Source organism: Cupriavidus basilensis (assembly GCF_000832305.1).
Lineage (GTDB): Bacteria > Pseudomonadota > Gammaproteobacteria > Burkholderiales > Burkholderiaceae > Cupriavidus > Cupriavidus basilensis_F.
Genome location: NZ_CP010536.1, coordinates 4,150,180 through 4,206,440, shown reverse-complemented (window position 1 = coordinate 4,206,440; position 56,261 = coordinate 4,150,180). Strand labels below are relative to the sequence as shown.

Here is a 56,261-nt window from a genome sequence, read left to right as displayed (position 1 = left end):
CAGCCGGCTTTGCCGGCAGGCGCGGCGGCGCCGCTATCCACGCCGATGCCGGTGCCCGCCACGCCCATCCCCGCACCGCCGCCGCAGTCCTTGCCGCAGCAGCAGTCCCAGGGCGGCAACGAACCTATCTCCGCTAAAGACTGATTTGTAACAGCGCTGCGCCAATTTGTTTACGTTACTTTCAGCGGTTTACGCCGGCGGTGCCTAACTGTGAGCCGCGTAACAACGTATTAGGTGGACCAACTTTCCAGCCTGGCGTGCGCTCTAATCCTTACCAGTCCACCGAGACGAAAAAGGAGCAAAGACATGCAAGGCAATCTCAAGGCACGTTCGATCCGGAATTTCATGGCCGCTTCGGCGGTGTTCCTGGCGATGGGTGGCGCAGCTTTCGCCCAGACCACTGCCCCCGCCGCGCCGGGCCCGGGACCCCAGGCGGGTATGCGCCACCATATGGAGCATGGCGGCGGCATGTGGTTCAAATCGATCGATACCGACGGCGATGGCACGATCTCCAAGGCGGAGGCCGACGCGCTCTTCAACAAGATCGACACCAATCACGACGGCAAGCTCGACATGAGCGAACTGGCGGCCTACCACAAGGCGATGATGGAGCAGCGCCGTGCCGAGATGCGGGCCGAGCTCGATGCCCGCTTCAAGGCGGCCGACAAGAATGGCGACGGTGCGCTGACCAAGGCAGAGGTGCAAGCCGGGATGCCTCACCTGGCTAAGCACTTCGACCAGCTCGACACCAACCACGACGGCAAGCTGACGCTGGACGAGATCCACGCTGGCATGCAGAGGATGCACGAGCAGCGCATGCAGCGGATGCCCCGCGGTAGCCAGTCCAACCCGGCAGCGCCGTCGAGCAGCGGTGGCTGATTGAGGCAGGATCCACGGCGCGTCGCGCCGTGGGCAGATGAAAAAAGCGCGACCGTTGCCGGCCGCGCTTTTTTTTTGCTCCGTGGCTGGCGGCTCTTGCCAGTGTTGGCACCATCCTTGCCTTCCGAACGCTCGACCTGCCAGATCAGCGAATAGTCCGCGCCCCTGAAGGCCGGAACGTCCGGGGCGATCCGGCCGCATTTGCCATGGCAGTCTCTGACGCCCCGTTCCTGTGCATGGGCTGTACGCCGCGGCGGCATCTTGCACCCGGAAGGCGATCGCGCAGGGCGAAATGAAGCTGGAGGAGACAGGTCGCCATAAAAAATTGCGTACTTGTGCACGGTTTGCTAAATTTGCGCAAAAAAATTGCCGACAAACATATTGCGGAGCAACAATATCGTGAGCAAGGTGGAGCTGGACAAGATCGACAGGAAGATCCTGGAGGTGCTGCAGACCAACGGGAGGCTGACCAACCTGGAAGTGGCCGAACGCGTGAACCTGTCACCCAGCCCGTGCCTGCGGCGCATCCGCCGGCTGGAGGAGGTTGGCGTGATTCGCCAGTACGCGGCGCTGCTGGAACCCGGCCGGATCGGGCTGGGGCTGTTGGCTTATATCAATGTACGGCTCGAGAAGCACGGGGGCGCGCCCAAGGGCAAGGCGCCGCTGGACTTGTTCCGCGCGGCCATCGAGATCTGGCCGGAAGTGGCCGCCTGCCACGCCATGACCGGGGAGATGGACCTGCTGCTCAAGGTCTACGTGGAAGACATGGAGCATTTCGCACGCTTCATGAAGGACCACTTGCTGGCCCATCCCGCGGTCATCGACGTACGATCGAGCTTCGCTCTCGAATGCATCAAGGACACCACGGCCTTGCCGGTACCAGGGGGCTGAGGGCCTCGCGGTTATCGCCGGCACCAAAGAAAATGGCGCGCCGGGCGGGCGCGCCGTGGGTGCAATGCCGGCAGGCTTCGCTCAGGCGGTGTGCTTTTGCGGCACCATCGAGCGCCAGAAGCGCAGGCCGAAACGGCGCGCATCGCGCAGGTTGCGGCGCAGCATGTAGTCGAGGTCGGCAACCTGCTCGTCGAGCGCCTCGGTCAGGCGGCTGACGGTATCGGCAGGCGGCAGTTCAAGGTAGGCATCGGCCTCGCCGTACGCATACTGCACCTTCATGCCGGCCTTTTTGGCAATGTGCATCATGGCGGCATTGCGCGACAGGCAGTGCATGTACAGGGTGCGCACATTGCTGTTGCGGCCGTGCATGGCCGCACGCTCGAACAGCGAGCTGCCTATGCCGCGGCCACGTGCGCTCTGCGACACGGAGACGCCGAACTCGGCGACGCGGCCTTGCGTGTTGTCGCGCAGGTTGGCAAAGTGGCCCACGCCAATCAGTTCCAGGTGCTCGTCGTACACGCCGAACACGGTGTCGTGGTCGAAATCGATGCTGTCGACGTAGGCTTCGATCACATGATCGCCAACCGACTGGCCAAAACGGAGCAGGCGATCCTCCTCGCCCAGGGCGAGGAAATGCTTCAGCAGGCGCGAGCGATGATGCGCAGCCAACTCGCGCACCAGGGTGGCGGGGCGATGCGAGGCTTGCGTTGCTGCGGCTGCACGGCGGAGATCTTCGTCGGATACGGCCCCGACGGCCTTGCTCAGTTCGAGCGGATTCACTTTGTTTTCCTTGCGACGTAATCAGGTATAAAAATAGCACTCAGCGGGTGTTCGTCCATGCACTTTCGACAAATCGGCCTGAGTACAAGGGCAAACACTATCTTGCTGCAATGCAAAAAGTATTGTAGTGGATTTGTCAGTTCCACGTAAGGTGAGCCTCGCATCAACCTTGTTCGATTTTGTAAATTCCAACTAAATCTATATAAATCAATGGGTTGTTTGGTGCTTTAAGCGCGCTTTCCGCCCGGCGGTGTGGGTTTGCTGCAACGCCGCATATCCGCTTTTCCCGTGCTGGGGCGTGAGATCGGCCCCTGCCTCGGGGTGAAGCAGCCCCGGTTATTCGCAGTTTCAAGTGTTCTAAGCGCATCTTTCTGGCCTCGTGGCGACAGTTGCGCAGCCGATTTTTCAGGATTTTTCGTGGACCCCAAGGCCGAGCCCCCGATTCTCGTTATCTACGCCCACCCCAGGCCGCACCTGTCGCGCGTCAATCGTCCGCTGGCGGCGGCGCTGGAAAGCCTGCCCGGCGTGACCGTGCACGATCTCTACACCAGCTATACCGACTACGACATCGATGTGGTAGCCGAGCAGCGCGCGCTCGCGCGGGCCGGTACGCTGGTGCTGCAGTTCCCGGTGCAGTGGTACAGCATGCCGGCGCTGCTCAAGCTGTGGGTGGATGACGTGCTGGAGAGCGGCTGGGCTTACGGCCCCGGCGGTACGGCGCTGCGCGGCAAGTCCATGCTGGTGGTGGCCAGCACCGGTGGCCACGCCGACTCCTACGGGCCCGACGGCACCCATGGCCACAGCATCGAGGAGTACATGCTGCCGCTGGAGCAGACCGCCGTGCTGTGCGGCATGAGCTGGCTGTCGCCGCTGGTGCTGCACGATGCCAACCAGGCTGATGCCCAGGCGCTTGCCGGCCATATCGGCCGGGTCACCGGTGTGCTGGGCGGCATTGCTGACGGCGCTCGCGGCGTTGTCACCAACGCCGCCGCAAGCTGAGGAGCGCGCCATGGAACAACATGATTTCCTGGTGGCCCTGGTGGTCTTTCTGGTTGCCGCGGTAGTGGCGGTGCCGGTGGCGCGCCGCTTTGGCCTGGGCGCGGTGCTCGGCTACCTGCTGGCCGGCGTGGCGATCGGCCCGTGGGCACTGCGGCTGGTGACCAACGTCGAATCCATCCTGCATTTTTCCGAGTTCGGCGTGGTGCTGATGATGTTCGTGATCGGTCTGGAGCTCGAGCCCAAGAAGCTGTGGGCGCTGCGCCGCGTGATCTTTGGTTATGGCGGCGCCCAGATGGCGGCCTGCGCGCTCCTGCTCGGCGGCGCCGCCGCGCTGGTCGGGGCATCGTGGCAGGTCGCGCTGGTGGCGGGCCTGGGGCTGGCGCTGTCGTCCACCGCGATCGCGCTGGCCACGCTGACCGAACGCAATCTCTTTGGCACGCCGGCGGGTTCCGCCAGCTTTGGCATCCTGCTGTTCCAGGACATTGCCGCGATTCCGATGATCGCGCTGTTGCCGCTGCTGGCTGCCGGTGGCGCCGACGCCGGCGCGTCCGGCGCGGCGGGCTGGCTCGGGGCGGCAAAGGCGGTCGGGGTGATCGGCGCCGTGGTGGTGGGCGGGCGCTATCTGGTCCGCCCCGCGCTGCGCTTTATCGCGCGAACCGACATGCGCGAGATGTTTACTGCCTTCGCACTGCTGCTCGTGGTGGGCATCGCGCTGATGATGGACGCGGTGGGATTGTCGATGGCGCTGGGCACCTTCCTGGCTGGCGTGCTGCTGGCGGACTCGGAGTACCGCCATGCGCTGGAAGCCGACCTTGAGCCCTTCAAGGGCCTGCTGCTGGGCTTGTTCTTCATGGCGGTAGGCATGTCGATCGACTTCGGCGTACTGATGCATGCGCCGGTGCGGGTGGCTGCCCTGGTGATTGGCTTCGTGCTGCTCAAGACGCTGGTGCTGGCCTTGCTGGCGCCGCGCTTTGGCATCGCGCGCGGCCAGTGGCTATTGTTCGCGCTGCTGATTTCACAGGGCGGCGAGTTCGCCTTCGTGGTGTTTGGCGTGGCGGGTGGCGCCGGCTTGCTGCCGGCACGCACCGAGGCGCTGCTGGTGCTGGTGGTGGCGCTGTCGATGGTGGCCACGCCATTGCTCCTGCTGGCCTTCGACCGGCTGGTGGCGCCCCGGCTGGCCCGCCTGGCGCGGCGCCCGGACGACGTGATCGCGCCGCAGGACAACCCCGTGCTGATCGCCGGCTTTGGCCGCTTTGGCCAGATCATCGGCCGCCTGCTCTATGCGCAAGGGATCGGTGTGACCGTGCTGGACCATGATCCCGACCAGATCGAGTTTCTGCGCCAGTACGATTTCAAGGTGTTCTATGGGGACGCCACACGCATGGACCTGCTTGAATCCGCAGGCGCGGAGCGGGCCCGCATCCTGGTGGTGGCGATTGATGGCATGGAGGACAGCCTCGCGCTGATCGACAGCGTGCGAGCGCGTTTCCCACACCTGCAGATCTACGCGCGGGCGCGCCATGTGTCGCACGTCTACCAGCTCAAGGACCGCGGCGTGCATCTGTTCGAGCGCGAAGTGTTCGAGGGCTCGCTGTTGCTGGGCCGTCGCGTGCTGGAGGGGCTGGGCTACGATCCCGTGCAGGCACGCTCGGTCGCGCTGCGCTTTCGCCGGCATAACATCGCGGCGATCGAGCGCTTCTACCCGCACTACACGGACCAGAAGAAGCTGGTCTCGCTGGCGCGCCAGGCGCGCGACGAGCTGGAGGAGATGTTCCGCCAGGACCGCGATCAGCGCCGCCAGCGGGAAGAGGAAGACTGGTCCTGAGGTGCCGCGCCGGCGCTGCAATGGCGCCGGCATTGCCTATGAATATGTGTTACTCGACACCGCGCAGCCGCGCCGCGGGTTCTGCGCGGGCGCCAGGCAGCCCGCCCGCCAGCAGGTCGATCACCATCTCGGCGAACTCCGCGTACGACAGCTTGCCGCCCGGCTTGAGCCAGGTGAAGGTCCAGTTGATCATGCCGAACACCGTCATCGTCAGCGCGGCCTGGTTGTCGCGGGTGACGCGCTCGGGATAGGCCCGGCGCAACTGGCGGGAGAAGGCGGCTACCACATCGCGCTCGCGCTTGAGGATCTGGTCGCGCTGCTCCTCGGCGAGGAACTTGACGTCGTTGATCAGGGCGACATGCCGGGTCTGCGAGGTCTCGTACTCGGCCAGGAAGGCCCGGATCAGGTTGGAGAAGCTATCCAGCTCGCTGCGTCCCTGGCGTTCCGCTTCCGCCTCGACCTCGGTCACGATCAGCATCAGCCGGCGCGTATAGCGGTCGAGCAGGTCGAACAGGATCGCCTCCTTGCTCTCGTAATAGTGGTACAGCCGGGCCTTGGAGGTGCCGCAGGCGGCAGCCAGGTCGGCCATCGAGGTGCTGGGGTAGCTGCTGGCGGCAAAGGCGGCGGCAGCCAGGTCCAGGATCTGCTCGCGCTGCGCCTCGAAATCGGGTGCCTTGGTACGGGCCATGGAGACCTTCTCTTTTTTCTTTTTACTCGCCGCCGGCGGACAGGTTGCGGCGCAGCTCGCAGGTCTGCAGCGATTCGGCGTTGCCGCGCAGCACCAGCTGGCCGGCGCCGATCAGCTCGCGGCAGCGCCAGAACACAAACCAGTCGCTGGCCAGCAGGCCTTCGATGGCGCCCATCACGCCGCCCACCACTTGCGCGGCCGGCGCCCATTCCAGCGGGGCGCGCTCCAGGATCACTTCATCGACCGTGTGGTAAGCCGCGGGCACCAGCGTATTGCCCTTCCACAGGCGCACGTCGGCGTTTTCCTTGACGTTCTGCTGCCACTCATAGCCCAGCCGGCCCAGGCGCAGCACCGAGACCGGGGCGATGGTGGAGAAGCGCCGCGCCAGCCGGGCCGCGGGATACATGCCGATAGCGGCCAGGTTGCCGCGCGCGGGCGCTTCCAGCTCGCGCAGGTCCATGGCCACTTCATTGATGCGCTGGGGCGACTGGTAGAGGTGGAACACCACCCGGCGCAGCATCAACTGGTCGGAAGCGCTCTGGCCATGCCAGATGGCAACCTCCAGCTCATCCTTGCGCAGGCCATGCAGCTGGTCCAGCGCCTGATGCATTTCCGCGGCGAAGTCGATGTCGCTGTGCGGCGCCACGCGCTGCCAGAAACCAGAGCGGATGAGCCCGCTGCTATCGACATCGGCCAGCGGCCCGACGGCGAGATCGTCGCGAAGCACGACGACCGGGTCGGGCCTGGCGGCCTGAGCGAGGGCTTGCCGTAGCGTGTTGCCCGCTACGTCGCCGTTGACGACATGGATGTATTGCATGGGCGTGATTGTATATGGATGCGACCGGCGTAAGGCACGAAACGCGGCGGCTGAGCCGCAACGCTCGGTGCGCTGGCGATCCTTCGTCCGCTGGAAGCGGCGTCTGGCATACACAACGGAAATAGTCGGTGCCCTCGCGGTCTATATAGGTAGACCGTCCACCGTTTCGGGACGTTGGCGTCGGAGCGCCTGCGTGCATGGAGCTTGATTCTGCACAAGGCGCCGTACCGCGTAAACGCCAACCATGGCGTTTAGCCGCAACGCCCGTCCAAAGGAGGCAATCATGCCGTGCGCTCGCCTCGGGCGGGCCCGCGTCAAGGGTTTCCGGCGCTGGCTCGTTCGCTTCAGATGTCTGGCGCCATCGGCGTTAGCCGCGCTGGTAGCGTTCCAGTCACCACTTGCCGCCGCCAATGAGCTCAGCATGGTCCGGCAAGCATTCGCGCAGCAGGTGTCCCGCCATCTCAGTCTCCCGGCGGCCGTCGCCGTGCGGTATGCCGGCTTGCTGGCGTCCGCGCTACAGGCAGACGGGCGAGAGGCCGATGCGGGTGACTGGGCTGTGCTGGTTGATCGCAACCCGCGCGTCCAGGCCGCCATGCTGTTCGCGCGGCCCGCCGACGATGCGCCCTGGCAGTGGGTGGGCGCCGCGCCCGTCTCGACAGGCAAGCCAGGCACTTTCGATCATTTCATTACCCCGACCGGTGTATTCAGCCACAGCATGGACAACATGGATTTCCGCGCCGAGGGCACCTACAACGAAAACGGCATCCGCGGCTACGGCGTCAGCGGGATGCGCATCTATGACTTCGGCTGGGTCGATGCCCAACGTGGCTGGGGCAAGGGCGGGGAGAGCCAGATGCGCTTGCAGATGCATGCTACCGATCCGGACCGGCTTGAATCTCGGCTGGGCCACCCGGCCTCCAAGGGATGCGTGCGGATTCCCGCCACCCTGAATCGCCTCCTTGACCACTATGGGCTGCTGGATGCCGACTACCTGGCGGCTGCGCAGCGCGGCGACTCGCTCTGGGTCCTGGCGCCGGGCCGGGCGCCGGTGGCCCGGCCCGGGCGCTACCTCGTGATTGTGGACTCGGGCGCGCATGGAACGTCTGCGTCGCGCGGGGGCGAGTAGTATCGAATCCGGCGGAATGCGATGTCGCATCCGCCACTATCCGTTGTTCTTCTGGAGAAAATGGCAATGACGAATACGGCTTATAAGAAGATTGTGGTGGCAGTGGATGGCAGCGCAACCTCCGACCTGGCGCTTGCCGAGGCAATCCGGATCGCGGGCACCGGGGGCGCGCAAGTCCTCGTCTTGTATGTCGTGGACAACGGCCAGCTTATGTTCGATGTTGAGTATTACGACCCGACGCCCGTGCTGCAAGCGTTGGCTGACAGCGGCGAACGTGCACTGGCGGCCGCTGCGCAACGCCTGAGCGCGCAGGGCGTGCCCCACGAAACGCGGCTGGTCACCCAGCAGGCCGTTGGGGGCGACATTGCCAGCGCGGTAAACGATGCCGCTGCCGAGTGGGGCGCAGACCTCATCGTGATCGGCACCCACGGCCGGCGTGGCGTGCGCAGGCTGGTCCTGGGCAGCGTGGCCGAGTCCGTGATCCGGCAGGCCAGCGTGCCGGTGCTCCTGGTGCGCGGCCAGGCGGCGCAAGGCTGAGCCTTCAGCCTGCGAATCGGATGTGCCCGCTGCGCAACAGGATTTCCCGCGCCTGGGTGAGTTCAAACAGGCTCTCGGCAATGTGTTCGATACGCTGCCGATGGCTGGTAAACGCCCGCACCAGGTCCTCCTCGCGTGGGGAGCGGGCGCCGAAATGGGTCTCGAGCGCCTCGGCCGTGATCGAATACAAGGTGGGTTGCCCGTTGACAGTGGCGGGGCAGGAGAGGGTCAGGCTAGCCGCACAGTAGGTGGGAACGCTGCGGGGAAAGGAAACTTCGGGCATGGCGTGCCTCACACCGGTCACTGAGGAATGGAACCATTCTAGGAGATGGTTCCGATCCGCGATGAACGCAGAGTGCTGGGCTTTGACCGCCATCAACCCGGATATGGCACATGCGGCTCGTTGGGCTTGGGCTGGCCGCCAGCCAGCCGCTGCACGGCGGCTACGGCTGAGTGGGTGGCGCTGATCAGGGTCGAGGCGAAGCCGGCCTGTTCAACCAGAAACCGGTCCAGCGGCGCGGCGGAATCGGGCTGGAACCCGCTTGCAAGCGAAGTCACGCCTGCGCCGGGGTTGGCCGCCAGGTCGGACAGCTGTGCGGCGAGGCCTTGCAGGACCGCCTGCGTGGCCGGTTCCGGCTGGCTTTTGCCCGCTTCGGCCTCTAGCCCGGCACGCACCAAGCCAGCCAGTGCCGCCATGCGCCGCAAGCCCAGGTGCAACTGGGTGTACTCGCGGGCCAGTTCCGGAGCGAGCTCTGCCACGCCCTGTTGCAAGGTTTGATCCGCCCGGCTGGAGGTACGCCCGGCCGCCATGCGCAAGGCTTCCAGCCGTGTCTGCGTCGGCGCGGGCGAGCGGGTGGGCGAGGTCGTGAACGCGCTGGCGCCGGCGAATGCTGCGCGCAGGTACGCTGTGTTTGCCGCCAGCGCGTCGAGGCTATGGCGATAAACCCGCGATAGCTCGGCGCGCGGCGCAAGCACGTAGTAGGTGGCCAGGGCGATCAGGCAGCCCAGCGCCGTATCGATGCCCCGCAGCGCGGCAAAGTGGCTGCTGTCCGCCGCTGGGGCCCCGACCCACGAGAACAGGATCACCGCGGGCGTCAGGCACATCGCGAAGGCACCGGGACTGCCTGCGAGCCGGCACGTGTAGGCGGCCGCCAGGCAGGCCGCGCTGATTGCCAGGGCCAGCGGCGCCGATGGGTGAGCCAGGCCGATGGCACAGGCCAGCAGTGCGCCGGCCAGGGAACCCGCGAAGCGCAGGAACGAGATCCTGCGGGTGGTTTGCAACTGAGGGCTAAGCACCATGATGACGGTGACCGCCACCCAGTATCCGTGATCGACTCTCCAGAACTGCGCCGGCATCAGGCTCAGGCCGCCAGCCAGCGCCAGCCGCACCGCATGGCGGGCCACGCGGGCATCGCGAGCGGTGTGCTCCGCAACTACGGCGCGCCAGCGTTGCCATGTCCGGCGCATGGCGCGCCGCGGCCAACGGTACTCGCGGCGCCAGTCGCCGAAGGCCGGATAGCGGGCCAGTGCGCTCAGCGCAGCCTGGTACAACGGCGGCGCCCCGGCATTGGCCAGCGGCGCATGCAGGCGGCGCAGTTCGCCAGCCAGCGCCGCGCATAGCGACGGCAGGTCAGGCGCGCGATGCGCCAGACTTTCGCCGACCTGCTCCCGGACATCGGTGACGCAGCGCAGCAAGTGGCGCAGCGGCAGGTGCTCTGCACTGCCAGCCTCACCGGCTTTGGGGCCTGTGTCATCGGCCCGGCTGCGCAGTTCGGCGGCAACGATCAACAGGGCGAACATGGCATCGGCCAGGCTCACCACATAGGCATAGTGCATCAGCCCAAGCGGGTCCCGCAGGCTGCGCCGCATGTTGATCGCCTGATGCGCAGCCTCGATACGCTCGCGGATGTCGCGCTTGATGGCCGTTGCGTCGCCCACGGGCGCATCGGCCGCCAGATCGGAGGCAAAACGCAGCAACGCATCGAACACCGCCAGTATCTCGGCGCGCGGCCGCGTGTCGCGAGCGGATCGGATGAGAGCCAGGCTGACGACGCAGGCGAAGACTCCACCGAGCAGGAATTCCTGGCTGCGGGCCAGCACACGCGCGGCCAGTTCGGCCCCGCCCGCTGGTTGCAGGCAGGAGGCGATCAGCACCACGTAAAGCAGCTTGGCCGACAGCGCGGGCACGGGGCCGCGGGTCTCGGCCAGCCCGGCGGCCAGCCCGGTGAAAAGCACCACGGCGAGCGCCGTCCATGGCGTCACCGCCGCAGCGGTGCCCAGGGCACATGCGGCCGCGCCGCCAATGCCGACAGAGCCCAGTGCCGCCAGTCGTTCGGCGGCGGTGCCGCGGCGGTCGGCCAGGCAGGTCCAGATCGAAGCCGTTGCCGCCCACAGATAGCCAGCTTCCCCGGTGAGCCATCCCGTGCCGGCCAGGACCAGGAACGAGAAGGCGTAGACCAGGCCTCTTTGCAACATCGAGGCATCGGGGCGGGGCAGGCGCAGCGCGGAAATCATGTCAGCAAGGAGGGTGGGCGCTGCGAGGCGGAGATCCGCCCTGCCAGGCGCAAGGGACAGGCTGACTCTACGGGATCGAATGCTGCATCGCAACATTTCGCGCGAAATCCGGGGTTTTACACCGGAGCGGTGCGGTTTGGCCTTCTCATGGTGCAGCGCCTGGGCTTCTTTGGTGCGCTGGGCAGAATCGACTGCAGGCTTTGCTGTGAGCCGCCACAGCAAGGGCAAACCACGCGGACTGGCAAAACGCGGACAAAAAAAACCCGCGCAGTTTCGTGCGCGGGCTGGAATCCACCGAGGTGGTGGAGGAGACAGACTCCACTATATATGATTTGTTGCGTCGCACCAAGCGACATGCAGGCCAAGCGTGTCTGGCTTCACAAACATGTTGCATGCGAGCAACAAAATTGCAGCGCAATACATTGAAAACTGGTTTTTCCTCTCTTTTTGCCCTGTTTTCATCGAGCGTTTGTTGACGATTCGCCGGCTTTTATCGCGGTACGGCGTGCCCGTTTCAGCGGAAGAACAGGTAGGCGATGCCGACTGCGGCGCACAATCCCACAAGATCGGCGAACAAGGCGCAGGCAAGCGCATGCCGCGTGTTGCGGATGTTGACGCTGCCGAAGTACACGGCGAGCACATAGAAGGTGGTCTCGGTCGATCCCTGGATGATCGCGGCGAGCTTGCCCTGGAAGGAGTCGACGCCGTAGGTGCTCATGACGTCGATCATCAGCCCGCGGGCGCCAGCGCCAGACAGGATTTTCATCAACCCGACCGGCAGCGCGGGGACGAAGGCGGTATCGAGGCCCAGCCAGGCAAAAGCGGCGCTCAGGCCCCGCATCAGGACATCCATGCAGCCGGTCACCCGAAACAGCCCGATCGCCACCAGGATCGCAACCAGATAGGGAATGATCTGCACCGCGACGCCAAAGCCTTCCTTGGCGCCGTCGATGAAGGCCTCGTAGACGTTAATGCCGCGTACGGCGCCGCAAATCAGGAAGACCACAATCAACGTCAGGATGAAGCCGCTGCCAGCCAGCGCGGTGGCGGTGCTCACCTGCTCCGGGGGCGCGTGCCGCAGCCAGAGGAAGACTCCGCCGACAGCCGCCGCCAGCAGCCCGAAGGCGGCCAGCACGGCCGGCTTGAGCACGTTGAGCCGCTGCGCCCAAGCCACTGCCAGCAAGCCTGCAACGCAGGACACGCAGGTGGCGAGCAGGGTAGGAAGGAAGATATCCGCGGCATTGAACCCGACCAGGCCTTGCTTGACGGCGATCGCTTGCCGCATGGCGATCACCGAAGTCGGGATCAGCGTCAAGCCAGCCGTGTTCAGCACGATGAACATGATCTGCGCGTTGCTGGCTGTGTCAGCGCGCGGATTGAGTGACTGCAACTCCCGCATGGCATTGAGGCCGAGCGGCGTCGCCGCATTGTCGAGCCCCAGCATATTGGCCGATACATTCATCATCATCGCGCCCTGGGCCGGGTGGCCCTGCGGAACGCCGGGGAAGAAGTGGCGCAAAAGCGGATTGACCGCCCGCGCAAAGACGTCGACTACGCCGGCGCGCTCGCCAATGCGCATGATGCCCAGCCATAAGCTCATGACGCCCGCCAGGCCAAGCGAAATCTCGAACGCGGTGCGTGCGTTGTCGAACAGGCTCGCGAGCATCGCCGGAAACACCGCGGTATCGCCTGTCGCCACACGAACGCAGGCGACGACGAAGGCGAGCAGGAAGAAGGAGAGCCAGACCAGGTTAAGAGCCATCGGCGAATCGCAGGCGGGGTTTGGGAGAGGCTACGCATCATAGCCTGCCGGGCCAGTGCCCACGGCACATGGGCGGCGCGTTGTGCCAGGGCCGGCGCGCCCTGGCGTCAGCCTTGGCGCTGGCAATGTGTGTTGCGTAAAAACCGTACCGCGCCGGTATACAATGCGGACAATGCCACCGCGATCGCATTGCCCCTCAGTCTTCCGGGCCAGCGCCGCGGTCCCTTGTCCCTTTGACATTCGTCCGCGATGGCACGCACGCGCGCCACACCCGAGGACAGTGTCTCGCCGACCCAAGCCAGAATCTATGTCCGACGCCCATGGTACCGAACACGCACTTCCTGGTTCGGATTCCGCTGGCGCCAGTCTTGGCGCCCAACACTCCCCATTGTTTGCCCTGGTGACCGATACGTTGCGTGAGCGCATCCTTGGTGGGCAGTACAACCAGGGCGAGCGCCTGGTCGAGAACAAGCTATCCACTGAACTGGGCGTGTCGCGCATCCCCGTGCGGGAAGCGCTGCGCGCGCTTGCCGCCGAAGGCCTGGTGCGCATCGAGCCCCGGCGGGGCGCCTCGGTGGCGACGCTGTCGCCGAACATTGCCAAGGAAATGGTCGAAGTGCGGGCCACCCTGGAGGGGCTTAACGCCAAGCTGGCTGCCCAGCGCCGTGATCCCGCCTTGATCGCCGAGCTCGGCGAAGTGCTGCGCCAGGGCACCGAGGCCGCCGCGAGCGGACGCTCGGAGCGCTTCATCGAATTGAACACCCGCTTCCATGAGGTGCTGGGCAATATTGCGGCCAATAGCGTGCTGCAGGATATGGTGCGTACGCTCAGGGAGCGCACGGGCCTGCTGTTCGCGCCGGCCAACGTGACGCGTGCCCGGCAGAACTGGGAAGAGCATGCGCAGATTCTGCAGGCCGTCATCGCCGGCGATGCGGATCTTGCGGCGCTGTTGGCGACCCGGCACGTCTATAGCGCCGCCAAGGCAGCCGAAGATGTGGCCGAGGCCGCCGGCACAGGTTCCTGAACGCTAGTAGACAGTATTCGATATACGAAAGCGATCCCGCATCAGGACAAGTCAGCACCCGCCGCTGCCATGGCGCTGCTTTTCGTTGATTTCATCGGTATTTCTGGGCATTCCGGCAGCAATGTCATGCCCCGGAATGGGGCGTTTTCAAGCCTCGGCATGACGCAGTGCACCAAAATTCGGTATACTGTCGATCCTGATGAACCACAATAGGGATTGACCATGGACTACCCGACGCCCGCCTATTTCCGGCAGTCGGTTGGCCAGCAACTGCTGGCCCACTATGCCGAGCGCGACGCTGTGCGCCATTGCACCCCGCTCCTGCCTATCCGCTGGCCCAGCCTGCGCCCCTTGTTCCACCGCCAGTGCGTGCGCGACCAGAAGGCGGTTTGAGTGCACCGCCTAAGATAGCGCGGCCCCGCGCGCCGCCAGCAGGGCGCGCAATATAGAGCGGTGGCATCGCTCCTCGTGTTCGCAATAACAGCCAATCGAGAAATTCGTTTGCTGTGACATCGCGGCCAGTAGATCCAATGTCCTGCTGGCTTCCGGGCGCGCCATTTCCGCACGAAAGTGCCGCTCGAATGCCCGCCATGCCTTTTCATCCCCCCCGGCCTGTATGTCCAGGGCCTGCGCAACCAGTTCGGCGGAGGGTGACAGGTTCGGAAACCACACATCGTAGTAGTCCCGCTTGGCGAACTCGGCTTTCGGCACGCCCCGGGGCGGCCTGCGTACGGTGCCGATGCGGATTCCCTCGTCGGGCTGTCGGGGCGAGCCGAGCTTCACGATGCGAATGGTCATGCAAGTTCCTCCTTCTATATAGAGTGACCCGCGGGTGTAGCGGATTTCGTCGTGCGCCCCCCCGGGCCTGCGCTGCGGCCATAGTTTGCCGCAGCCAGGTGGCTGCCGGCTAGCGCCGTGGTTCGGTGGTGCCAACCGGTCTACATAAGTCTTTTGCGGCACTTTTCTGTCGACACCAGAATCATTTCAGAAAACGCTTGCCAAGGCCGAGGGGGTCCCCTATGATTCGCCCCCTCGCAACACGAAACGCCGCTGCAAAGCAGACGGGACAAGGGTTGCGGGGTTGGCGGGATGGTTGGCGGCGCAAACAGCGCAGCGAACCGAAGTAAAAAACCTGTTGACGAAACGATGATCACGCTTCATAATCTCGTTTCTCTGCTGCAGCAAACGCAGCGACGCGGTAAGCAAAGCGAACCGCGGCCAGTTCTTTAACAAACAAACAACCGATAAGTGTGGGCGCTTGATAGCGGATGCGGAAGACTTCGGTCTTTTAGCTTACAAGTTATAAAGTGCTCGCACAGTAAAACATGTTGGTTATGTCTTCGGATGTAACCAGTCAGTTTTCTGAGAGTGAGCGACCGCTCGAAAGAGCGAGGTTCTTCGGAACCACACAGGTATTAAACTGAAGAGTTTGATCCTGGCTCAGATTGAACGCTGGCGGCATGCCTTACACATGCAAGTCGAACGGCAGCACGGGAGCAATCCTGGTGGCGAGTGGCGAACGGGTGAGTAATACATCGGAACGTGCCCTGTCGTGGGGGATAACTAGTCGAAAGATTAGCTAATACCGCATACGACCTGAGGGTGAAAGCGGGGGACCGTAAGGCCTCGCGCGATAGGAGCGGCCGATGTCTGATTAGCTAGTTGGTGGGGTAAAGGCCCACCAAGGCGACGATCAGTAGCTGGTCTGAGAGGACGATCAGCCACACTGGGACTGAGACACGGCCCAGACTCCTACGGGAGGCAGCAGTGGGGAATTTTGGACAATGGGGGCAACCCTGATCCAGCAATGCCGCGTGTGTGAAGAAGGCCTTCGGGTTGTAAAGCACTTTTGTCCGGAAAGAAATCCCTTGCTCTAATACAGCGGGGGGATGACGGTACCGGAAGAATAAGCACCGGCTAACTACGTGCCAGCAGCCGCGGTAATACGTAGGGTGCGAGCGTTAATCGGAATTACTGGGCGTAAAGCGTGCGCAGGCGGTTTTGTAAGACAGGCGTGAAATCCCCGAGCTCAACTTGGGAATGGCGCTTGTGACTGCAAGGCTAGAGTATGTCAGAGGGGGGTAGAATTCCACGTGTAGCAGTGAAATGCGTAGAGATGTGGAGGAATACCGATGGCGAAGGCAGCCCCCTGGGACGTCACTGACGCTCATGCACGAAAGCGTGGGGAGCAAACAGGATTAGATACCCTGGTAGTCCACGCCCTAAACGATGTCAACTAGTTGTTGGGGATTCATTTCTTCAGTAACGTAGCTAACGCGTGAAGTTGACCGCCTGGGGAGTACGGTCGCAAGATTAAAACTCAAAGGAATTGACGGGGACCCGCACAAGCGGTGGATGATGTGGATTAATTCGATGCAACGCGAAAAACCTTACCTACCCTTGACATGCCACTAACGAAGCAGAGATGCATTAGGTGCCCGAAAGGGAAAGTGGACACAGGTGCTGCATGGCTGTCGTCAGCTCGTGTCGTGAGATGTTGGGTTAAGTCCCGCAACGAGCGCAACCCTTGTCTTTAGTTGCTACGCAAGAGCACTCTAGAGAGACTGCCGGTGACAAACCGGAGGAAGGTGGGGATGACGTCAAGTCCTCATGGCCCTTATGGGTAGGGCTTCACACGTCATACAATGGTGCGTACAGAGGGTTGCCAACCCGCGAGGGGGAGCTAATCCCAGAAAACGCATCGTAGTCCGGATCGTAGTCTGCAACTCGACTACGTGAAGCTGGAATCGCTAGTAATCGCGGATCAGCATGCCGCGGTGAATACGTTCCCGGGTCTTGTACACACCGCCCGTCACACCATGGGAGTGGGTTTTGCCAGAAGTAGTTAGCCTAACCGCAAGGGGGGCGATTACCACGGCAGGGTTCATGACTGGGGTGAAGTCGTAACAAGGTAGCCGTATCGGAAGGTGCGGCTGGATCACCTCCTTTCAAGAGCGTGCATCTTAAGTCGAGCGTTCACACTTATCGGTTTGTTTGCTGTTACAGCCAAGGGTCTGTAGCTCAGGTGGTTAGAGCACCGTCTTGATAAGGCGGGGGTCGTAGGTTCAAGTCCTACCAGACCCACCAAGTTATAGACGGTGGTTCGATGTTGAGCTTCCGGCGTCAGTAGTATTTGGGGGATTAGCTCAGCTGGGAGAGCACCTGCTTTGCAAGCAGGGGGTCGTCGGTTCGATCCCGTCATCCTCCACCAATTACCTGGTACCTTGGATTGGTCGTCAAAGGCAAGCGCTTAGGATTGAGCGTTTGCCTTTGGCCTTGGCCAAGACGTTGCGAGACGAAGTTTCGCACGGCTGTTCTTTAACAATATGGGATGTAGTAAAGGTGTCGTGAGCGTTGATGAGACGCTGTAGTAAAACACGATACCGGGTTGTGATTGTATCAACCGAAATGTATTTAAGTGATCGAAAGATGACTTGGAATACGGCACAAATGCGAGAACTCATCCTGTAGCGAGCACGGCTTGAACGCAAGTTTGAGACACACTCGTTATAGGGTCAAGCGAACAAGTGCATGTGGTGGATGCCTTGGCGATCACAGGCGATGAAGGACGCGGTAGCCTGCGAAAAGCTTCGGGGAGCTGGCAAACAAGCTTTGATCCGGAGATGTCCGAATGGGGAAACCCGGCCCTTATGGGTCATCCCTGACTGAATACATAGGTCAGGGAAGCGAACGCGGCGAACTGAAACATCTAAGTAGCTGCAGGAACAGAAATCAACCGAGATTCCCAGAGTAGTGGCGAACGAAATGGGAAGAGCCTTGTACTCTTTAGCAGCATTGTTAGCAGAACGGGATGGAAAGCCCGGCCATAGCAGGTGATAGCCCTGTATGCGAAAACAGCGTTGTGGAACTAGGTGTACGACAAGTAGGGCGGGACACGTGAAATCCTGTCTGAAGATGGGGGGACCATCCTCCAAGGCTAAATACTCGTGATCGACCGATAGTGAACCAGTACCGTGAGGGAAAGGCGAAAAGAACCCCGGGAGGGGAGTGAAATAGATCCTGAAACCGCATGCATACAAACAGTCGGAGCCTGGAAACGGGTGACGGCGTACCTTTTGTATAATGGGTCAGCGACTTACATTCAGTGGCAAGCTTAACCGATTAGGGAAGGCGTAGCGAAAGCGAGTCCGAATAGGGCGTTCAGTCGCTGGGTGTAGACCCGAAACCAGACGATCTATCCATGGCCAGGTTGAAGGTGCGGTAACACGTACTGGAGGACCGAACCCACTAACGTTGAAAAGTTAGGGGATGAGCTGTGGATAGGGGTGAAAGGCTAAACAAGTCTGGAAATAGCTGGTTCTCTCCGAAAACTATTTAGGTAGTGCCTCGTGTCTCACCTTCGGGGGTAGAGCACTGTCATGGTTGGGGGGTCTATTGCTGATTACCCCGCCATAGCAAACTCCGAATACCGAAGAGTGCAATCACGGGAGACAGACATCGGGTGCTAACGTCCGGTGTCAAGAGGGAAACAACCCAGACCGCCAGCTAAGGTCCCTAAGATTGGCTAAGTGGGAAACGAAGTGGGAAGGCTAAAACAGTCAGGAGGTTGGCTTAGAAGCAGCCATCCTTTAAAGAAAGCGTAATAGCTCACTGATCGAGTCGTCCTGCGCGGAAGATGTAACGGGGCTAAGCCAGTCACCGAAGCTGCGGATGCACGTAAGTGCATGGTAGGAGAGCGTTCTGTAAGCCTGTGAAGGTGTCTTGTAAAGGATGCTGGAGGTATCAGAAGTGCGAATGCTGACATGAGTAGCGATAAAGGGGGTGAAAAGCCCCCTCGCCGTAAGCCCAAGGTTTCCTACGCAACGTTCATCGGCGTAGGGTGAGTCGGCCCCTAAGGCGAGGCAGAGATGCGTAGCTGATGGGAAGCAGGTTAATATTCCTGCACCGTCGTATGATGCGATGGGGGGACGGATCGCGGAAGGTTGTCCGGGTGTTGGAAGTCCCGGTCCCTGCATTGGAGAAGGCGCTTAGGCAAATCCGGGCGCGGAATTCAAGGATGTGGGGCGAGCGGCCTAGTGCTGCGAAGCAATTGGAAGTGGTTCCAAGAAAAGCCTCTAAGCTTCAGTCATACGAGACCGTACCGCAAACCGACACAGGTGGGCGAGATGAGTATTCTAAGGCGCTTGAGAGAACTCGGGAGAAGGAACTCGGCAAATTGGTACCGTAACTTCGGGATAAGGTACGCCCTTGTAGCTTGACTGGCCTGCGCCAGGAGGGTGAAGGGGTTGCAATAAAATGGTGGCTGCGACTGTTTAATAAAAACACAGCACTCTGCAAACACGAAAGTGGACGTATAGGGTGTGACGCCTGCCCGGTGCCGGAAGATTAAATGATGGGGTGCAAGCTCTTGATTGAAGTCCCGGTAAACGGCGGCCGTAACTATAACGGTCCTAAGGTAGCGAAATTCCTTGTCGGGTAAGTTCCGACCTGCACGAATGGCGTAACGATGGCCACACTGTCTCCTCCCGAGACTCAGCGAAGTTGAAGTGTTTGTGATGATGCAATCTCCCCGCGGCTAGACGGAAAGACCCCATGAACCTTTACTGTAGCTTTGCATTGGACTTTGAACCGATCTGTGTAGGATAGGTGGGAGGCTTTGAAGCGTGGACGCTAGTCTGCGTGGAGCCGTCCTTGAAATACCACCCTGGTTTGTTTGAGGTTCTAACCTTGGTCCGTGAATCCGGATCGGGGACAGTGCATGGTAGGCAGTTTGACTGGGGCGGTCTCCTCCCAAAGTGTAACGGAGGAGTTCGAAGGTACGCTTGGTACGGTCGGACATCGTACCTAAAGTGCAATGGCAAAAGCGTGCTTAACTGCGAGACCGACAAGTCGAGCAGGTGCGAAAGCAGGACATAGTGATCCGGTGGTTCTGAATGGAAGGGCCATCGCTCAACGGATAAAAGGTACTCTGGGGATAACAGGCTGATACCGCCCAAGAGTTCATATCGACGGCGGTGTTTGGCACCTCGATGTCGGCTCATCTCATCCTGGGGCTGTAGCCGGTCCCAAGGGTATGGCTGTTCGCCATTTAAAGAGGTACGTGAGCTGGGTTTAAAACGTCGTGAGACAGTTTGGTCCCTATCTGCCGTGGGCGTTGGAATCTTGACGGGGGCTGCTCCTAGTACGAGAGGACCGGAGTGGACGTACCGCTGGTGTACCTGTTGTCTCGCCAGAGGCATCGCAGGGTAGCTATGTACGGAAGAGATAACCGCTGAAAGCATCTAAGCGGGAAACTCGCCTGAAGATGAGGATTCCCTGGAGCCTTGAGCTCCTTGAAGGGTCGTTCGAGACCAGGACGTTGATAGGCTGGGTGTGGAAGCGCAGTAATGCGTTAAGCTAACCAGTACTAATTGCCCGTAAGGCTTGATCCTATAACCAGTGTGTTTCTACCTGGTGTGAGTGTCGCGTGCCGCTGCGCAGCAGCTTGGCCGATACGCACAACCCCTTACTACATCCCTATTCGCTGCGTTGAGCAACCCTCAGCGCGGCCACCGTTTATGCCTGGTGACCATAGCGAGTTGGAACCACCCCTTCCCATCCCGAACAGGACCGTGAAACGACTCCACGCCGATGATAGTGCGGATACCCGTGTGAAAGTAGGTAATCGCCAGGCTCTCCCTTGAAACCCCCCAGTACGAAAGTACTGGGGGGTTTTGCTTTTGCGCGATCGAAAGTGGCTGCGAAAAGTGCGATCGAAAGTGCAGCCAGGTTCTGGCAGCCGCCAGGCTCGTCAGCGCCGGCCGGGCCAGCGTCCGACGCCAAAGCGATGCCCGAGAGGCCGCCAGAAGTCGTTCTAGAGCCTCCGGCGAGCCCCTATAGGGTGAAGGTGTTCTTTATTGAATGCCGACGATGATGGTGCGATCGGGCAGCCTAGCTGGTGCCAGGTCAACGATCCAAGGCCTGTCCTTCCCTGCTTTGCATAGTACGGAAAGTGCTTGACAGCCAAGGAAAGTTACACCATAATCAGAAGTTCACTGCGGAGAGGTGCCCGAGTGGCTAAAGGGGGCAGACTGTAAATCTGTTGGCTTACGCCTACGTTGGTTCGAATCCAACCCTCTCCACCAAGAATTGCAAAGCAGTAGTGAGTGCCCGGTAGGTGTGGGTGAAGCAGAAAGCGTGGTAACCCGGCGGGTGTAGCTCAATGGTAGAGCAGAAGCCTTCCAAGCTTACGACGAGGGTTCGATTCCCTTCACCCGCTCCAAATTGCCCGGGTTCTTGCAGTTCTAAAAAAGCAGCATTCAAGTTTCGCCCATGTGGCTCAGTGGTAGAGCACTCCCTTGGTAAGGGAGAGGTCGGCAGTTCGATCCTGCCCATGGGCACCAAATACCGCACTAGCAATATCGCTACCGACACAGGAGTCGCGAAATGGCAAAGGAAAAGTTCTCGCGGACTAAACCGCACGTGAACGTTGGTACGATCGGTCACGTTGACCATGGTAAGACCACCCTGACGGCAGCAATTGCTACGGTGCTGGCAGCCAAGTTTGGCGGTTCGGCCAAGAAGTACGACGAAATCGACGCAGCGCCGGAAGAAAAGGCACGCGGTATTACCATCAACACCGCACACGTCGAGTACGAAACGGCTAACCGCCACTACGCACACGTTGACTGCCCGGGCCACGCTGACTATGTGAAGAACATGATCACGGGCGCCGCACAGATGGACGGCGCGATCCTGGTGTGCTCGGCCGCTGACGGCCCGATGCCCCAGACCCGCGAACACATCCTGCTGGCCCGCCAGGTTGGCGTGCCTTACATCATCGTGTTCCTGAACAAGTGCGACATGGTCGACGACGCCGAGCTGCTCGAGCTGGTCGAAATGGAAGTGCGCGAGCTCTTGTCCAAGTACGAATTCCCCGGCGACGACACCCCGATCATCAAGGGTTCGGCCAAGCTGGCACTGGAAGGCGACAAGGGCGAACTGGGCGAGCAAGCCATTCTGGCCCTGGCCGAGCAGCTGGACAGCTACATCCCGACGCCGGAACGTGCCATCGACGGTACCTTCCTGATGCCGGTGGAAGACGTGTTCTCGATCTCGGGCCGTGGCACGGTTGTGACCGGTCGTATCGAGCGCGGCATCATCAAGGTTGGTGAAGAAATCGAAATCGTTGGTATCAAGCCGACGGTCAAGACCATCTGCACCGGCGTGGAAATGTTCCGCAAGCTGCTGGACCAAGGTCAAGCAGGCGACAACGTGGGTCTGCTGCTGCGCGGCACGAAGCGCGAAGACGTCGAGCGCGGCCAAGTGCTGTGCAAGCCGGGTTCGATCAAGCCGCACACGCATTTCACCGGCGAGGTCTACATCTTGTCGAAGGATGAAGGCGGCCGCCACACCCCGTTCTTCAACAACTACCGCCCGCAGTTCTACTTCCGTACGACCGACGTGACTGGCTCGATCGAGCTGCCGAAGGACAAGGAAATGGTTATGCCGGGTGACAACGTGTCGATCACGGTCAAGCTGATTGCCCCGATCGCCATGGAAGAAGGCCTGCGTTTCGCTATCCGTGAAGGCGGTCGTACCGTCGGCGCCGGCGTCGTGGCAAAGATCCTCGACTGATAAAGTCGAACAGCGAATACGGCACCAACCGGCCGTATTCGTTGCCAGAGGGGTTGGCCTAATCGCCGACCCCACAGTTGTTTTAGGGGTATAGCTCAACTGGCAGAGCGTCGGTCTCCAAAACCGAAGGTTGGGGGTTCGATTCCCTCTGCCCCTGCCAATTCAATCAGCCGCGTCGCGATAGAGAGTATCGTGACGCGGCTTAGTCTCGTTTGCGAAACATGGCCAATCCCAACGTCGAAACCGTCAACGCCGCCAGTGGTAAGTGGTTGCTTGGCGCCGCGGTGCTACTGGTGGTTGCCGGCGTCATCGGTTTCTATGCCCTGGCACAGCAACCGTCCTACGTGCGTGGCGCTGCGCTGTTCGGCGGCATCGCGCTGGGCGTGGTGGTCGCGCTGGTATCGGCGCCAGGCAAGGACTTCATCGGTTTCTCCAAGGAATCGTATCGTGAAGTCCGCAAGGTCGTTTGGCCCACCCGCAAGGAAGCCGGGCAGATGACGGGCCTGGTGTTTGTCTTTGTCGTGATCATGGCCGTGTTCCTGTGGTCTGCGGACAAGCTCATCGAGTGGGTCATCTTTTCGCTCGTGCTGGGCTGGAAATGAAGGATAGAACATGACGGATAACGCACAACAGGAAGTCCCCGCAGCTGAATCGCCTTCGTCGAAGAAGCGCTGGTATGTGGTGCACGCCTATTCCGGCATGGAAAAGAGTGTGCAGCGCGCGCTGCAGGAGCGCATTGAGCGCGCCGAAATGCAGGACAAGTTTGGCCGCATCCTGGTCCCGTCCGAAGAAGTCGTTGAAATCAAGGGTGGGCAGAAGTCTGTCACCGAGCGTCGCTTCTTCCCGGGGTATGTGCTGGTCGAGATGGAAATGACCGACGAGACCTGGCACCTGGTGAAGAACACCAGCAAGGTCACTGGCTTCGTCGGCGGTGCGCGCAATCGCCCGAGCCCGATTTCCCAGAAGGAAGTCGACAAGATCATGACCCAGATGCAGGAAGGGGTCGAGAAGCCGCGTCCCAAGACGCTCTTCGAAGTGGGCGAAATGGTTCGCGTCAAGGACGGTCCTTTCACCGACTTCAACGGTAACGTCGAGGAAGTGAACTACGAGAAATCGCGCTTGCGCGTCTCGGTCACCATCTTCGGGCGTGCCACCCCGGTCGAGCTCGAGTTCGGCCAGGTCGAGAAGGTCTAAGTGGTTTAAGCGGTTCAGGTTTTCGCGTTTTATGCTGGCCGCAAGGTCAGCGAAAAATGCAGCGGCCAGTCTCGAAAAGGGGCTGGCCACAAGAGGAGCGTGAGGCTGGCCGGGGTGGATGAACCATCCCTGCAGCGATAGCGCGCTACGACTCAACAGGATCGCATTCCGTCAGGAAGCGGTCCGGATTGGAGTAAATATGGCCAAGAAGATCATTGGCTTTATCAAGCTGCAAATTCCGGCTGGTAAGGCAAATCCCTCCCCGCCCGTGGGCCCCGCACTGGGTCAACGCGGTCTGAACATCATGGAGTTCTGCAAGGCGTTCAACGCGCAGACCCAAGGCATGGAACCCGGCCTGCCGGTGCCGGTGGTGATTACCGCCTTCGCCGACAAGAGCTTCACCTTCGTGATGAAGTCGCCCCCGGCGACCGTTCTGATCAAGAAGGCAGCTGGCCTGACCAAGGGTTCGGCCAAGCCGCACACCGACAAGGTCGGCAAGATCACGCGTGCCCAGGCTGAAGAAATCGCCAAGGCAAAGAACGCTGACCTGACCGCTGCCGATCTGGACGCTGCTGTCCGTACGATCGCCGGTTCGGCTCGCTCGATGGGCATCACCGTGGAGGGTCTGTAAATGGCTAAGGTTTCCAAGCGCACCGCCGCGAACAAGGCGAAGATCGAGCGCACCAAGTTCTACCCGATCGACGAGGCCCTGGGCCTGGTGAAGGGTTGCGCATCGGCCAAGTTCGACGAATCCATCGACGTTGCCGTGCAACTCGGCATCGATGCGAAGAAGTCGGACCAGGTGGTTCGTGGCTCCGTCGTGCTGCCTGCCGGTACCGGCAAGTCGGTTCGCGTGGCTGTGTTCGCCCAAGGCGAAAAGGCTGAAGCCGCGAAGGCAGCTGGCGCCGAAATCGTCGGTATGGAAGACCTGGCTGAACAAGTCAAGGCCGGCAACCTGAACTTCGACGTCGTGATCGCTTCGCCGGACACGATGCGTATCGTTGGTACGCTGGGCCAGATCCTGGGCCCGCGCGGCCTGATGCCGAACCCGAAGGTCGGTACGGTTACCCCCGACGTCGCCCAGGCTGTGAAGAACGCCAAGGCCGGTCAGGTGCAATACCGTGTCGACAAGGCCGGTATCATCCACGCCACCATTGGCCGCCGTTCGTTCCAGGACGCCGATCTGAAGCGCAACCTGAGCGCGCTGATCGAAGCCCTGGTGAAGTCGAAGCCGGCTACCAGCAAAGGCGTGTACCTGCGCAAGATCGCTGTTTCGTCCACCATGGGCGTTGGCGTTCGCGTGGAACAGGCTTCGCTGTCGGCCTAAGGCTGGCGGCAACCGCAGGGCGGACCCGATAACGTCGCCCGGTGTAAAGAATTGAGGATCCTGGCCCAGGCCGGGATCGTCTCCCGAGTCAGGCGGTGCGCGATGGACACCGCACGATGAAGGAGCAAGGCTTTGGGCAGTGGTGCCCGCCGGCGCGCAAGCGCGGAGCAGGCACCGCTGGTTATCAAAGACCGCTGGTGGCGGGTGCGGCCGTAGGTTGGCAGCCTCGCCTTAATCGGACGGAACGTACGCAGCGTGGCTTCGGCCTGCCGTGACGCCTCCCGGCCCACCAGCGCAGATGGCGCACCCGAGGGATTGAAGAATCCGGGCAATGACCCGGGTGATTCGGGCCAAATCGGACGCCGTTCGTTTGGACTGATGTGCGTGCCCCGGACGATCCGGGGGACAAGCATCGTTTTGGAGCTTAACCGTGCCACTTAATATTGAAGATAAGAAGGCCGTCGTTGCTGAGGTTTCGGCGCAAGTCGCTAAAGCCCAGACCATCGTCGTAGCCGAATATCGCGGCATTGCGGTTGGCGATCTGACCAAGCTGCGCGCCAAGGCCCGCGAGCAAGGCGTGTACCTGCGTGTTCTGAAGAACACGCTGGCACGCCGCGCCGTGGAAGGCACGCCGTTTGCCGGCCTCGCAGAGCAAATGACCGGTCCGCTGATCTACGGTATTTCCGAAGATGCAGTGTCGTCGGCCAAGGTTCTGAACGACTTTGCCAAGACCAACGACAAGTTGGTTCTGCGCGCAGCGTCGTACGACGGCAATGTGCTCGATGCTGCTGCCGTCAAGGCACTGGCCTCGATCCCGAGCCGCGACGAACTGATTGCTCAGCTGCTTGGCGTGATGCAGGCACCGGTGTCGGGCTTCGCCCGTCTGCTGGCTGCACTGGCCGCCAAGAAGAGCGAAGGCGCCCCCGCCGAAGGCGAAGGCGCTGCTGCCGCCGCCGAGAGCGAAGGCGCAGCTGCTTAAGGCGTAAGCCTTTCGCAGCCTGGCTCATCAAGATCGCATTACCGATACCGAATCACATTTAGCAGGAGTATTCCAAATGGCAATCAGCAAAGACGACATCCTCGAAGCCGTAGGCTCGATGTCCGTGATGGAACTGAACGACCTGGTCAAGGCGTTCGAAGAAAAGTTTGGCGTGTCCGCCGCTTCGATGGCCGTGGCTGCTGCCCCGGGCGCAGGCGCTGCTGCCGCTGAAGAGCAAACCGAGTTCAACGTTATCCTGTCGGAAATCGGCGCAAACAAGGTTGGCGTGATTAAGGCTGTTCGCGAAATCACCGGCCTGGGCCTGAAGGAAGCCAAGGATCTGGTTGACGGCGCACCGAAGGCTGTCAAGGAAGGCGTGGACAAGGCTGCTGCAGCTGATGCCAAGAAGAAGCTGGAAGAAGCCGGCGCAAAGGTCGAAGTCAAGTAAGCTGTACTCGCGTGCCTTTTGGCACGCGAATGGGGCTGGCAAAGGGAGATTCCCGGCGCCAGCCTTTTTGCGCTTCTGCAATGTGTGTTTTACTGTGCACTCCGAAGCGCGAATAAGTGGCGCAAGCGATGCTTCAGAGCTGGGCGTATGCCTAAGCTTGAGCAGAGGCCAAACATCAGTGGCACACTAAGTGGTTGCTGATGTTTGTCTTCTGAACCGACTGCAGAAGACAAGTTTGGTCGGGTGTCCCCCGGGCCGGTATGACGCATTGCGTCGTTTCTGCCGGCTCGCAGCGTGCGGACACCGTCAGCCAGAGGTTGGTAGCGGCCAACCGCCAAATCCCCTCCCAGTCGCTGAACACCTCAGGTGCTGCGCCAGGTCCAGCCAGCCCTGCGATGATTCGGAGATCCCATGGCGTACAGCTTCACCGAAAAGAAGCGCATTCGCAAAAGTTTTGCGAAGCGCGCGACGGTTCATCAGGTTCCTTTCCTGCTTGCCACCCAGATTGAATCCTACGCTCAGTTTCTGCAAGAGGGTGCGCCACCCTCACGTCGCAAAACCGAGGGTCTGCAAGCGGCTTTCAGTGCAATCTTCCCGATTGTGTCGCACAACGGGCTCGCCCGTATGGAGTTCGTCTCCTACCACCTCTCCAACCCGCCGTTCGACGTCAAGGAATGTCAACAGCGTGGCCTGACCTTCCACTCGGCTCTGCGTGCCAAGGTACGCCTGATCATCAACGATCGGGAAAATCCGGGCAAGGTCAAGGAAGTCAAGGAACAGGAAGTCTACATGGGCGAAATTCCGCTCATGACGTCGACCGGCTCCTTCGTCATCAACGGTACCGAGCGTGTGATTGTTTCGCAGCTTCACCGTTCGCCTGGCGTGTTCTTCGAACACGACAAGGGCAAGACCCACAGCTCGGGCAAGCTGCTGTTCTCGGCACGGATTATTCCTTACCGCGGCTCGTGGCTCGACTTCGAGTTCGACCCGAAGGACATCTTGTACTTCCGCGTTGACCGTCGCCGCAAGATGCCGGTGACGATCCTGCTGAAGTCGATCGGTCTGACCCCGGAACAGATCCTCGCGCACTTCTTCGTGTTCGACAATTTCACCCTGCAGTCGGAAGGCGCGCAGATGGAATTCGTGCCCGAACGCCTGCGTGGTGAAGTCGCGCGCTTCGACATCGCCGACAAGGACGGCCGTGTCGTCGTGGAGAAGGACAAGCGGATCAACGCAAAGCATATTCGCGACCTGGATTCCGCCGGTACCAAGCTGATCAGCGTGCCGGAAGACTACCTGCTCGGCCGCGTGCTGGCGAAGAACATCATCGACCCGGATACCGGTGAGGTGATTGCCAACGCTAACGACGAGCTGACCGAAACCGTGCTGGAAAACCTGCGCGAAGCCGGTGTCAAGCAGATCCAGACCCTGTACACCAACGATCTGGACCAAGGTCCGTACATGTCGCAGACGCTGCGCGTGGACGACACCGCCGACCAGACCGCTGCGCGTATCGCGATCTACCGCATGATGCGTCCCGGCGAGCCGCCGACCGAAGACGCGGTGGAAGCCCTGTTCCAGCGCCTGTTCTACAGCGAAGAGTCGTACGACCTGTCGCGTGTTGGCCGCATGAAGGTCAACAGCCGCCTGGGCCGCCCGAGCGGTGAAGGCAGCATGGTGCTGCAGGACGAGGACATCCTCGAGACCATCAAGATCCTGGTCAACCTGCGCAACGGCAAGGGTGAGGTCGATGACATCGATCACCTGGGCAATCGTCGCGTTCGCTGCGTTGGCGAACTGGCCGAAAACCAGTTCCGTGCCGGCTTGTCGCGCGTCGAGCGCGCCGTGAAGGAGCGTCTGGGCCAGGCCGAGACCGAAAACCTGATGCCGCACGACCTGATCAACTCGAAGCCGATTTCGTCGGCCATCCGCGAGTTCTTCGGTTCGTCGCAGCTGTCGCAGTTCATGGACCAGACCAACCCGCTGTCCGAGATTACGCACAAGCGTCGTGTCTCCGCACTGGGCCCGGGCGGTTTGACCCGTGAGCGCGCAGGCTTTGAAGTGCGTGACGTGCACCCGACCCACTACGGCCGCGTGTGCCCGATCGAAACACCGGAAGGCCCGAACATTGGCCTGATCAACTCGCTGGCACTGTATGCACGCCTGAACGAGTACGGCTTCCTGGAAACGCCGTACCGCAAGGTGGTCGACAGCAAGTTGACCGACCAGGTCGACTACCTGTCCGCCATTGAGGAAGGCAAGTACGTGGTGGCGCAGGCCAACGCGACGGTTGACGCCGACGGTACCCTGATCGACGAACTGGTGTCGTCGCGTGAAGGTAGCGAGCGGGAAACCCGTATGGTCACGCCGGACCGCGTCCAGTACATCGACGTGGCGCCTTCGCAGATCGTCTCGGCCGCGGCATCGCTGGTGCCGTTCCTCGAGCACGATGATGCGAACCGTGCACTGATGGGCGCCAACATGCAGCGTCAGGCCGTGCCTTGCCTGCGTCCGGACAAGCCGCTGGTGGGTACCGGCATCGAGCGTACCGTTGCGGTCGACTCGGGTACTGCCGTCCAGGCAACCCGTGGCGGCGTGGTGGACTACGTCGACGCCATGCGTATCGTGATTCGCGTGAACGATGAGGAAGCTGTCGCCGGTGAAGTCGGCGTCGACATCTACAACCTGATCAAGTACACCCGCTCGAACCAGAACACCAACATCAACCAGCGTCCGATGGTCAAGGTTGGGGATTTCGTCGCCCGTGGCGACGTGATCGCCGACGGCGCATCGACCGACCTGGGCGAGCTCGCGCTCGGCCAGAACATGCTGGTGGCGTTCATGCCGTGGAACGGCTACAACTTCGAAGACTCGATCCTGATCTCCGAACGCGTGGTTGCCGAAGACCGCTACACCTCGATCCACATCGAGGAACTGTCGGTCGTCGCGCGTGACACCAAGCTGGGGCCGGAAGAAATCACCCGCGACATTTCCAACCTCGCCGAAGCACAGCTCGCGCGTCTGGACGAGTCCGGCATCACCTACATCGGTGCCGAAGTGGAAGCCGGTGACGTGCTGGTCGGCAAGGTCACGCCCAAGGGCGAGACCCAGCTGACCCCGGAAGAAAAGCTCCTGCGCGCGATCTTCGGTGAGAAGGCTTCGGACGTGAAGGACACCTCGCTGCGCGTTCCCTCGGGGATGAGCGGTATCGTGATCGACGTCCAGGTCTTCACCCGCGAAGGCGTGACCCGCGACAAGCGTGCCCAGTCCATCATCGACGATGAACTCAAGCGCTACCGCCTGGACCTGAACGACCAGCTGCGTATCGTGGAAGGTGATGCCTTCCAGCGTCTGGAGCGCCTGCTGCTCGACAAGACCGTCAATGGCGGTCCGAAGAAGCTGTCCAAGGGCGCCAAGCTGACCCGCGAGTACCTGGCCGATCTGGACAAGTACCACTGGTTCGACATCCGCCCGGCCGACGAGGAAGTGGCTGCCCAGCTGGAAGCCGTCAAGGAAGCCATCGAGCAGAAGCGCCACGAGTTCGACCTGGCCTTTGAAGAAAAGCGCAAGAAGCTCACGCAAGGCGACGAACTGCCGCCGGGCGTGATCAAGATGGTCAAGGTGTACCTGGCCGTCAAGCGCCGTCTGCAGCCTGGCGACAAGATGGCAGGCCGTCACGGCAACAAGGGTGTTGTGTCCAAGATCGTCCCGATCGAAGACATGCCCTACATGGCCGACGGCACGCCCGCCGACATCGTGCTGAACCCGCTCGGCGTGCCGTCGCGGATGAACGTGGGCCAGATTCTGGAAACCCACCTGGGCTGGGCCGCGCGCGGCCTGGGCCAGCGTATCGGCTCCATGCTCAAGGCGCAGGCTAAGGCGCAGGAACTGCGTCCGTTGCTCGCCCAGATCTACAACGAGAGCGGCAAGCCGGAAGACCTCGACAGCCTGTCGGACGCTGAAGTGCTGGAACTGGCGACCAACCTGAAGAAGGGTGTCCCGTTCGCCACGCCGGTGTTCGACGGTGCGCATGAAGACGAGATCCGCCGCATGCTGGACCTGGCGTACCCGGAAGAGATCGCCCGCGACATGGGCCTGACCGCTTCCAAGCAACAGGTCACGCTGCACGACGGCCGCACCGGCGAAGCGTTCGAGCGTCCGGTTACGCTCGGCGTGATGCACATGCTGAAGCTGCACCACTTGGTCGACGACAAGATGCACGCGCGTTCGACCGGCCCGTACTCGCTGGTGACCCAGCAGCCGCTGGGTGGTAAGGCGCAGTTCGGTGGCCAGCGTTTCGGTGAAATGGAAGTGTGGGCGCTGGAAGCATATGGTGCCTCCTACGTGCTGCAGGAAATGCTGACGGTCAAGTCCGATGACGTGAACGGCCGGACCAAGGTCTACGAGAACATCGTCAAGGGCGAGCACTCGATCGATGCCGGCATGCCGGAATCGTTCAACGTGCTGGTGAAGGAAATCCGTTCGCTGGGTATCGACATCGACCTCGATCGCTATTGATTTGGATCGAGAGTGCGCGGCAGGCCGGCCGTGAATGGCCCGCCTGCCGCCGAATGCCCGCTACGGTTTTCCCACAGGATGAATGCCGCGGGCCCGACATGCTGTCGGGCTGGCGGCGAAACAAGGAGTTGCAATGAAAGCATTGCTCGATCTCTTTAAGCAGGTTCAGCAGGAAGAGCAGTTCGACGCGATCAAGATCGGCCTGGCATCGCCAGAGAAGATCCGTTCGTGGTCGTACGGTGAAGTGAAGAAGCCGGAAACCATCAACTATCGGACGTTCAAGCCCGAGCGCGATGGTCTGTTCTGCGCCAAGATCTTTGGCCCGATCAAGGACTACGAGTGCCTGTGCGGCAAGTACAAGCGCCTGAAGCATCGCGGCGTGATCTGCGAGAAGTGCGGCGTTGAAGTGACGCTGGCCAAGGTGCGCCGCGAGCGCATGGGCCACATCGAACTGGCTGCGCCGACCGCGCACATCTGGTTCCTGAAGTCGCTGCCGTCGCGTCTGGGCATGGTGCTCGACATGACGCTGCGCGATATCGAACGCGTCCTGTACTTCGAAGCATTCGTGGTGCTCGAACCCGGCATGACCCCGCTCAAGAAGAGCCAGATCATGTCCGAGGACGACTACATCGCCAAGTGCGAAGAGTATGGCGAAGGCGAGTTCGTGGCCATGATGGGTGCCGAAGGCATCCGTGAATTGCTGCGCGGCATCGACATCGAAAAGCAGATCGAAACGATCCGCGCCGAGCTGCAGACCACCGGCTCCGAAGCCAAGATCAAGAAGTTCGCCAAGCGCCTGAAGGTGCTCGAGGCGTTCCAGCGTTCGGGCATCAAGCCGGAATGGATGATCCTGGAAGTGCTGCCGGTGCTGCCGCCCGAACTGCGTCCGCTGGTTCCGCTGGATGGTGGCCGTTTCGCCACCTCGGACCTGAACGACCTGTATCGCCGCGTCATCAACCGTAACAACCGCCTGAAGCGCCTGCTCGAACTGAAGGCGCCTGAAATCATCGTGCGCAACGAAAAGCGCATGCTGCAGGAAGCGGTTGACTCGCTGCTGGACAACGGTCGTCGCGGCAAGGCCATGACGGGCGCCAACAAGCGTCCGCTGAAGTCGCTGGCCGAAATGATCAAGGGCAAGGGCGGCCGTTTCCGTCAGAACTTGCTGGGCAAGCGCGTCGACTACTCCGGCCGTTCGGTCATTGTGGTGGGCCCGACCCTGAAGCTGCATCAGTGCGGCCTGCCCAAGCTGATGGCGCTCGAGCTGTTCAAGCCTTTCATTTTCCACAAGCTGGAAACGATGGGCATCGCCACCACCATCAAGGCGGCGAAGAAGGAAGTGGAAAGCCAGACCGCTGTGGTGTGGGACATCCTCGAAGAGGTGATCCGCGAGCATCCGGTCATGCTGAACCGCGCGCCGACGCTGCACCGCCTGGGCATCCAGGCGTTCGAGCCGGTGCTGATCGAAGGCAAGGCCATCCAGCTGCACCCGCTGGTCTGCGCGGCGTTCAACGCCGACTTCGACGGTGACCAGATGGCTGTTCACGTCCCGCTGTCGCTGGAAGCGCAGATGGAAGCCCGCACGCTGATGCTGGCCTCCAACAACGTGCTGTTCCCGGCCAACGGCGATCCGTCGATCGTCCCGTCGCAAGACGTGGTGCTGGGTCTGTACTACACGACCCGCGACAAGATCAACGGCAAGGGCGAAGGCCTGACGTTTGCCGACATCAGCGAAGTGATCCGCGCCTACGAGAACAAGGAAGTCGAACTGGCTTCGCGCGTGAACGTGCGTATCACCGAGTATGAACTGGTCGACAAGGATGCAGTGGGCGACGCCCGCTTCGCGCCCAAGATCACGCTGCAGGCCACCACGGTCGGCCGCGCGATCATGTCCGAGATCCTGCCGAAGGGCCTGCCTTTCTCGGTGCTGAACAAGCCGCTGAAGAAGAAGGAAATCTCGCGCCTGATCAACACCGCGTTCCGTAAGTGCGGCCTGCGCGAGACCGTGATCTTCGCTGACAAGCTGCTGCAGTCGGGCTTCCGCCTGGCAACGCGCGCTGGTATCTCGATCGCCATCGACGACATGCTGGTGCCGCCGCAAAAGGAAAAGATCATTTCCGACGCGGCAGCCAAGGTGAAGGAATACGACAAGCAGTACATGTCGGGTCTGGTGACCGACCAGGAACGCTACAACAACGTCGTGGACATCTGGGGCGCCGCCGGCGACCAGGTGGGCAAGGCGATGATGGAGCAGCTCCAGCACGAAGACGTGGTCGACCGTCACGGCAACACCGTGAAGCAAGACTCCTTCAACTCGATTTACATGATGGCTGACTCGGGCGCGCGCGGTTCCGCTGCGCAGATCCGTCAGCTGGCTGGCATGCGTGGCCTGATGGCCAAGCCGGATGGCTCGATCATTGAAACGCCGATTACGGCGAACTTCCGTGAAGGCCTGAACGTTCTGCAGTACTTCATCTCCACCCACGGTGCGCGTAAGGGCCTGGCGGATACGGCACTGAAGACCGCGAACTCGGGTTACCTGACCCGTCGTCTGGTCGACGTGACGCAGGATCTGGTGGTGGTGGAAGACGATTGCGGCACGACCAACGGCGTGGCCATGAAGGCCCTGGTTGAAGGCGGTGAAGTGATCGAAGCGCTGCGCGACCGGATTCTCGGCCGTGTGACGGTGTCCGACGTGGTGAACCCTGAGACCCAGGAAACCGCGATCGAGGCCGGCACCCTGCTGGACGAAGACCTGGTCGACATGATCGACGCCATCGGCGTGGACGAAGTGAAGGTGCGCACGCCGCTGTCGTGCGACACGCGCTACGGCCTGTGCGGCATGTGCTATGGCCGCGACCTTGGCCGCGGCGTGCTGGTGAACTCCGGCGAAGCGGTTGGCGTGATCGCCGCTCAGTCGATTGGCGAGCCGGGCACCCAGCTGACCATGCGTACGTTCCACATCGGCGGCGCGGCATCGCGTTCGGCCGTGGCATCGAGCGTGGAAGCGAAGGCAACCGGTACCGTGCGTTTCACGGCGACCATGCGTTACGTTACCAATGCGAAGGGCGAGCTGATCGTCATCTCGCGTTCGGGTGAAGCGCTGATCACCGACGACCACGGCCGCGAGCGCGAGCGCCACAAGATCCCGTACGGCGCCACGCTGCTGGTGCAGGACGGCCAGGCCATCAAGGCTGGCACGCAGCTGGCCACGTGGGACGCGCTGACGCGCCCGATCGTGTCGGAGTACACCGGCACGACCAAGTTCGAGAACGTCGAAGAAGGCGTGACCGTCGCCAAGCAGATGGACGAGGTCACCGGCCTGTCGACCCTCGTGGTGATTGATGCAAAGCGCCGTACGGCTGCCACCAAGGGCCTGCGCCCGCAGGTGAAGCTGCTCGACGCCAACGGCCAGGAAGTGAAGATCCCGGGCACGGACCACTCCGTGACCATCGGCTTCCAGGTCGGCGCGCTGATCACCGTGAAGGACGGCCAGCAGGTGCACGTGGGCGAAGTGCTTGCACGTATCCCGACCGAATCGCAAAAGACCCGCGACATTACCGGGGGTCTGCCGCGTGTGGCCGAGCTGTTCGAAGCGCGTTCGCCGAAGGATGCCGCCGTGCTGGCGGAAGTGACCGGCACCACGTCGTTCGGCAAGGACACCAAGGGCAAGCAACGCCTGGTGATTACGGACCTGGACGGCAACGCCCATGAGTTCCTGATCACCAAGGAAAAGCAAGTCCTGGTGCACGATGGCCAGGTGGTGAACAAGGGCGAAATGATCGTGGAAGGTCCGGCGGACCCGCACGACATCCTGCGCCTGAAGGGCATCGAGGAGCTGGCGCACTACATCGTCGACGAAGTGCAGGACGTGTACCGTCTGCAGGGCGTGAAGATCAACGACAAGCACATCGAAGTGATCGTGCGCCAGATGCTGCGCCGCGTGCAGATCGCGGATGTGGGCGACACCAAGTTCATCCCGGGTGAACAGGTGGAGCGTTCGGAACTGCTTGACGAGAACGATCGCGTGATCGCCGAAGGCAAGCGTCCGGCCACGTACGAAAACCTGCTGCTCGGTATCACCAAGGCGTCGCTGTCGACCGACAGCTTCATCTCGGCGGCATCGTTCCAGGAAACCACCCGCGTGCTGACGGAAGCCGCGATCATGGGCAAGACCGACGACCTGCGTGGTCTGAAGGAAAACGTGATCGTTGGCCGACTGATCCCCGCTGGTACGGGTCTGGCCTACCACCGTGCTCGCAAGGCGCGCGAGGCGGCCGAGCGCGAACGTGCCCAGGCGATCTCCGACGAAGAGCAGTCGCTCTTCATCGAGCCGCCTGTGGTGCCGGCGACGACCGAAGGCGAGGGCGACGCGGTCTAAGACTGCCAGCCTGAACCTGCAAGCAAGCTGCATGAAGAAGCCCGGCCCTGGTGGCCGGGTTTTTTTTGGCCTGTACGTACTGTACGTATATGGCCTGTTTTATTTCGGTCGCTCTCTTCGGTCATTTTTATTCGTCGTGCTTATGCTTTGCCGCAGGGGCACGGACCCGTGCTCCATGCGCCGCCACACGAAAGAAATCCGGGAACATTCGTCACAGGCCGAAGTAGTTAGCCGCGCCCTTGGTGGTATGGTTACGCCTTTCGCGGTCCCACCCTTTTTTAAGCTGTTGCTATGTCGCGCGCCCTGGCGATTCTCAAGGATGTTTTTGGCTACCACGCCTTCCGCGGCCGGCAGGGGGAGATCATCGACCATGTGGCCGATGGCGGCGATTGCCTGGTCCTGATGCCGACCGGCGGCGGCAAGTCGCTGTGCTACCAGATTCCCGCGCTGCTGCGGCAGCGGGCCGGGCAGGGCACCGGCATCGTGGTGTCGCCCCTGATCGCGCTGATGCAGGACCAGGTCGCGGCGCTGTCCGAGGCGGGCGTGCGCGCAGCAGTGCTGAACTCGACGCTCAGCGGGGCCGAGGCCTCCGCGGTCGAGCGCGATCTGCTCGCCGGCCGGCTGGAAATCCTCTATGTGGCGCCCGAGCGGCTGATGACGCCGCGCTTCCAGGACCTGCTCCAGCGTACCCGTATCGGCGTGTTCGCCATCGACGAGGCGCACTGTGTATCGCAGTGGGGCCATGACTTCCGACCCGAGTACATCCAGCTCTCGGTGCTGCACGAGCGCTTCCCGGAAGTGCCGCGCATTGCCCTGACGGCTACCGCGGATTCCGTCACGCGCGAGGAAATCGTCGAGCGCCTCGCGCTGCACGACGCTCGCGTCTTCGTCTCCAGCTTCGACCGTCCCAATATCCGCTATCGCATCGTCGAGAAGGACAATGCGCGCCAGCAGTTGCTGGCCTTTATCAAGGCCGAGCACCTGGCCGCGGACGGCACGCACGACAGCGGCATCGTCTATTGCTTGTCGCGCAAGAAGGTGGAGGACACCGCCAGCTACCTCAGCGCCCAGGGCCTCAACGCGCTGGCATACCACGCCGGTATGGATGCGGGCGTGCGCCAGCACCATCAGGCGCGTTTCCGCGAGGAAGAGGGCGTGATCATGGTGGCCACCATCGCTTTTGGCATGGGCATCGACAAGCCGGACGTGCGTTTTGTGGCGCACCTGGACTTGCCCAAGAGCATGGAGGGCTACTATCAGGAGACCGGCCGTGCCGGCCGCGACGGGCTGCCGGCCAACGCCTGGATGGCCTACGGCCTGGGCGACGTGGTTCAGCAAAAGCGCATGATCGACGAGTCCGAGGCAGACGATGCGCACAAGCGCGTCTCGTCCGCCAAGCTCGATGCCCTGCTCGGACTGTGCGAGACGGCCGGCTGCCGCCGCGTGCGCATCCTTGGCTATTTCGACGAAGCCAGCGAGCCCTGCGGCAACTGCGACACCTGCCTGGAGCCGCCCGCTACCTGGGATGGCACGCGTGAAGCGCAGATGGCGCTGTCATGCGTCTACCGTACGGCACAGGCCAGCCGCGTTCATTTCGGCGCGACCCATATGGTCGACGTGCTGCGCGGCAATGCGTCGGAAAAAATTCGCCAATGGGGCCACGACAAGGTCTCCACGTTTGGCATCGGCGCGGACCGTTCAGTCTCCGAGTGGCACGCCATTTTCCGCCAGTTGATTGCCCACGGCCTGCTGGTGATCGACCATGGCGGTCACGGCGCCCTGCTGCTTGGCGACGCTGCGCGCGCGGTGCTCAAGGGCGAGATGCCGATCACCCTGCGCCGCCAGGCCAGCAAGCCAGCCAAGAGCGGCGAGCGTGGCGTGCGCGGCTCCGCCGGCACACGCACCGACCATACCGCCGGCATGGACACCGAGGCATTGGCCAACTGGGAAGCCCTGCGCAAGTGGCGCACCGAGACGGCACGCGAGCACGGCGTGCCGGCCTATGTGATCTTCCATGACGCCACGCTGGCCGAACTGGCGCGCAGCGCGCCGGATTCGTTGACGGCAATGGCTGAAGTCCCCGGCATCGGCGCCGCCAAGCTGGAGCGCTACGGCGATGCCATCCTGGAAGCGCTGGGTGCCGTGGAGGACTTTTGAGACCTTGCCCGGGCCTAAGCCGGGCAGCACGCTTCTGTCAGAAGCTGCTTGACGGTTTACGTAGTCGCTGCTAGAATGTCAGATTCGAGTTTTTGGCTTTGGATTTCGCTCGCCTGTCGTAATTGTGGCCCTCGGTTCGCAATCGGCAAGCCTGCCAGGGGATCGTGTGATGCTCTGGTGGTGTGGTCGCAGCGGGATCCCAGGCGAGCTCGCGCTCTTTGGCCAGTCTGTTCCTCCACAGGTCCGTCTCAAGAGCGCTCGCTCACTTTTCCCGCCCAAAACCCGTCGTTGCCTCTTCGGCCCATTGCTTGTGGCCCCAGGGGTGTTTTTCCGTAAAACCAAGCTGGATTGAACAATGCCAACTATCAACCAACTGGTTCGCAAGCCGCGTGTCTCTGAAGTCGTCAAGAGCAAGAGCCCGGCGCTTGAGAACTGCCCCCAGCGTCGCGGCGTGTGCACCCGTGTGTACACCACGACGCCGAAGAAGCCGAACTCGGCACTGCGTAAGGTCGCCAAGGTGCGCCTGACCAACGGTTTCGAGGTCATCTCGTACATCGGCGGTGAAGGCCACAACCTGCAAGAACACTCGGTCGTGCTGATCCGCGGCGGCCGTGTGAAGGACTTGCCGGGTGTGCGTTACCACATCGTCCGTGGCTCGCTGGACTTGCAAGGCGTGAAGGATCGTCGCCAGGCACGTTCGAAGTACGGCGCGAAGCGTCCGAAGGCTGCTTAAGGCTAACGCCAGGCAAGCTGGGCACAAAGCCCGAAGCAACAAACGATAGCCTGTGGCGGTTGCGTCATGGTGCTGTCACCAGGCGGCGGTACAACGGAGCGTTTATGCGCCGTGCCGTCGAGTAAGTGGTCACCCGGCGAATTTGCCTCGATGGAAGGCAAGCTAGTTGGTGGCCGGAGAGCGGGAAATCATTGCCGCGCTCTCAACTGAATCTAAAGGAAAGAAGATGCCACGTCGTCGTGAAGTCCCCAAGCGGGATATCCTGCCCGATCCGAAGTTCGGTAACGTTGAAGTTGCCAAGTTCATGAACGTCCTGATGCTGGACGGCAAGAAGTCGGTTGCCGAACGTATCGTTTATGGCGCGTTCGACCAGATCGAAAAGAAGGCAGGCAAGGCCCCCGTTGAAGTGTTTTCCGTTGCGATCAACAACGTGAAGCCGGTGGTCGAAGTGAAGAGCCGTCGCGTGGGCGGCGCCAACTATCAGGTTCCGGTCGAAGTCCGTCCGTCGCGTCGTTTGGCATTGGCGATGCGTTGGTTGCGCGAGGCCGCGAAAAAACGCAGCGAGAAGTCGATGGCGCTGCGCCTGGCAGGTGAGCTGCTGGAAGCAGCGGAAGGCCGCGGCGGCGCGATGAAGAAGCGCGACGAAGTGCACCGCATGGCCGAAGCCAACAAGGCGTTCTCGCACTTCCGCTTCTAAAGCGCGCGAGTTATACGCGGTTGGTTGCCGGGCGGGCTGTGTTTTCACACGCTCGCCCGTTTGTGTTACGGGCGTTGGCAATGAGATGCCGGCGTCTCACGGACGAATAGAGGATTAAAGTGGCTCGTAAGACTCCCATTGAGCGCTACCGCAATATCGGTATCTCGGCTCACATTGACGCGGGTAAAACCACCACGACCGAGCGTATCCTGTTCTACACCGGTGTGAACCACAAGATCGGTGAAGTGCACGATGGCGCCGCCACGATGGACTGGATGGAGCAGGAACAGGAGCGTGGCATCACGATCACCTCCGCTGCGACCACCGCCTTCTGGAAGGGCATGGCCGGCAATTACCCGGAACACCGCATCAACATCATCGACACCCCGGGCCACGTGGACTTCACCATTGAGGTGGAGCGCTCCATGCGCGTGCTGGACGGCGCTTGCATGGTCTACTGCGCAGTGGGTGGCGTGCAGCCCCAGTCGGAAACCGTCTGGCGCCAGGCTAACAAGTACGGCGTGCCGCGCTTGGCCTTCGTCAACAAGATGGACCGTACCGGCGCGAATTTCTTCAAGGTCTACGACCAGCTGAAGACCCGCCTGAAGGCTAGCCCGGTTCCCGTCGTTGTGCCCATCGGCGCCGAAGACACCTTCAAGGGTGTGGTCGACCTCATCAAGATGAAAGCGATCATCTGGGACGAGGCCAGCCAAGGCACCAAGTTCGACTACGTGGACATCCCGGCTGAACTGGCCGACTCGTGCAACGAATGGCGCGAGAAGATGGTCGAGGCAGCTGCCGAGTCGAACGAAGAACTGATGAACAAGTATCTGGAAGAGGGCGAACTGTCCGAAGCCGAGATCATCAAGGGCCTGCGCGACCGTACCATCGCCTGCGAAATCCAGCCGATGCTGTGCGGCACCGCGTTCAAGAACAAGGGCGTGCAGCGTATGCTGGACGCCGTGATCGACTTCCTGCCGTCGCCGGTCGACATCCCGCCGGTCACCGGCGTGGACGATGACGACAAGGAAACGTCGCGCCGTGCCGCGGATGACGAAAAGTTCTCCGCTCTGGCGTTCAAGATCATGACCGACCCGTTCGTCGGCCAGCTGATCTTCTTCCGCGTCTACTCGGGCAAGGTCAATTCGGGCGACACCATCTACAACCCGGTCAAGAGCAAGAAGGAACGCCTGGGCCGGATTCTGCAGATGCACGCCAACCAGCGCGAAGAAATCAAGGAAGTGCTGGCAGGCGACATCGCCGCCGCGGTTGGCCTGAAAGAAGCCACCACGGGCGACACGCTGTGCGATCCGGACCACATCATCATCCTGGAACGCATGGTGTTCCCGGAGCCGGTGATTTCGCAGGCTGTCGAGCCGAAGACCAAGGCTGACCAGGAAAAGATGGGCATCGCCCTGAACCGCCTGGCACAGGAAGATCCGTCGTTCCGCGTGAAGACCGACGAAGAATCCGGCCAGACCATCATTTCGGGCATGGGCGAGCTCCACCTCGAAATTCTGGTTGACCGCATGAAGCGCGAATTCGGCGTGGAAGCCACCGTGGGCAAGCCCCAGGTTGCGTACCGCGAAACCATCCGCAAGACCTGCGACGAAGTGGAAGGCAAGTTCGTCAAGCAGTCGGGCGGCCGTGGCCAGTACGGTCACGTGGTACTGAAGCTCGAGCCGCAAGAACCGGGCAAGGGCTACGAATTCGTCGACGCCATCAAGGGCGGCGTGGTTCCGCGCGAGTACATCCCCGCAGTGGACAAGGGCATTCAGGACACCCTGAACGCTGGCGTTCTGGCAGGCTTCCCCGTGGTCGACGTCAAGGTCACGCTGTTCTTCGGTTCGTACCACGATGTGGACTCGAACGAAAACGCGTTCAAGATGGCCGGCTCCATGGGCTTCAAGGAAGGCATGCGCCGCGCAAGCCCCGTGCTGCTCGAGCCGATGATGGCCGTGGAAGTGGAAACGCCCGAAGACTTCATGGGTAACGTGATGGGCGATCTGTCGTCGCGTCGCGGCATTATCCAGGGCATGGACGACATGGTCGGCGGTGGCAAGATCCTGCGCGCGGAAGTTCCGCTGGCAGAGATGTTCGGCTACTCGACCTCGCTGCGTTCGGCCACGCAAGGCCGTGCTACGTACACGATGGAGTTCAAGCACTACGCTGAAGCTCCGAAGAACGTAGCCGACGCCGTGATCACGGCACGTGGCAAGTAAGTAAAAAATCCGCCGCCGCGCGTTGTGCGCGGCGGCACTATGAACACGACATACTGGTTTCGATTAGGAGCTGAAAAATGGCAAAGGAAAAGTTCTCGCGGACTAAACCGCACGTGAACGTTGGTACGATCGGTCACGTTGACCATGGTAAGACCACCCTGACGGCAGCAATTGCTACGGTGCTGGCAGCCAAGTTTGGCGGTTCGGCCAAGAAGTACGACGAAATCGACGCAGCGCCGGAAGAAAAGGCACGCGGTATTACCATCAACACCGCACACGTCGAGTACGAAACGGCTAACCGCCACTACGCACACGTTGACTGCCCGGGCCACGCTGACTATGTGAAGAACATGATCACGGGCGCCGCACAGATGGACGGCGCGATCCTGGTGTGCTCGGCCGCTGACGGCCCGATGCCCCAGACCCGCGAACACATCCTGCTGGCCCGCCAGGTTGGCGTGCCTTACATCATCGTGTTCCTGAACAAGTGCGACATGGTCGACGACGCCGAGCTGCTCGAGCTGGTCGAAATGGAAGTGCGCGAGCTCTTGTCCAAGTACGAATTCCCCGGCGACGACACCCCGATCATCAAGGGTTCGGCCAAGCTGGCACTGGAAGGCGACAAGGGCGAACTGGGCGAGCAAGCCATTCTGGCCCTGGCCGAGCAGCTGGACAGCTACATCCCGACGCCGGAACGTGCCATCGACGGTACCTTCCTGATGCCGGTGGAAGACGTGTTCTCGATCTCGGGCCGTGGCACGGTTGTGACCGGTCGTATCGAGCGCGGCATCATCAAGGTTGGTGAAGAAATCGAAATCGTTGGTATCAAGCCGACGGTCAAGACCATCTGCACCGGCGTGGAAATGTTCCGCAAGCTGCTGGACCAAGGTCAAGCAGGCGACAACGTGGGTCTGCTGCTGCGCGGCACGAAGCGCGAAGACGTCGAGCGCGGCCAAGTGCTGTGCAAGCCGGGTTCGATCAAGCCGCACACGCATTTCACCGGCGAGGTCTACATCTTGTCGAAGGATGAAGGCGGCCGCCACACCCCGTTCTTCAACAACTACCGCCCGCAGTTCTACTTCCGTACGACCGACGTGACTGGCTCGATCGAGCTGCCGAAGGACAAGGAAATGGTTATGCCGGGTGACAACGTGTCGATCACGGTCAAGCTGATTGCCCCGATCGCCATGGAAGAAGGCCTGCGTTTCGCTATCCGTGAAGGCGGTCGTACCGTCGGCGCCGGCGTCGTGGCAAAGATCCTCGACTAAGCAAACTTCCTGGAGCAGGCTGGCGGTACAATACCGTCGGCTTGTTCCCATGTTCCAGGGCGCACGCCGCCCATCGCTCTTTTAAGGAAATATCATGCAGAACCAGAAGATCCGTATCCGCCTGAAGGCTTTCGACTATCGCCTGATCGACCAGTCGGCAGCCGAAATCGTGGATACCGCCAAGCGTACCGGCGCGATCGTCAAGGGCCCGGTGCCCCTGCCGACCCGTATCCAGCGCTTCGACATCCTGCGTTCGCCGCACGTCAACAAGACGAGCCGTGATCAGTTCGAGATCCGCACTCACCAGCGCCTGATGGACATCGTCGATCCTACCGACAAGACCGTTGACGCACTGATGAAGCTCGACCTGCCGGCCGGCGTCGACGTCGAAATCAAGGTGTAAGGTATTCAGCACAAAACCGCCCCAAGCGGTTTTGCGCAAAAAAAGCGGCGAACTTCGGTTCGCCGTTTTTGTTTTTGCGTTCCCGCCCCGACGAATGCGGCCTAGGCGGGCCCGCGCCGACGCAGCGTCTGCCCCGGCGGTTCGCCGAAACTCTTGCGGTATTCCACGCTAAAGCGCCCCAGATGGCAGAAACCCCAGCGCAGGGCCGCAGCCGTGACCGAGTCGATCTCCGGGTCGTTCAGCAGGTCATGGCGAACACGCTCCAGCCGCACCGCGCGCAGGTAGGCCATCGGGCTGATGCCGCGATGCTCCCGGAAGCCCGCATAGAGCCCGCGCAGGCTCACCCCGGCGATTTCCGCCAGCAGGGCGGGGGTCAGTGGCGCCTGTGCATGAGCATGGATGTACTCCTCGACCTGCTTCACGTGGCGCGGCGCCAGCGGTTTGCCCCGTGCACGCATCGCCTCCGCCAAGCTGTGGGGCTGCACTGTCAACAACGTGCCGATTACCAACTGCTCGAGCTGGCAGGCAGTCAACGGATGCCGCGCTGCGTCCGGCGCCAGCGCCAGCAGGTCGGCCAGGTAGTGCATCAACTGATACCAGGCCGCCAGGCGGCGCCAACCCATCCCAAGCTCAAAGCGCAGCGGCGCCTGTGACCGATGGCCGAGGTGCGCCGCGCATACCCGCTCCAGCGCACCGCGCTCCACGCGCACGATCAACTGGTCGCTGTCGTGGCTCCACCGCATCCGCACCGGGTCGCTCGGTGTGAGCACCGAGGCCATGTCGCGGTCGGAGAGGATCTGCTGCTGGCCGCAATGGATCTGGGCATGGCCCGCCAGCGGCATCTGCACAAGCAGGAAATCATCGAGCGGCCCCGGCTCGATCTGGACTTCCGCGCCGTAGGCCAGCCGGTTGAACGACACAGCGCCAAGCGGCGCATGATGCATGCGGGCAGCCAGCGTCGTGCCGCCGATGGTGAGCTTGTGCGGCTTGAAAACCGTACCCACTGCTGCGCGCGTCTGGGCCTGGTCGGTCGAGGCAAAGACCAGCCGGGTGGGGTCGGATAGCAGGGCGCGTGCCAGCGGCTCGGTGGCCGTGGCCGCGGGGGGCTGAGGCATTGTCTCGCTCCTCGGCGTCATTGGCGCGCCGCTTGGTAAGTTGGGTCCGGCCAGCCTGCGGGCGGATTCCTTCACACCACTATAGTGGATCGCTTCCCGGCGCCCCTTGCCCACGCCGGCATTTTCCTGCACTAATCGGATAGCCGCTGCAGCCCGCGGCTAGTTTGCTGCAGTGCGGATCGCCCATGATGGAATCCAGCACGGCAGCCCAACCCCCAAAAACAAAGGAGCGCAGCCCATGGGCCAGACTATCCAGATCCACGCCGCCGACGGCGCATTCAACGCCTACCTTGCCACGCCCGCATCGGGCAAGGGACCCGGCATCGTCTTGTGCCAGGAAATCTTCGGCGTCAATGCCACCATGCGCGCCGTGGCGGACTACTACGCCGAGGAGGGCTACACGGTGCTGGTGCCCGACTTGTTCTGGCGTATCGCCCCCGGCATCGAACTGGGAGATCGCGGTGAGGACTTTCAGCGCGCCTTGGGCTTGTATCAGCGCTTCGATGAGGCCCTGGGCGTCAAGGACGTCGGTGCGGCGCTGGACGCGCTGCGGGCCCGTCCTGAATGCGTGGGCCAGACCGGGGTGCTCGGGTTTTGCCTGGGTGGCAAGCTCGCCTATCTGGCCGCCTGCCGCCTGGACGGCGTGGCCTGTGCCGTGGCGTACTACGGCGTCGGCATCGAGCGCGCGCTGGACGAGGCGGCCAAAATCCAGGGGCGGCTGGTGCTGCATGTGGCCGAGCGCGACGGCTTTTGCCCGCCTGAGGCGCAGGCGCAGATCCGCGCAGCCTTGGGCGGCAAGGACGGCATCGAGCTGTACGTCTATCCGGGCGTGGACCACGCGTTCGCGCGCACCGGCGGCGAGCATTTCGACCACCCATCGGCGCTGATGGCGCATCAGCGCTCGATAGCCGCGCTGCGCGCAGAGATGGGTCCGCACTACGATTTCTCGGCCCTCTGGGACAAGCACTGCGAATACGAGTTCGCCACCCGCGATGTCGACGCCACGATGGCGACGATGGTGTCGGAACCCTACGTGAACCATATCCCGACCATGACTGGCGGCGTCGGCTACCGGCAGCTCAAACGCTTCTACCAGAACCATTTCGTCAACAGCAATCCGCCCGATACCAGCCTGATCCCGCTGTCGCGCACCGTGGGCGCCAGCCAGATCGTCGACGAGATCCTGTTCTGCTTCACGCATACCTGCGAAGTCGACTGGATGCTGCCTGGCGTGGCGCCCACCGGCAAGCGGGTGGAGATCCCCCTCATCGCCATCGTCAAGTTCCGCGGCGACAAGCTCTACCACGAGCACATCTACTGGGACCAGGCGAGCGTGCTGGTGCAGATCGGCAAGCTCGATCCGGCCGGCCTGCCCGTGGCAGGTGTGGAGACCGCGCGCAAGCTGCTCGACGAAACGCTGCCCTCCAACACGCTGATGGCGCGCTGGCAGGAGAGCGAAGGCAAGTAAGAGCCCGTACGGGCAAGTACCACGCATTACAGCAAAGCAGAAGGCCGCACCCGGCACGTGCTGTCGCAAGGCGGCAGCCGGGCAGCGGCCAAGACAACCAGGAGACAGCGTCATGAAAGGACTGCGGGACAAAGTGGCCATCATCAGCGGTGGCGCCACGTTGATCGGCGCGGGCGTGGCCAGCGCCTTCGTCGAGGCCGGCACGCGAGTGGCCATTCTCGACATCGATGCCAGCGGCGGCGAGCGGGCAGCTGCCGCGTTGGGCGAGCGGGCATTGTTCGTCCATACGGACATCACCGACGATGCCCAGGTGGCGGCGGCGGTAGCCCGGGTGAGCCAGCACTTCGGTGGTGTTGACTACCTGGTCAACCTGGCGTGCACCTATCTGGACGATGGCTTCAAATCAGCACGGCGCGACTGGCTTGCGGCGCTGGACGTCAACGTGGTTTCCGGGGTGATGCTGGCGCAGGCCGTGCACCCGGCCATGCGGGCTCGCGGCGGTGGCGCCATCGTCAACTTCACCAGTATCTCCGCCAATGTGGGGCAGACGGGCCGCTGGCTCTATCCGGCCTCCAAGGCTGCCATCCGGCAGCTTACCCGCAGCATGGCGATGGATCTCGCGCCCGATGGCATCCGGGTCAACGCTGTTTCTCCCGGCTGGACCTGGTGCCGGCTGATGGATGAGGTCAGCGGCGGCAACCGCGAGCGCACCGATCGCGTGGCGGCGGACTTCCACCTCCTTGGCCGCGTTGGCGAGCCCGACGAAGTGGCTCAGGTCGTGTTGTTTCTCTGTTCCGACCACGCCAGCTTTGTCACCGGCGCGGACTATGCGGTGGACGGCGGCTACTCGGCGATGGGGCCCGAGCAGAACGTGCCCGCCATTCCCAGGCTGGCCGGTTGACGCTGGCATCGAGCATCCCCCAAGCCGGGGCTTCGATTTTCATCCTGAACATCTAGTAGTAGGAGATTGCCATGAGCCAACGCATTGCCATCGTCGGGGCGGGCCAGTCCGGCCTGCAGATGGCCCTCGGGCTGCAAGCCAAGGGCTATCAGGTCACGCTGCTGACCAATCGCACGCCGGACCAGGTCAGGGCGGGCAAGGTCATGTCCAGCCAATGCATGTTCGATCGCTCGTTGCAGGCCGAGCGCGAGCTTGGGCTGAACTGGTGGGACGATAGTTGCCCCCCCGTAGAAGGCATTGGCCTGGCGATTCCGCATCCGGAGCAGCTTGGCGCCAGGCTGATCGACTGGGCCGCCCGGCTCGAGCGGCCTGCGCAGGCCGTGGACCAACGCCTCAAGATGCCGGCCTGGATGGAGGCCTTCGCCGAGCGAGGCGGCGACCTGCGCATCGCCGATGCCGGCATCGACGAGCTCGAAGCGCTGACGCTCGAGCACGATCTGGTCCTGCTCGCCGCCGGCAAGGGCGAAATCGTCAGCCGCTTTGAGCGCGATGCCGCGCGCAGTCCCTTTACCGCACCGCAACGTGCGCTGGCCTTGACCTATGTGAACGGCATGACGCCGCGCACGCCGTACTCGCGGGTTTGCTTCAACCTGATTCCCGGCATCGGCGAGTACTTTGTGTTCCCCGCGCTGACCTTGAGCGGACCTTGCGAGATCATGGTGTTCGAGGGCATACCGGGCGGACCCATGGACCAGTGGGCTGAGGCGCGTACGCCCGAGCAGCACCTGGCCGAAAGCCTGCGCATCCTTCGTACCTGGCTGCCATGGGAAGCGCAACGCTGTGACAACGTCACGCTCACCGATGAGCAGGGCATCCTCGCCGGCCGGTTCACGCCAACCGTGCGCCATCCCGTCATGACGCTGCCGTCCGGCCGGCTGGTGTTCGGCATGGCGGACGCGGTGGTAGTCAACGACCCCATCACCGGACAAGGCTCGAACAACGCCGCCAAATGCTGCAAGGTTTATCTGGAGGCGATCGTCGCGCGCGGTGATCGTGCCTTCGACGCTGCCTGGATGGCGCAGACCTTCGCCAGCTACTGGCAGTACGCCGGTGACGTCGTGAACTGGACCAACTCGCTGCTCACGCCGCCGCCGCCGCACATCCTGGCATTGCTGGGCGCGGCCGGGCAAGCGCCGGCGCTGGCCGCACGCATCGCCAACGGCTTCGACAACCCGCCGGACTTCTTTCCCTGGTGGGCCGATCCCGCCGCCTGCCAGCAACTGATCGACCGGCATTTGCCGCAGGCAGCCTGAGATGGACGCCACTTGTGCCGTGCTCGACCCCAAGGCGCTGCGCCACGCTTGTGGCCGTTACGCCACCGGCGTGGCGGTCATCGGCGCCTGCGGTGCCGATGACCGCCCGATCGGCCTGACCATCAACTCCTTTGCCTCGCTGTCGCTGGCGCCGCCGCTGATCCTGTGGAGCCTGGCCTTGCGTTCGCCGAACGCGGCGCGTTTCACGCCGGGGAGCCCGTTCGGCGTCAGCATTCTGCGGGCGGGGCACGGCGAACTCGCCCGGCGCTTTGCCAAGCCCGCAGACGACAAGTTTGCCGGAGTCGCCCATCGGCGATGCCAGCGTGGCGTGCCTTATCTCGATGATGCCCTGGCCACCCTGGCGTGCCGGGTCGAGCGCGCCGATGCCGTCGGGGATCACCTGCTGATCGTGGGCCAGGTGGAGGAGTTTGAGGTAGGCGAGGGGGAGCCGCTGGTGTTCTTTGGCGGGGAATTTGTGCAGCTGGGGCGGTAGGATCACACGGAATCATCACAAAACAACACCGCCCCGTACGCCCCGTCATACTTGTCGCTCCACGCTTGCTCTTTCCAAATCTACGCGATATAGTGTAAGGCTACCCGTTTGTCTATGGGTAGTGGGCTGGCCAGCTTGGCCGCGCGCAGTCTTCTTCAGCGCAAGCCCCGCACTGCAAACACTGTTTTCGTGTATCAATCAGCCCCGGCCAATCGCAGCTGGGAATGGAGCAAACCATGAGCCTTGGCCTTGTAGGTCGCAAGGTTGGCATGACCCGTATTTTCACGGACGACGGCGATTCAATTCCCGTTACCGTGGTCGAGGTCGGCGACAACCGCGTGACACAAATCAAGACGGACGAGACCGACGGTTATACCTCGGTTCAAGTCACTTTCGGCGCACGCCGCGCTAGCCGCGTCACCAAGCCCCTGGCAGGTCACCTTGCCAAAGCTGGTGTTGAAGCTGGTGAAATCATCCGCGAATTCCGCATCGATGCCGCTAAGGCTGGCGAACTGCAACCCGGCGGCACGCTGTCGGTTGACCTGTTCGAAGTCGGTCAAAAGATCGACGTCCAGGGCGTGACCATCGGTAAGGGCTACGCCGGTACCATCAAGCGTCACCATTTCGCATCGGGTCGTGCCACCCACGGTAACTCGCGTTCGCACAACGTGCCGGGTTCCATCGGTATGGCGCAGGATCCGGGCCGTGTGTTCCCCGGCAAGCGCATGACTGGCCATCTGGGTGACGTCACCCGCACCGTCCAGAACCTGGAAATCGCCAAGATCGACGCAGAGCGCAAGCTGCTGCTGGTCAAGGGCGCCATTCCCGGCTCCAAGGGCGGCAAGGTTATCGTTACCCCGGCCGTCAAGGCCAAAGCCAAAGCTTAAGGAGCGAATCAATGGAACTCAAGCTCCTCCAGGACAATGGCCAGATCGGTGCAGGCGTTGACGCTTCGCCCGAAGTCTTCGGCCGTGACTACAACGAAGCCCTCGTTCACCAGGTCGTCGTCGCTTACCAGGCTAACGCTCGCAGCGGTAACCGTAAGCAGAAGGACCGTGAAGAGGTCAAGCACACGACCAAGAAGCCTTGGCGCCAGAAGGGTACGGGTCGCGCCCGTGCCGGTATGTCTTCCTCGCCGCTGTGGCGCGGGGGCGGCCGTATCTTCCCGAATTCGCCGGAAGAGAACTTCACGCAGAAGGTCAACAAGAAGATGTTCCGTGCCGGCATGCGCTCGATTTACTCGCAGCTCGCACGTGAAGGTCGTATCAACGTGGTGGACGGTTTCACCGTCGATGCGCCCAAGACCAAGCTCTTGGCCGACAAGTTCAAGGCCATGGGCCTGGACTCGGTGCTGATCATCACCGACAGCCTCGACGAAAACCTCTACCTGGCTTCGCGCAATCTGCCGCACGTGGCGGTTGTCGAGCCGCGCCAGGCTGACCCGCTGTCGCTCGTGCACTACAAGAAGGTGCTGGTGACCAAGGCAGCCGTCGCGCAGATCGAGGAGTTGCTGAAATGACGCAAGTAGCCAAGAACGATCATCGTTTGATGCAGGTGCTGCTCGCGCCGGTGGTTTCCGAAAAGGCAACCCTGGTCGCCGACAAGAACGAACAAGTCGTGTTCGAAGTCGCTCGCGATGCCAACAAGGCAGACGTGAAGGCGGCAGTCGAACTGCTGTTCAAGGTCGAGGTGCAGTCCGTTCAGATCCTGAACCAAAAGGGCAAGCAAAAGCGTTTTGGCCGTTTCATGGGGCGTCGCAACCACGTGAAGAAGGCTTACGTTTCGCTCAAGCCGGGTCAGGAAATCAATTTTGAAGCGGAGGCCAAGTAATCATGGCACTCGTCAAGACCAAGCCGACGTCCCCGGGCCGTCGCTCCATGGTGAAGGTTGTTAACCACAACCTGCACAAGGGCGCGCCCCACGCTCCGCTGCTGGAAAAGCAATTCCAGAAGTCGGGCCGTAACAACAACGGTCACATCACCACCCGCCACAAGGGCGGTGGTCATAAGCACCATTACCGCGTGGTCGACTTCAAGCGCAACGACAAGGACGGCATCGCCGCCAAGGTCGAGCGCCTGGAATACGATCCGAACCGCAGCGCCAATATCGCGCTGGTGCTGTTCGCCGACGGCGAGCGCCGCTACATCATTGCCACCAAGGGCATGGTAGTTGGCCAAGCGTTGATGAACGGCTCGGAAGCTGCGATCAAGTCGGGTAACAACCTGCCGATCCGCAACATTCCGGTTGGTACCACCATCCACTGCGTGGAAATGCTGCCGGGCAAGGGCGCTCAGATCGCTCGCGCCGCTGGCGGTTCCGCTGTGCTGCTGGCTCGTGAAGGCATCTACGCTCAGGTTCGCCTGCGCTCCGGTGAAGTGCGTCGCGTTCACATCGAATGCCGCGCCACCATCGGTGAAGTCGGTAACGAAGAGCATAGCCTGCGCGTCATCGGCAAGGCCGGTGCAAATCGTTGGCGCGGTATCCGCCCGACGGTTCGCGGCGTTGTGATGAACCCGGTGGACCACCCGCACGGTGGTGGTGAAGGCAAGACCGCTGCTGGTCGTGACCCCGTTTCGCCGTGGGGTACCCCGGCCAAGGGTTACCGTACCCGCAGCAACAAGCGCACTGCCAGCATGATCGTGCAGCGCCGCCACAAGCGTTAATCGGTAGGTAGGAGCCTAGACATGACACGTTCCGCAAAAAAGGGTCCGTTCTGTGACGCCCACCTGCTGAAAAAGGTGGAAGCGGCCTCAGCCGGCAAGGACAAGAAGCCCATCAAGACTTGGTCGCGTCGCTCGACCATTCTGCCGGACTTCATCGGCCTGACGATCGCCGTACATAACGGCCGTCAACACGTGCCGGTGTATGTTTCGGAAAACATGGTTGGCCACAAGCTCGGTGAATTTGCGCTCACGCGTACGTTCAAGGGCCACGCGGCTGACAAGAAAGCGAAGAGGTAAGGTGCCATCATGGAAGTGAAAGCGATTCATCGCGGTGCCCGCATCTCCGCCCAGAAAACGCGCCTGGTCGCTGACCAGATCCGCGGTCTGCCGATCGAACGCGCGCTCAACGTCCTGACGTTCAGCCCGAAAAAGGCGGCCGTCATCGTGAAGAAGGTGGTCGAATCGGCCATCGCCAACGCCGAGCACAACGAAGGCGCCGACATCGACGAACTGAAGGTCAAGACCATCTTCGTCGACAAGGCAACCTCGCTCAAGCGTTTCACGGCACGAGCAAAGGGCCGCGGCAACCGCATCGAGAAACAAACTTGTCACATCACTGTGACGCTCGGCAACTAAGGAGTCACGATGGGACAGAAGATTCATCCGACTGGCTTCCGTCTGGCCGTCAGCCGTAACTGGGCTTCGCGTTGGTACGCCAACAACACGAAGTTCGCCGGCATGCTGAAGGAAGACATCGAAGTTCGCGAGTTTCTGAAGAAGAAGCTCAAGAACGCTTCGGTTGGCCGCGTCGTGATCGAGCGCCCCGCCCGCAATGCACGTCTCACCATTTATAGCTCGCGTCCGGGCGTGGTGATCGGCAAGAAGGGTGAGGACATCGAACTGCTCAAGGCCGAGCTGCAACGCCGCATGGGTGTGCCCGTGCACGTGAACATCGAGGAAATCCGCAAGCCGGAAACCGATGCGCAGCTGATCGCTGACTCGATCACCCAGCAGCTCGAGCGCCGTATCATGTTCCGCCGCGCAATGAAGCGTGCGATGCAGAACGCGATGCGCCTCGGTGCCCAGGGCATCAAGATCATGAGCGCCGGTCGTCTGAACGGCATCGAAATCGCTCGTACCGAGTGGTATCGCGAAGGTCGTGTGCCCCTGCACACCCTGCGCGCCGACATCGACTACGGCTTCTCCGAAGCAGAAACCACCTACGGCATCATCGGTGTCAAGGTGTGGGTCTACAAGGGTGATCACCTCGGCCGCAACGATGCGCCGGTGGTGGAAGAGCCGCAAGACGATCGTCGTCGTCGCCCGGGTGGTCGTCCTGATGGTCGTCGCCGTGAAGGCGAAGGCGGCCGTCCGGGTGGCAACCGCCGCGGTGGCGCGGGTGCCGGTGCAGGTCGCCGCGCTCCTGGCGCAGATGCGAAGAGTGGAGAATAACGATGCTGCAACCTAAGCGCAGAAAATACCGCAAGGAGCAGAAAGGCCGCAACACGGGTAAAGCTACCCGTGGCAACGCCGTGTCTTTCGGCGAATTCGGCCTGAAGGCGATGGGCCGTGGTCGTCTGACGGCTCGTCAGATCGAGTCGGCACGTCGTGCGATGACCCGTCACATCAAGCGTGGCGGCCGCATCTGGATCCGGATTTTCCCGGACAAGCCGATCTCGAAGAAGCCCGCCGAAGTCCGTATGGGTAACGGTAAGGGTAATCCGGAATACTACGTGGCAGAAATCCAGCCGGGCAAGATGCTGTACGAAATGGATGGCGTGACGGAAGAGCTGGCTCGTGAGGCGTTCCGCCTCGCGGCCGCCAAGCTGCCGATCGCTACCAATTTCGTGGTGCGCCAGGTCGGGACGTAAGGAGAGCAGGGATGAAAGCATCCGAACTTCGCGGCAAAGATGCCGCAGGGCTGAACCAGGAGCTCTCCGAGCTGCTGAAGGCCCAATTTAGCCTGCGCATGCAAAAGGCCACCCAACAGCTGCAGAACACCAGCCAGCTGAAGAAGGTGCGCAAGGACATCGCGCGGGTGCAAACCGTGCTGAACGAAAAGGCGACCTCGAAATGACTGAAACTGCACAAACGGAATCGTCGCTTCGCCGCACGCTGGTCGGTCGGGTAGTTAGCGACAAGATGGACAAGACCGTCACGGTCTTGATCGAAAACCGCGTCAAGCATCCTCTGTACGGCAAGTACGTGCTGCGTTCCAAGAAGTATCACGCACACGACGAAGCCAACCAGTACAAGGAAGGCGACAAGGTCGAGATCCAGGAAACGCGTCCGCTGTCGCGGACCAAGTCCTGGGTGGTTTCCCGTCTGGTCGAAGCTGCGCGCGTCATCTAAAAAACCACACGGTTTTCGGTTGACTTGCGAGTCCAGGGTTATGTGCTATAATCCTGGACTTCCGCTTTGTTGCATTCGCCTTAGTTGTATCACCCCGGCGAATCGGTGAAGCGAACCTAGCCGAGCGGCTCCTGATTAACCATGTTCAGGCCGCCTGGTAACTACCGACTTCAAAGTTGATCAACCCAAACGGTTGCTGGCGCAAAGCCAGGGGCTGACGGGACCAAGACTGACCGGCGGGCGTTGCCCGGTGGATTAAGTTGGGAAGATAACACCATGATTCAGACAGAAAGCCGGCTCGAAGTAGCCGATAACACTGGTGCGCGCGAAGTTCTGTGCATCAAAGTGCTGGGTGGGTCCAAGCGCCGCTATGCGAGCGTGGGCGACATCATCAAGGTGACCGTTAAGGACGCAGCGCCGCGCGGTCGCGTGAAGAAGGGCGATATTTACAACGCCGTCGTCGTGCGTACCGCCAAGGGCGTGCGTCGCGCTGATGGTTCGCTCGTCAAGTTCGACAGCAATGCCGCTGTCTTGCTGAACACCAAGCTCGAGCCGATCGGCACCCGTATTTTCGGGCCGGTGACTCGTGAACTCCGTACCGAGCGCTTCATGAAGATTGTGTCGCTCGCGCCGGAAGTGCTGTAAGGAGCCGCCATGAACAAGATTCGTAAAGGCGACGAAGTCATCGTCCTGACCGGAAAAGACAAGGGCAAGCGCGGCACCGTGCAAGCCATGCTCGGCGAGAAGGTTGTGGTGGAAGGCGTCAACGTTGCCAAGAAGCACGCACGTCCGAACCCCATGCTGGGCACCACCGGTGGTGTGGTCGACAAGGTCATGCCGCTGCATATTTCTAACGTTGCGCTCGTGGATGCCAATGGCAAGCCGTCGCGCGTCGGTATCAAGGTGGAAGACGGCAAGCGTGTGCGCGTGCTGAAGACCACCGGTGCCGTCGTGGCAGCTTGATTCTGGGCACAGATAGGAGTTGAGCATGACTGCACGTCTGCAAGAGTTTTACAAAGAACAAGTAGTACCGAAGCTGATCGAACAATTCGGCTTCAAGTCGGTCATGGAAGTGCCGCGCATCACCAAGATCACCCTGAACATGGGCCTTGGCGAAGCCATCAATGACAAGAAGGTCATTGAGCTGGCCGTGGGCGACCTGACCAAGATCGCCGGCCAAAAGCCGGTGGTGACCAAGGCCAAGAAGGCAATCGCCGGCTTCAAGATCCGCCAGGGTTATCCCATCGGCGCGATGGTGACGCTGCGCGGCGAACGCATGTTCGAATTCCTGGATCGTCTCGTGACCGTGGCCCTGCCGCGCGTGCGTGACTTCCGTGGTGTTTCGGGCCGCTCGTTCGATGGTCGTGGCAACTACAACATCGGTGTGAAAGAGCAGATCATTTTCCCCGAAATTGAGTACGACAAGATCGACGCACTGCGTGGTCTGAACATCAGCATCACGACGACGGCGAAGAATGACGAGGAAGCCAAGGCACTCCTCGCAGCATTCAAGTTCCCGTTCCGTAATTAAGGGGTAACCGTGGCTAAATTGGCTCTGATTGAACGTGAGAAGAAGCGCGCTAGGCTCGTGGCAAAGTATGCCGACAAGCGTGCGACCCTCAAGGCCATTATCGACGACCAAGAGAAGTCGGAAGAAGAGCGTTATAGCGCGCGTCTCGAGCTGCAGCAGCTCCCGCGCAACGCGAACCCGACTCGCCAGCGTAACCGCTGCGCGATCACCGGTCGTCCCCGCGGTACCTTCCGCAAGTTTGGCCTGGCGCGTAATAAGATCCGTGAAATCGCCTTCCGTGGCGAAATCCCGGGTCTGACGAAAGCCAGCTGGTAATTACGCACAGGCTACAGGAGAAACAGTATGAGCATGAGCGATCCTATCGCCGATATGCTGACGCGCATCCGCAACGCCCAAGGCGTGCAGAAAGTGTCGGTTGTCATGCCGTCGTCGAAGCTGAAAGTGGCAATCGCCAAGGTCCTTAAGGACGAAGGCTACATCGACGACTACGCCGTGAAAGAAGAAGGCGGCAAGGCACAACTGAGCATCGGTCTGAAGTACTACGCTGGCCGTCCGGTCATCGAGCGCATTGAACGCGTCTCGAAGCCTGGTCTGCGCGTGTACAAGGGCCGTAGCGACATCCCCCAAGTGATGAACGGCCTCGGCGTCGCAATCATCTCGACCCCCCAGGGTCTGATGACCGATCGCAAGGCACGTGCCACTGGCGTGGGCGGCGAAGTTCTTTGCTACGTCGCGTAAGGAGTAGACCATGTCCCGTGTAGGTAAGGCTCCCATCGCGCTGCCCAAAGGCGCAGAAGTCAATGTGGCGGCTGGCGTGCTCTCCGTTAAGGGCCCGCTCGGCACGCTGACGCAGCCGATTCACAGCCTGGTCAAGGTCAATGTCGAAAACGACACGCTGACCTTCGCTCCGGTCGATGAATCGCGCGAAGCAAACGCACTGCAGGGCACCATGCGCGCCCTGGTGGCCAATATGGTCAAGGGTGTAACCGCCGGTTTCGAGCGCAAGCTTAACCTGGTCGGCGTGGGCTATCGTGCCCAGCTGCAAGGTACTGCGCTGAAGCTCCAGCTTGGTTTCTCGCACGACGTGATCCATGCGATGCCGGAAGGCGTGACGGCGGCAACGCCCACGCAGACCGAGATCATCATCAAGGGTGCGGACAAGCAGAAAGTCGGTCAGGTGGCTGCGGAAGTCCGCGCGTACCGTCCGCCTGAGCCCTATAAGGGCAAGGGCGTTCGCTACTCGGACGAGCGCGTCATCCTGAAGGAAACCAAGAAGAAGTAAGGGGTGCAATCATGAACAAGAAAGACGCTCGTTTGCGCCGTGCACGTCAGACCCGCGCCAAAATCGCGGAGTTGAAGATCAACCGTCTGACCGTGTTCCGTACGAATTCGCATATTTACGCCCAGGTCTACTCGCCGTGCGGCACGCAAGTGCTGGCATCGGCTTCGACCGCCGAGGCAGAAGTGCGCAAGGAACTGACCGGCAGCGGTGCTACCGCAGCCGCCGCGACCCTGATTGGCAAGCGCATCGCCGAAAAGGCGAAGGCAGCTGGCGTGGAAACCGTTGCGTTCGATCGCGGCGGCTTCCGCTTCCATGGTCGCGTGAAGGCACTGGCTGACGCAGCACGCGAAGCCGGCCTTAAGTTCTAAGCGCACATAGAGAGATACGTCATGGCAAAAAT

The 56,261-nt window shown here is 61.8% G+C and carries 54 protein-coding genes, 6 tRNA genes and 3 rRNA genes (2 of these 63 only partly in view); 55 read left to right on the top strand and 8 right to left on the bottom strand.

Annotated elements, in window-relative coordinates:
- The 3 genes from RR42_RS19475 to RR42_RS19465 all read left to right on the top strand — a co-directional run.
- Window positions 1-144, top strand: partial view of a type II secretion system protein N gene (locus RR42_RS19475; protein WP_236701937.1) — the final stretch only. Its footprint begins 468 nt before the window's first position; 144 of the gene's 612 nt are visible here — the last part of the coding sequence; the start codon falls outside the window, past its left edge; it ends in the stop codon at window positions 142-144.
- A gap of 162 nt (window positions 145-306) precedes the next feature.
- The gene (locus RR42_RS19470) at window positions 307-879 is read left to right on the top strand and encodes an EF-hand domain-containing protein (protein WP_043350419.1); all 573 of its coding nucleotides are present in this window, start codon (window positions 307-309) and stop codon (window positions 877-879) included.
- Between the two features lie 399 nt (window positions 880-1,278).
- The gene (locus RR42_RS19465) at window positions 1,279-1,770 is read left to right on the top strand and encodes an Lrp/AsnC family transcriptional regulator (RefSeq protein WP_043352404.1); all 492 of its coding nucleotides are present in this window, start codon (window positions 1,279-1,281) and stop codon (window positions 1,768-1,770) included.
- A gap of 81 nt (window positions 1,771-1,851) precedes the next feature.
- Here RR42_RS19465 and RR42_RS19460 read toward each other — a convergent pair whose 3' ends face one another.
- On the bottom strand, window positions 1,852-2,550 hold the full coding sequence (locus RR42_RS19460) for a GNAT family N-acetyltransferase (protein ID WP_043350415.1): 699 nt from the start codon (window positions 2,548-2,550) through the stop codon (window positions 1,852-1,854).
- A 417-nt stretch (window positions 2,551-2,967) separates the two neighbouring features.
- Between RR42_RS19460 and RR42_RS19455 the strand changes: the two genes are divergently transcribed.
- Window positions 2,968-3,549 (top strand): NAD(P)H-dependent oxidoreductase, encoded by a 582-nt coding sequence (locus RR42_RS19455; RefSeq protein ID WP_043350409.1) that lies wholly within the window; start codon window positions 2,968-2,970, stop codon window positions 3,547-3,549.
- Window positions 3,550-3,559: 10 nt separating this feature from the next.
- Window positions 3,560-5,374, top strand: a complete 1,815-nt coding sequence (gene kefC, locus RR42_RS19450) for a glutathione-regulated potassium-efflux system protein KefC (RefSeq protein WP_043350408.1) — start codon at window positions 3,560-3,562, stop codon at window positions 5,372-5,374.
- Window positions 5,375-5,423: 49 nt separating this feature from the next.
- On the opposite strand, the gene RR42_RS19445 is transcribed toward kefC, so the two are convergent.
- Together RR42_RS19445 and RR42_RS19440 are read right to left on the bottom strand one after the other, a co-directional pair.
- The gene (locus RR42_RS19445) at window positions 5,424-6,062 is read right to left on the bottom strand and encodes a TetR/AcrR family transcriptional regulator (RefSeq protein ID WP_043350405.1); all 639 of its coding nucleotides are present in this window, start codon (window positions 6,060-6,062) and stop codon (window positions 5,424-5,426) included.
- A 22-nt stretch (window positions 6,063-6,084) separates the two neighbouring features.
- Window positions 6,085-6,879: a DUF1835 domain-containing protein gene (locus RR42_RS19440; protein WP_043350404.1), complete on the bottom strand. Its 795-nt coding sequence runs from the start codon at window positions 6,877-6,879 to the stop codon at window positions 6,085-6,087.
- 421 nt (window positions 6,880-7,300) lie between these two features.
- On the opposite strand from RR42_RS19440, the gene RR42_RS19435 reads away from it, so the two are divergent.
- Complete coding sequence (locus RR42_RS19435; protein ID WP_052494705.1) at window positions 7,301-8,005, top strand: L,D-transpeptidase; 705 nt, start codon at window positions 7,301-7,303, stop codon at window positions 8,003-8,005.
- 66 nt (window positions 8,006-8,071) lie between these two features.
- Window positions 8,072-8,542 (top strand): universal stress protein, encoded by a 471-nt coding sequence (locus RR42_RS19430; protein WP_043350401.1) that lies wholly within the window; start codon window positions 8,072-8,074, stop codon window positions 8,540-8,542.
- 4 nt (window positions 8,543-8,546) lie between these two features.
- Here the strand turns inward: RR42_RS19430 and RR42_RS19425 are convergent, their stop codons facing one another.
- The 3 genes from RR42_RS19425 to RR42_RS19415 form a co-directional block, all read right to left on the bottom strand.
- On the bottom strand, window positions 8,547-8,825 hold the full coding sequence (locus tag RR42_RS19425; protein WP_043352399.1) for a DUF1488 domain-containing protein: 279 nt from the start codon (window positions 8,823-8,825) through the stop codon (window positions 8,547-8,549).
- A gap of 92 nt (window positions 8,826-8,917) precedes the next feature.
- Entirely contained in the window at window positions 8,918-11,017 is a 2,100-nt protein-coding gene (locus RR42_RS19420; protein ID WP_236701936.1) for an FUSC family protein, read from the bottom strand.
- A gap of 553 nt (window positions 11,018-11,570) precedes the next feature.
- Window positions 11,571-12,818: a nucleoside recognition domain-containing protein gene (locus RR42_RS19415; protein WP_043350400.1), complete on the bottom strand. Its 1,248-nt coding sequence runs from the start codon at window positions 12,816-12,818 to the stop codon at window positions 11,571-11,573.
- A gap of 307 nt (window positions 12,819-13,125) precedes the next feature.
- On the opposite strand from RR42_RS19415, the gene RR42_RS19410 reads away from it, so the two are divergent.
- A complete protein-coding gene (locus tag RR42_RS19410) occupies window positions 13,126-13,842 on the top strand; it encodes a GntR family transcriptional regulator (protein ID WP_043350395.1) in 717 nt (238 codons plus the stop codon).
- 222 nt (window positions 13,843-14,064) lie between these two features.
- The gene (locus tag RR42_RS40740) at window positions 14,065-14,235 is read left to right on the top strand and encodes a hypothetical protein (RefSeq protein ID WP_173430694.1); all 171 of its coding nucleotides are present in this window, start codon (window positions 14,065-14,067) and stop codon (window positions 14,233-14,235) included.
- A 9-nt stretch (window positions 14,236-14,244) separates the two neighbouring features.
- Here RR42_RS40740 and RR42_RS19405 read toward each other — a convergent pair whose 3' ends face one another.
- Window positions 14,245-14,640, bottom strand: a complete 396-nt coding sequence (locus RR42_RS19405; RefSeq protein WP_043350391.1) for a DUF488 domain-containing protein — start codon at window positions 14,638-14,640, stop codon at window positions 14,245-14,247.
- 619 nt (window positions 14,641-15,259) lie between these two features.
- On the opposite strand from RR42_RS19405, the gene RR42_RS19400 reads away from it, so the two are divergent.
- From RR42_RS19400 to rpsJ, 24 genes are all read left to right on the top strand, one after another.
- Window positions 15,260-16,791, top strand: a 16S ribosomal RNA gene (locus RR42_RS19400).
- Window positions 16,792-16,852: 61 nt separating this feature from the next.
- Window positions 16,853-16,929: transfer RNA gene (locus RR42_RS19395), tRNA-Ile, on the top strand.
- 48 nt (window positions 16,930-16,977) lie between these two features.
- Window positions 16,978-17,053, top strand: a tRNA-Ala gene (locus RR42_RS19390).
- Between the two features lie 302 nt (window positions 17,054-17,355).
- A 23S ribosomal RNA gene (locus tag RR42_RS19385) occupies window positions 17,356-20,234 on the top strand.
- Window positions 20,235-20,363: 129 nt separating this feature from the next.
- Window positions 20,364-20,476 (top strand): 5S ribosomal RNA (gene rrf, locus RR42_RS19380).
- The 16S, 23S and 5S rRNA genes sit together here with 5 tRNA genes alongside, the layout of an rRNA operon.
- 365 nt (window positions 20,477-20,841) lie before the next feature.
- Window positions 20,842-20,927 (top strand) — tRNA-Tyr (locus tag RR42_RS19375).
- A gap of 63 nt (window positions 20,928-20,990) precedes the next feature.
- Window positions 20,991-21,064 (top strand) — tRNA-Gly (locus RR42_RS19370).
- A gap of 46 nt (window positions 21,065-21,110) precedes the next feature.
- Window positions 21,111-21,185, top strand: a tRNA-Thr gene (locus tag RR42_RS19365).
- A 43-nt stretch (window positions 21,186-21,228) separates the two neighbouring features.
- Window positions 21,229-22,419 carry an elongation factor Tu gene (gene tuf / locus RR42_RS19360; RefSeq protein WP_006164373.1) on the top strand — a complete coding sequence of 397 codons (1,191 nt, stop codon included), beginning with the start codon at window positions 21,229-21,231 and terminating at the stop codon, window positions 22,417-22,419.
- Between the two features lie 84 nt (window positions 22,420-22,503).
- Window positions 22,504-22,579, top strand: a tRNA-Trp gene (locus RR42_RS19355).
- Window positions 22,580-22,640: 61 nt separating this feature from the next.
- Window positions 22,641-23,021, top strand: coding sequence for a preprotein translocase subunit SecE (secE, locus tag RR42_RS19350; RefSeq protein WP_006162342.1), 381 nt, complete (start codon window positions 22,641-22,643; stop codon window positions 23,019-23,021).
- A 10-nt stretch (window positions 23,022-23,031) separates the two neighbouring features.
- Complete coding sequence (gene nusG, locus RR42_RS19345; protein ID WP_006162340.1) at window positions 23,032-23,613, top strand: transcription termination/antitermination protein NusG; 582 nt, start codon at window positions 23,032-23,034, stop codon at window positions 23,611-23,613.
- Between the two features lie 199 nt (window positions 23,614-23,812).
- Window positions 23,813-24,244 carry a 50S ribosomal protein L11 gene (gene rplK, locus RR42_RS19340; protein WP_006162338.1) on the top strand — a complete coding sequence of 144 codons (432 nt, stop codon included), beginning with the start codon at window positions 23,813-23,815 and terminating at the stop codon, window positions 24,242-24,244.
- Complete coding sequence (gene rplA, locus RR42_RS19335) at window positions 24,245-24,940, top strand: 50S ribosomal protein L1 (protein WP_006162337.1); 696 nt, start codon at window positions 24,245-24,247, stop codon at window positions 24,938-24,940. It abuts the gene before it with no gap.
- Between the two features lie 430 nt (window positions 24,941-25,370).
- On the top strand, window positions 25,371-25,919 hold the full coding sequence (rplJ, locus tag RR42_RS19330) for a 50S ribosomal protein L10 (RefSeq protein WP_017224513.1): 549 nt from the start codon (window positions 25,371-25,373) through the stop codon (window positions 25,917-25,919).
- Window positions 25,920-25,995: 76 nt separating this feature from the next.
- Window positions 25,996-26,367: a 50S ribosomal protein L7/L12 gene (rplL, locus tag RR42_RS19325; protein WP_043350387.1), complete on the top strand. Its 372-nt coding sequence runs from the start codon at window positions 25,996-25,998 to the stop codon at window positions 26,365-26,367.
- Between the two features lie 411 nt (window positions 26,368-26,778).
- On the top strand, window positions 26,779-30,885 hold the full coding sequence (gene rpoB / locus RR42_RS19320; RefSeq protein ID WP_043350384.1) for a DNA-directed RNA polymerase subunit beta: 4,107 nt from the start codon (window positions 26,779-26,781) through the stop codon (window positions 30,883-30,885).
- Window positions 30,886-31,018: 133 nt separating this feature from the next.
- On the top strand, window positions 31,019-35,263 hold the full coding sequence (rpoC, locus tag RR42_RS19315) for a DNA-directed RNA polymerase subunit beta' (protein ID WP_043350381.1): 4,245 nt from the start codon (window positions 31,019-31,021) through the stop codon (window positions 35,261-35,263).
- 291 nt (window positions 35,264-35,554) lie between these two features.
- Window positions 35,555-37,420 carry a DNA helicase RecQ gene (recQ, locus tag RR42_RS19310; protein ID WP_043350379.1) on the top strand — a complete coding sequence of 622 codons (1,866 nt, stop codon included), beginning with the start codon at window positions 35,555-35,557 and terminating at the stop codon, window positions 37,418-37,420.
- 355 nt (window positions 37,421-37,775) lie between these two features.
- On the top strand, window positions 37,776-38,153 hold the full coding sequence (rpsL, locus tag RR42_RS19305) for a 30S ribosomal protein S12 (RefSeq protein WP_006162330.1): 378 nt from the start codon (window positions 37,776-37,778) through the stop codon (window positions 38,151-38,153).
- A 226-nt stretch (window positions 38,154-38,379) separates the two neighbouring features.
- Window positions 38,380-38,850, top strand: coding sequence for a 30S ribosomal protein S7 (rpsG, locus tag RR42_RS19300; RefSeq protein WP_035876146.1), 471 nt, complete (start codon window positions 38,380-38,382; stop codon window positions 38,848-38,850).
- 119 nt (window positions 38,851-38,969) lie between these two features.
- Window positions 38,970-41,072, top strand: a complete 2,103-nt coding sequence (fusA, locus tag RR42_RS19295; protein ID WP_043350374.1) for an elongation factor G — start codon at window positions 38,970-38,972, stop codon at window positions 41,070-41,072.
- Window positions 41,073-41,149: 77 nt separating this feature from the next.
- Window positions 41,150-42,340 carry an elongation factor Tu gene (gene tuf, locus RR42_RS19290; RefSeq protein WP_006164373.1) on the top strand — a complete coding sequence of 397 codons (1,191 nt, stop codon included), beginning with the start codon at window positions 41,150-41,152 and terminating at the stop codon, window positions 42,338-42,340.
- Between the two features lie 94 nt (window positions 42,341-42,434).
- The gene (rpsJ, locus tag RR42_RS19285; RefSeq protein ID WP_006160488.1) at window positions 42,435-42,743 is read left to right on the top strand and encodes a 30S ribosomal protein S10; all 309 of its coding nucleotides are present in this window, start codon (window positions 42,435-42,437) and stop codon (window positions 42,741-42,743) included.
- 101 nt (window positions 42,744-42,844) lie between these two features.
- On the opposite strand, the gene RR42_RS19280 is transcribed toward rpsJ, so the two are convergent.
- A complete protein-coding gene (locus RR42_RS19280) occupies window positions 42,845-43,858 on the bottom strand; it encodes an AraC family transcriptional regulator (RefSeq protein WP_043350370.1) in 1,014 nt (337 codons plus the stop codon).
- Between the two features lie 238 nt (window positions 43,859-44,096).
- Here RR42_RS19280 and RR42_RS19275 point away from each other — a divergent pair, with 238 nt between their 5' ends.
- From RR42_RS19275 to rpsE, 22 genes are all read left to right on the top strand, one after another.
- Window positions 44,097-45,326 carry a dienelactone hydrolase family protein gene (locus RR42_RS19275; protein WP_043350367.1) on the top strand — a complete coding sequence of 410 codons (1,230 nt, stop codon included), beginning with the start codon at window positions 44,097-44,099 and terminating at the stop codon, window positions 45,324-45,326.
- Window positions 45,327-45,438: 112 nt separating this feature from the next.
- Window positions 45,439-46,227, top strand: coding sequence for an SDR family oxidoreductase (locus tag RR42_RS19270; RefSeq protein WP_043350365.1), 789 nt, complete (start codon window positions 45,439-45,441; stop codon window positions 46,225-46,227).
- 71 nt (window positions 46,228-46,298) lie between these two features.
- Window positions 46,299-47,540: a styrene monooxygenase/indole monooxygenase family protein gene (locus RR42_RS19265; protein WP_043350362.1), complete on the top strand. Its 1,242-nt coding sequence runs from the start codon at window positions 46,299-46,301 to the stop codon at window positions 47,538-47,540.
- Window position 47,541: 1 nt separating this feature from the next.
- Window positions 47,542-48,033, top strand: coding sequence for a flavin reductase family protein (locus RR42_RS19260; RefSeq protein ID WP_043350359.1), 492 nt, complete (start codon window positions 47,542-47,544; stop codon window positions 48,031-48,033).
- 236 nt (window positions 48,034-48,269) lie between these two features.
- On the top strand, window positions 48,270-48,920 hold the full coding sequence (gene rplC / locus RR42_RS19255) for a 50S ribosomal protein L3 (protein ID WP_035870770.1): 651 nt from the start codon (window positions 48,270-48,272) through the stop codon (window positions 48,918-48,920).
- Between the two features lie 11 nt (window positions 48,921-48,931).
- Window positions 48,932-49,552 (top strand): 50S ribosomal protein L4, encoded by a 621-nt coding sequence (rplD, locus tag RR42_RS19250; protein WP_006160474.1) that lies wholly within the window; start codon window positions 48,932-48,934, stop codon window positions 49,550-49,552.
- Window positions 49,549-49,863: a 50S ribosomal protein L23 gene (gene rplW, locus RR42_RS19245; protein ID WP_006160473.1), complete on the top strand. Its 315-nt coding sequence runs from the start codon at window positions 49,549-49,551 to the stop codon at window positions 49,861-49,863. The genes rplD and rplW overlap by 4 nt, the downstream gene beginning before the upstream one ends.
- A gap of 2 nt (window positions 49,864-49,865) precedes the next feature.
- Window positions 49,866-50,696 carry a 50S ribosomal protein L2 gene (rplB, locus tag RR42_RS19240; RefSeq protein WP_043350353.1) on the top strand — a complete coding sequence of 277 codons (831 nt, stop codon included), beginning with the start codon at window positions 49,866-49,868 and terminating at the stop codon, window positions 50,694-50,696.
- A 21-nt stretch (window positions 50,697-50,717) separates the two neighbouring features.
- Window positions 50,718-50,993 carry a 30S ribosomal protein S19 gene (gene rpsS, locus RR42_RS19235; RefSeq protein WP_006160471.1) on the top strand — a complete coding sequence of 92 codons (276 nt, stop codon included), beginning with the start codon at window positions 50,718-50,720 and terminating at the stop codon, window positions 50,991-50,993.
- 9 nt (window positions 50,994-51,002) lie between these two features.
- A complete protein-coding gene (rplV, locus tag RR42_RS19230; RefSeq protein ID WP_006160469.1) occupies window positions 51,003-51,332 on the top strand; it encodes a 50S ribosomal protein L22 in 330 nt (109 codons plus the stop codon).
- 9 nt (window positions 51,333-51,341) lie between these two features.
- A complete protein-coding gene (rpsC, locus tag RR42_RS19225; protein ID WP_006160467.1) occupies window positions 51,342-52,148 on the top strand; it encodes a 30S ribosomal protein S3 in 807 nt (268 codons plus the stop codon).
- A gap of 2 nt (window positions 52,149-52,150) precedes the next feature.
- Window positions 52,151-52,567: a 50S ribosomal protein L16 gene (rplP, locus tag RR42_RS19220; RefSeq protein ID WP_006160465.1), complete on the top strand. Its 417-nt coding sequence runs from the start codon at window positions 52,151-52,153 to the stop codon at window positions 52,565-52,567.
- 11 nt (window positions 52,568-52,578) lie between these two features.
- A complete protein-coding gene (gene rpmC / locus RR42_RS19215) occupies window positions 52,579-52,773 on the top strand; it encodes a 50S ribosomal protein L29 (RefSeq protein WP_006160464.1) in 195 nt (64 codons plus the stop codon).
- A complete protein-coding gene (rpsQ, locus tag RR42_RS19210) occupies window positions 52,770-53,048 on the top strand; it encodes a 30S ribosomal protein S17 (RefSeq protein WP_006160462.1) in 279 nt (92 codons plus the stop codon). The genes rpmC and rpsQ overlap by 4 nt, the downstream gene beginning before the upstream one ends.
- 276 nt (window positions 53,049-53,324) lie before the next feature.
- Window positions 53,325-53,693 (top strand): 50S ribosomal protein L14, encoded by a 369-nt coding sequence (rplN, locus tag RR42_RS19205; protein ID WP_017225233.1) that lies wholly within the window; start codon window positions 53,325-53,327, stop codon window positions 53,691-53,693.
- Window positions 53,694-53,702: 9 nt separating this feature from the next.
- Entirely contained in the window at window positions 53,703-54,011 is a 309-nt protein-coding gene (rplX, locus tag RR42_RS19200; protein ID WP_043350346.1) for a 50S ribosomal protein L24, read from the top strand.
- A gap of 25 nt (window positions 54,012-54,036) precedes the next feature.
- Entirely contained in the window at window positions 54,037-54,579 is a 543-nt protein-coding gene (gene rplE, locus RR42_RS19195; protein ID WP_006160458.1) for a 50S ribosomal protein L5, read from the top strand.
- 9 nt (window positions 54,580-54,588) lie between these two features.
- Window positions 54,589-54,894, top strand: a complete 306-nt coding sequence (rpsN, locus tag RR42_RS19190; protein ID WP_006160456.1) for a 30S ribosomal protein S14 — start codon at window positions 54,589-54,591, stop codon at window positions 54,892-54,894.
- Window positions 54,895-54,921: 27 nt separating this feature from the next.
- Window positions 54,922-55,317 carry a 30S ribosomal protein S8 gene (gene rpsH / locus RR42_RS19185; protein WP_006160454.1) on the top strand — a complete coding sequence of 132 codons (396 nt, stop codon included), beginning with the start codon at window positions 54,922-54,924 and terminating at the stop codon, window positions 55,315-55,317.
- Between the two features lie 10 nt (window positions 55,318-55,327).
- Window positions 55,328-55,861 carry a 50S ribosomal protein L6 gene (rplF, locus tag RR42_RS19180; RefSeq protein WP_043350342.1) on the top strand — a complete coding sequence of 178 codons (534 nt, stop codon included), beginning with the start codon at window positions 55,328-55,330 and terminating at the stop codon, window positions 55,859-55,861.
- 11 nt (window positions 55,862-55,872) lie between these two features.
- On the top strand, window positions 55,873-56,229 hold the full coding sequence (gene rplR / locus RR42_RS19175; RefSeq protein ID WP_043350338.1) for a 50S ribosomal protein L18: 357 nt from the start codon (window positions 55,873-55,875) through the stop codon (window positions 56,227-56,229).
- Between the two features lie 21 nt (window positions 56,230-56,250).
- A protein-coding gene (rpsE, locus tag RR42_RS19170) for a 30S ribosomal protein S5 (protein ID WP_006160449.1) crosses the window boundary here: on the top strand, window positions 56,251-56,261 show its 5' portion. 508 nt of this gene lie beyond the right edge of the window; the window shows 11 of its 519 coding nt (coding positions 1-11); its start codon is at window positions 56,251-56,253; the stop codon falls past the right edge of the window.

Excerpts from the sequence above, each read along its gene's own strand:
- RR42_RS19420 (WP_236701936.1), bottom strand. The coding sequence starts at position 11,017 with ATGTTGCAAAGAGGCCTGGTCTACGCCTTCTCGTTCCTGGTCCTGGCC.
- RR42_RS19470 (WP_043350419.1), top strand. The coding sequence starts at position 307 with ATGCAAGGCAATCTCAAGGCACGTTCGATCCGGAATTTCATGGCCGCT.
- secE (WP_006162342.1), top strand. The coding sequence starts at position 22,641 with ATGGCCAATCCCAACGTCGAAACCGTCAACGCCGCCAGTGGTAAGTGG.
- rplA (WP_006162337.1), top strand. The coding sequence starts at position 24,245 with ATGGCTAAGGTTTCCAAGCGCACCGCCGCGAACAAGGCGAAGATCGAG.
- RR42_RS19435 (WP_052494705.1), top strand. The coding sequence starts at position 7,301 with ATGGTCCGGCAAGCATTCGCGCAGCAGGTGTCCCGCCATCTCAGTCTC.
- RR42_RS40740 (WP_173430694.1), top strand. The coding sequence starts at position 14,065 with ATGGACTACCCGACGCCCGCCTATTTCCGGCAGTCGGTTGGCCAGCAA.
- rpmC (WP_006160464.1), top strand. The coding sequence starts at position 52,579 with ATGAAAGCATCCGAACTTCGCGGCAAAGATGCCGCAGGGCTGAACCAG.
- rplE (WP_006160458.1), top strand. The coding sequence starts at position 54,037 with ATGACTGCACGTCTGCAAGAGTTTTACAAAGAACAAGTAGTACCGAAG.
- RR42_RS19275 (WP_043350367.1), top strand. The coding sequence starts at position 44,097 with ATGGGCCAGACTATCCAGATCCACGCCGCCGACGGCGCATTCAACGCC.
- rplR (WP_043350338.1), top strand. The coding sequence starts at position 55,873 with ATGAACAAGAAAGACGCTCGTTTGCGCCGTGCACGTCAGACCCGCGCC.
- RR42_RS19430 (WP_043350401.1), top strand. The coding sequence starts at position 8,072 with ATGACGAATACGGCTTATAAGAAGATTGTGGTGGCAGTGGATGGCAGC.
- rplP (WP_006160465.1), top strand. The coding sequence starts at position 52,151 with ATGCTGCAACCTAAGCGCAGAAAATACCGCAAGGAGCAGAAAGGCCGC.
- RR42_RS19445 (WP_043350405.1), bottom strand. The coding sequence starts at position 6,062 with ATGGCCCGTACCAAGGCACCCGATTTCGAGGCGCAGCGCGAGCAGATC.
- rplV (WP_006160469.1), top strand. The coding sequence starts at position 51,003 with ATGGAAGTGAAAGCGATTCATCGCGGTGCCCGCATCTCCGCCCAGAAA.
- tuf (WP_006164373.1), top strand. The coding sequence starts at position 41,150 with ATGGCAAAGGAAAAGTTCTCGCGGACTAAACCGCACGTGAACGTTGGT.
- kefC (WP_043350408.1), top strand. The coding sequence starts at position 3,560 with ATGGAACAACATGATTTCCTGGTGGCCCTGGTGGTCTTTCTGGTTGCC.
- tuf (WP_006164373.1), top strand. The coding sequence starts at position 21,229 with ATGGCAAAGGAAAAGTTCTCGCGGACTAAACCGCACGTGAACGTTGGT.
- RR42_RS19270 (WP_043350365.1), top strand. The coding sequence starts at position 45,439 with ATGAAAGGACTGCGGGACAAAGTGGCCATCATCAGCGGTGGCGCCACG.
- RR42_RS19260 (WP_043350359.1), top strand. The coding sequence starts at position 47,542 with ATGGACGCCACTTGTGCCGTGCTCGACCCCAAGGCGCTGCGCCACGCT.
- rplF (WP_043350342.1), top strand. The coding sequence starts at position 55,328 with ATGTCCCGTGTAGGTAAGGCTCCCATCGCGCTGCCCAAAGGCGCAGAA.
- rplB (WP_043350353.1), top strand. The coding sequence starts at position 49,866 with ATGGCACTCGTCAAGACCAAGCCGACGTCCCCGGGCCGTCGCTCCATG.
- RR42_RS19410 (WP_043350395.1), top strand. The coding sequence starts at position 13,126 with ATGTCCGACGCCCATGGTACCGAACACGCACTTCCTGGTTCGGATTCC.
- RR42_RS19405 (WP_043350391.1), bottom strand. The coding sequence starts at position 14,640 with ATGACCATTCGCATCGTGAAGCTCGGCTCGCCCCGACAGCCCGACGAG.
- rplD (WP_006160474.1), top strand. The coding sequence starts at position 48,932 with ATGGAACTCAAGCTCCTCCAGGACAATGGCCAGATCGGTGCAGGCGTT.
- RR42_RS19265 (WP_043350362.1), top strand. The coding sequence starts at position 46,299 with ATGAGCCAACGCATTGCCATCGTCGGGGCGGGCCAGTCCGGCCTGCAG.
- rpsJ (WP_006160488.1), top strand. The coding sequence starts at position 42,435 with ATGCAGAACCAGAAGATCCGTATCCGCCTGAAGGCTTTCGACTATCGC.
- rpsH (WP_006160454.1), top strand. The coding sequence starts at position 54,922 with ATGAGCATGAGCGATCCTATCGCCGATATGCTGACGCGCATCCGCAAC.
- recQ (WP_043350379.1), top strand. The coding sequence starts at position 35,555 with ATGTCGCGCGCCCTGGCGATTCTCAAGGATGTTTTTGGCTACCACGCC.
- rpoB (WP_043350384.1), top strand. The coding sequence starts at position 26,779 with ATGGCGTACAGCTTCACCGAAAAGAAGCGCATTCGCAAAAGTTTTGCG.
- rplX (WP_043350346.1), top strand. The coding sequence starts at position 53,703 with ATGAACAAGATTCGTAAAGGCGACGAAGTCATCGTCCTGACCGGAAAA.
- rpsL (WP_006162330.1), top strand. The coding sequence starts at position 37,776 with ATGCCAACTATCAACCAACTGGTTCGCAAGCCGCGTGTCTCTGAAGTC.
- nusG (WP_006162340.1), top strand. The coding sequence starts at position 23,032 with ATGACGGATAACGCACAACAGGAAGTCCCCGCAGCTGAATCGCCTTCG.
- rplK (WP_006162338.1), top strand. The coding sequence starts at position 23,813 with ATGGCCAAGAAGATCATTGGCTTTATCAAGCTGCAAATTCCGGCTGGT.
- RR42_RS19280 (WP_043350370.1), bottom strand. The coding sequence starts at position 43,858 with ATGCCTCAGCCCCCCGCGGCCACGGCCACCGAGCCGCTGGCACGCGCC.
- RR42_RS19415 (WP_043350400.1), bottom strand. The coding sequence starts at position 12,818 with ATGGCTCTTAACCTGGTCTGGCTCTCCTTCTTCCTGCTCGCCTTCGTC.
- rplL (WP_043350387.1), top strand. The coding sequence starts at position 25,996 with ATGGCAATCAGCAAAGACGACATCCTCGAAGCCGTAGGCTCGATGTCC.
- RR42_RS19425 (WP_043352399.1), bottom strand. The coding sequence starts at position 8,825 with ATGCCCGAAGTTTCCTTTCCCCGCAGCGTTCCCACCTACTGTGCGGCT.
- rplC (WP_035870770.1), top strand. The coding sequence starts at position 48,270 with ATGAGCCTTGGCCTTGTAGGTCGCAAGGTTGGCATGACCCGTATTTTC.
- rpsC (WP_006160467.1), top strand. The coding sequence starts at position 51,342 with ATGGGACAGAAGATTCATCCGACTGGCTTCCGTCTGGCCGTCAGCCGT.
- rplW (WP_006160473.1), top strand. The coding sequence starts at position 49,549 with ATGACGCAAGTAGCCAAGAACGATCATCGTTTGATGCAGGTGCTGCTC.
- rpsG (WP_035876146.1), top strand. The coding sequence starts at position 38,380 with ATGCCACGTCGTCGTGAAGTCCCCAAGCGGGATATCCTGCCCGATCCG.
- RR42_RS19440 (WP_043350404.1), bottom strand. The coding sequence starts at position 6,879 with ATGCAATACATCCATGTCGTCAACGGCGACGTAGCGGGCAACACGCTA.
- rpsQ (WP_006160462.1), top strand. The coding sequence starts at position 52,770 with ATGACTGAAACTGCACAAACGGAATCGTCGCTTCGCCGCACGCTGGTC.
- rpoC (WP_043350381.1), top strand. The coding sequence starts at position 31,019 with ATGAAAGCATTGCTCGATCTCTTTAAGCAGGTTCAGCAGGAAGAGCAG.
- rplN (WP_017225233.1), top strand. The coding sequence starts at position 53,325 with ATGATTCAGACAGAAAGCCGGCTCGAAGTAGCCGATAACACTGGTGCG.
- rpsS (WP_006160471.1), top strand. The coding sequence starts at position 50,718 with ATGACACGTTCCGCAAAAAAGGGTCCGTTCTGTGACGCCCACCTGCTG.